The 53,004-nt window shown below is 70.4% G+C and carries 58 protein-coding genes (2 of these 58 only partly in view); 35 read left to right on the forward strand and 23 right to left on the reverse strand.

All coding sequences use genetic code 11. The features are described from left to right. On the forward strand, positions 1–414 hold the end of the coding sequence (locus ACLQ2O_RS21640; protein ID WP_425834136.1) for an MFS transporter. The gene continues 1,086 nt to the left of window position 1, outside the view; the window shows 414 of its 1,500 coding nt (coding positions 1,087–1,500); its start codon lies beyond the left edge, outside the window; the stop codon is at positions 412–414. A gap of 147 nt (positions 415–561) precedes the next feature. Beyond that, positions 562–1,599 (forward strand): hypothetical protein, encoded by a 1,038-nt coding sequence (locus ACLQ2O_RS21645; protein ID WP_425834138.1) that lies wholly within the window; start codon positions 562–564, stop codon positions 1,597–1,599. A 1-nt stretch (position 1,600) separates the two neighbouring features. On the opposite strand, the gene ACLQ2O_RS21650 is transcribed toward ACLQ2O_RS21645, so the two are convergent. Beyond that, the gene (locus ACLQ2O_RS21650; RefSeq protein ID WP_425834140.1) at positions 1,601–2,392 is read right to left on the reverse strand and encodes a response regulator; all 792 of its coding nucleotides are present in this window, start codon (positions 2,390–2,392) and stop codon (positions 1,601–1,603) included. 122 nt (positions 2,393–2,514) lie between these two features. Then, positions 2,515–3,468, reverse strand: coding sequence for a sensor histidine kinase (locus ACLQ2O_RS21655; protein ID WP_425834142.1), 954 nt, complete (start codon positions 3,466–3,468; stop codon positions 2,515–2,517). Between the two features lie 130 nt (positions 3,469–3,598). On the opposite strand from ACLQ2O_RS21655, the gene ACLQ2O_RS21660 reads away from it, so the two are divergent. From ACLQ2O_RS21660 to ACLQ2O_RS21670, 3 genes are read left to right on the forward strand one after another with little or no spacing between them, the layout of a single operon-like run. Then, positions 3,599–4,351, forward strand: a complete 753-nt coding sequence (locus ACLQ2O_RS21660) for an ABC transporter ATP-binding protein (protein WP_425834144.1) — start codon at positions 3,599–3,601, stop codon at positions 4,349–4,351. A gap of 43 nt (positions 4,352–4,394) precedes the next feature. Further along, positions 4,395–5,177, forward strand: a complete 783-nt coding sequence (locus tag ACLQ2O_RS21665; protein WP_425834146.1) for a hypothetical protein — start codon at positions 4,395–4,397, stop codon at positions 5,175–5,177. Beyond that, positions 5,174–5,863 (forward strand): hypothetical protein, encoded by a 690-nt coding sequence (locus tag ACLQ2O_RS21670; protein WP_425834148.1) that lies wholly within the window; start codon positions 5,174–5,176, stop codon positions 5,861–5,863. Before ACLQ2O_RS21665 ends, ACLQ2O_RS21670 begins: the two co-directional genes overlap by 4 nt. A 68-nt stretch (positions 5,864–5,931) precedes the next feature. On the opposite strand, the gene ACLQ2O_RS21675 is transcribed toward ACLQ2O_RS21670, so the two are convergent. Together ACLQ2O_RS21675 and ACLQ2O_RS21680 are read right to left on the reverse strand one after the other, a co-directional pair. Beyond that, entirely contained in the window at positions 5,932–6,576 is a 645-nt protein-coding gene (locus ACLQ2O_RS21675; protein ID WP_425834150.1) for a TetR/AcrR family transcriptional regulator, read from the reverse strand. A 26-nt stretch (positions 6,577–6,602) separates the two neighbouring features. Next, entirely contained in the window at positions 6,603–7,619 is a 1,017-nt protein-coding gene (locus ACLQ2O_RS21680; RefSeq protein WP_425834152.1) for an NAD-dependent epimerase/dehydratase family protein, read from the reverse strand. A 93-nt stretch (positions 7,620–7,712) separates the two neighbouring features. Here ACLQ2O_RS21680 and ACLQ2O_RS21685 point away from each other — a divergent pair, with 93 nt between their 5' ends. After that, positions 7,713–8,657, forward strand: a complete 945-nt coding sequence (locus ACLQ2O_RS21685; protein ID WP_425834154.1) for an aldo/keto reductase — start codon at positions 7,713–7,715, stop codon at positions 8,655–8,657. A gap of 75 nt (positions 8,658–8,732) precedes the next feature. On the opposite strand, the gene ACLQ2O_RS21690 is transcribed toward ACLQ2O_RS21685, so the two are convergent. Together ACLQ2O_RS21690 and ACLQ2O_RS21695 are read right to left on the reverse strand one after the other, a co-directional pair. Beyond that, entirely contained in the window at positions 8,733–10,394 is a 1,662-nt protein-coding gene (locus tag ACLQ2O_RS21690) for a dihydroxyacetone kinase family protein (protein ID WP_425834156.1), read from the reverse strand. 267 nt (positions 10,395–10,661) lie between these two features. Next, entirely contained in the window at positions 10,662–11,411 is a 750-nt protein-coding gene (locus ACLQ2O_RS21695) for an IclR family transcriptional regulator (RefSeq protein ID WP_425834158.1), read from the reverse strand. A gap of 126 nt (positions 11,412–11,537) precedes the next feature. Between ACLQ2O_RS21695 and ACLQ2O_RS21700 the strand changes: the two genes are divergently transcribed. Genes ACLQ2O_RS21700 through ACLQ2O_RS21710 form a run of 3 tightly spaced genes read left to right on the forward strand, consistent with a single transcriptional unit; the run spans position 11,538 to position 14,204 of the window. After that, positions 11,538–12,284 carry an MIP/aquaporin family protein gene (locus ACLQ2O_RS21700; RefSeq protein ID WP_425834160.1) on the forward strand — a complete coding sequence of 249 codons (747 nt, stop codon included), beginning with the start codon at positions 11,538–11,540 and terminating at the stop codon, positions 12,282–12,284. Then, the gene (gene dhaL, locus ACLQ2O_RS21705) at positions 12,284–12,901 is read left to right on the forward strand and encodes a dihydroxyacetone kinase subunit DhaL (protein ID WP_425835262.1); all 618 of its coding nucleotides are present in this window, start codon (positions 12,284–12,286) and stop codon (positions 12,899–12,901) included. The genes ACLQ2O_RS21700 and dhaL overlap by 1 nt, the downstream gene beginning before the upstream one ends. A gap of 49 nt (positions 12,902–12,950) precedes the next feature. Beyond that, the gene (locus tag ACLQ2O_RS21710; RefSeq protein ID WP_425834162.1) at positions 12,951–14,204 is read left to right on the forward strand and encodes an aminoglycoside phosphotransferase family protein; all 1,254 of its coding nucleotides are present in this window, start codon (positions 12,951–12,953) and stop codon (positions 14,202–14,204) included. On the opposite strand, the gene ACLQ2O_RS21715 is transcribed toward ACLQ2O_RS21710, so the two are convergent. Genes ACLQ2O_RS21715 through ACLQ2O_RS21725 form a run of 3 tightly spaced genes read right to left on the reverse strand, consistent with a single transcriptional unit; the run spans position 14,197 to position 16,729 of the window. Next, positions 14,197–15,000, reverse strand: a complete 804-nt coding sequence (locus ACLQ2O_RS21715; RefSeq protein WP_425834164.1) for an ABC transporter permease — start codon at positions 14,998–15,000, stop codon at positions 14,197–14,199. The two genes, ACLQ2O_RS21710 and ACLQ2O_RS21715, sit on opposite strands and share 8 nt — an antisense overlap. After that, complete coding sequence (locus ACLQ2O_RS21720) at positions 15,000–15,782, reverse strand: ABC transporter permease (RefSeq protein WP_425834166.1); 783 nt, start codon at positions 15,780–15,782, stop codon at positions 15,000–15,002. Before ACLQ2O_RS21720 ends, ACLQ2O_RS21715 begins: the two co-directional genes overlap by 1 nt. After that, positions 15,782–16,729, reverse strand: coding sequence for an ABC transporter ATP-binding protein (locus ACLQ2O_RS21725; protein ID WP_425834168.1), 948 nt, complete (start codon positions 16,727–16,729; stop codon positions 15,782–15,784). The genes ACLQ2O_RS21720 and ACLQ2O_RS21725 overlap by 1 nt, the downstream gene beginning before the upstream one ends. A gap of 135 nt (positions 16,730–16,864) precedes the next feature. On the opposite strand from ACLQ2O_RS21725, the gene ACLQ2O_RS21730 reads away from it, so the two are divergent. Next, the gene (locus ACLQ2O_RS21730) at positions 16,865–17,464 is read left to right on the forward strand and encodes a choice-of-anchor C family protein (RefSeq protein WP_425834170.1); all 600 of its coding nucleotides are present in this window, start codon (positions 16,865–16,867) and stop codon (positions 17,462–17,464) included. 17 nt (positions 17,465–17,481) lie between these two features. Here ACLQ2O_RS21730 and ACLQ2O_RS21735 read toward each other — a convergent pair whose 3' ends face one another. After that, entirely contained in the window at positions 17,482–18,240 is a 759-nt protein-coding gene (locus ACLQ2O_RS21735; protein WP_425834172.1) for an SDR family oxidoreductase, read from the reverse strand. Positions 18,241–18,367: 127 nt separating this feature from the next. Between ACLQ2O_RS21735 and ACLQ2O_RS21740 the strand changes: the two genes are divergently transcribed. From ACLQ2O_RS21740 to ACLQ2O_RS21760, 5 genes are all read left to right on the forward strand, one after another. Continuing rightward, positions 18,368–18,898 (forward strand): MarR family winged helix-turn-helix transcriptional regulator, encoded by a 531-nt coding sequence (locus tag ACLQ2O_RS21740; protein ID WP_425834174.1) that lies wholly within the window; start codon positions 18,368–18,370, stop codon positions 18,896–18,898. After that, the gene (locus tag ACLQ2O_RS21745; RefSeq protein WP_425834176.1) at positions 18,895–20,505 is read left to right on the forward strand and encodes an MDR family MFS transporter; all 1,611 of its coding nucleotides are present in this window, start codon (positions 18,895–18,897) and stop codon (positions 20,503–20,505) included. The genes ACLQ2O_RS21740 and ACLQ2O_RS21745 overlap by 4 nt, the downstream gene beginning before the upstream one ends. 69 nt (positions 20,506–20,574) lie before the next feature. Next, positions 20,575–21,219 (forward strand): nucleotidyl transferase AbiEii/AbiGii toxin family protein, encoded by a 645-nt coding sequence (locus ACLQ2O_RS21750; RefSeq protein WP_425834178.1) that lies wholly within the window; start codon positions 20,575–20,577, stop codon positions 21,217–21,219. A gap of 25 nt (positions 21,220–21,244) precedes the next feature. Then, complete coding sequence (locus ACLQ2O_RS21755; protein ID WP_425834180.1) at positions 21,245–21,601, forward strand: hypothetical protein; 357 nt, start codon at positions 21,245–21,247, stop codon at positions 21,599–21,601. Continuing rightward, complete coding sequence (locus tag ACLQ2O_RS21760) at positions 21,601–22,386, forward strand: nucleotidyl transferase AbiEii/AbiGii toxin family protein (RefSeq protein ID WP_425834182.1); 786 nt, start codon at positions 21,601–21,603, stop codon at positions 22,384–22,386. The genes ACLQ2O_RS21755 and ACLQ2O_RS21760 overlap by 1 nt, the downstream gene beginning before the upstream one ends. A gap of 43 nt (positions 22,387–22,429) precedes the next feature. Here the strand turns inward: ACLQ2O_RS21760 and ACLQ2O_RS21765 are convergent, their stop codons facing one another. From ACLQ2O_RS21765 to ACLQ2O_RS21775, 3 genes are all read right to left on the reverse strand, one after another. Continuing rightward, on the reverse strand, positions 22,430–23,710 hold the full coding sequence (locus ACLQ2O_RS21765; RefSeq protein ID WP_425834184.1) for an AI-2E family transporter: 1,281 nt from the start codon (positions 23,708–23,710) through the stop codon (positions 22,430–22,432). Positions 23,711–23,786: 76 nt separating this feature from the next. After that, entirely contained in the window at positions 23,787–25,196 is a 1,410-nt protein-coding gene (locus ACLQ2O_RS21770; RefSeq protein WP_425834186.1) for a glutamate mutase L, read from the reverse strand. Between the two features lie 102 nt (positions 25,197–25,298). After that, complete coding sequence (locus tag ACLQ2O_RS21775; protein ID WP_425834188.1) at positions 25,299–26,453, reverse strand: cystathionine gamma-synthase; 1,155 nt, start codon at positions 26,451–26,453, stop codon at positions 25,299–25,301. Positions 26,454–26,735: 282 nt separating this feature from the next. Between ACLQ2O_RS21775 and ACLQ2O_RS21780 the strand changes: the two genes are divergently transcribed. Next, positions 26,736–27,317 (forward strand): hypothetical protein, encoded by a 582-nt coding sequence (locus ACLQ2O_RS21780; protein WP_425834190.1) that lies wholly within the window; start codon positions 26,736–26,738, stop codon positions 27,315–27,317. 8 nt (positions 27,318–27,325) lie between these two features. Further along, positions 27,326–28,402: a hypothetical protein gene (locus tag ACLQ2O_RS21785; protein ID WP_425834192.1), complete on the forward strand. Its 1,077-nt coding sequence runs from the start codon at positions 27,326–27,328 to the stop codon at positions 28,400–28,402. A gap of 221 nt (positions 28,403–28,623) precedes the next feature. On the opposite strand, the gene ACLQ2O_RS21790 is transcribed toward ACLQ2O_RS21785, so the two are convergent. Next, positions 28,624–29,205, reverse strand: a complete 582-nt coding sequence (locus ACLQ2O_RS21790; RefSeq protein ID WP_425834194.1) for a TetR/AcrR family transcriptional regulator — start codon at positions 29,203–29,205, stop codon at positions 28,624–28,626. 103 nt (positions 29,206–29,308) lie between these two features. Here ACLQ2O_RS21790 and ACLQ2O_RS21795 point away from each other — a divergent pair, with 103 nt between their 5' ends. Both ACLQ2O_RS21795 and ACLQ2O_RS21800 read left to right on the forward strand, forming a co-directional pair. After that, on the forward strand, positions 29,309–31,468 hold the full coding sequence (locus tag ACLQ2O_RS21795; protein ID WP_425834196.1) for an MMPL family transporter: 2,160 nt from the start codon (positions 29,309–29,311) through the stop codon (positions 31,466–31,468). Between the two features lie 116 nt (positions 31,469–31,584). Then, complete coding sequence (locus ACLQ2O_RS21800; RefSeq protein WP_425834198.1) at positions 31,585–32,616, forward strand: NAD(P)/FAD-dependent oxidoreductase; 1,032 nt, start codon at positions 31,585–31,587, stop codon at positions 32,614–32,616. On the opposite strand, the gene ACLQ2O_RS21805 is transcribed toward ACLQ2O_RS21800, so the two are convergent. Beyond that, positions 32,613–33,299: a YczE/YyaS/YitT family protein gene (locus tag ACLQ2O_RS21805; RefSeq protein ID WP_425834200.1), complete on the reverse strand. Its 687-nt coding sequence runs from the start codon at positions 33,297–33,299 to the stop codon at positions 32,613–32,615. The two genes, ACLQ2O_RS21800 and ACLQ2O_RS21805, sit on opposite strands and share 4 nt — an antisense overlap. A gap of 53 nt (positions 33,300–33,352) precedes the next feature. Between ACLQ2O_RS21805 and ACLQ2O_RS21810 the strand changes: the two genes are divergently transcribed. The 4 genes from ACLQ2O_RS21810 to ACLQ2O_RS21825 all read left to right on the forward strand — a co-directional run bounded on the left by ACLQ2O_RS21810 (position 33,353) and on the right by ACLQ2O_RS21825 (position 36,608). Next, a complete protein-coding gene (locus tag ACLQ2O_RS21810) occupies positions 33,353–34,795 on the forward strand; it encodes a PLP-dependent aminotransferase family protein (protein WP_425834202.1) in 1,443 nt (480 codons plus the stop codon). Positions 34,796–34,882: 87 nt separating this feature from the next. After that, complete coding sequence (msrA, locus tag ACLQ2O_RS21815; RefSeq protein ID WP_425834204.1) at positions 34,883–35,521, forward strand: peptide-methionine (S)-S-oxide reductase MsrA; 639 nt, start codon at positions 34,883–34,885, stop codon at positions 35,519–35,521. A gap of 157 nt (positions 35,522–35,678) precedes the next feature. Then, a complete protein-coding gene (locus ACLQ2O_RS21820; RefSeq protein ID WP_425834206.1) occupies positions 35,679–36,032 on the forward strand; it encodes a YciI family protein in 354 nt (117 codons plus the stop codon). Positions 36,033–36,290: 258 nt separating this feature from the next. Then, a complete protein-coding gene (locus tag ACLQ2O_RS21825; protein WP_425834208.1) occupies positions 36,291–36,608 on the forward strand; it encodes a hypothetical protein in 318 nt (105 codons plus the stop codon). A gap of 87 nt (positions 36,609–36,695) precedes the next feature. Here the strand turns inward: ACLQ2O_RS21825 and ACLQ2O_RS21830 are convergent, their stop codons facing one another. After that, positions 36,696–37,223: a DinB family protein gene (locus tag ACLQ2O_RS21830; RefSeq protein ID WP_425834210.1), complete on the reverse strand. Its 528-nt coding sequence runs from the start codon at positions 37,221–37,223 to the stop codon at positions 36,696–36,698. Between the two features lie 73 nt (positions 37,224–37,296). Between ACLQ2O_RS21830 and ACLQ2O_RS21835 the strand changes: the two genes are divergently transcribed. From ACLQ2O_RS21835 to ACLQ2O_RS21855, 5 genes are all read left to right on the forward strand, one after another. Continuing rightward, positions 37,297–37,863 (forward strand): hypothetical protein, encoded by a 567-nt coding sequence (locus tag ACLQ2O_RS21835; RefSeq protein ID WP_425834212.1) that lies wholly within the window; start codon positions 37,297–37,299, stop codon positions 37,861–37,863. 4 nt (positions 37,864–37,867) lie between these two features. Continuing rightward, positions 37,868–38,176 carry a nucleoside triphosphate pyrophosphohydrolase gene (locus ACLQ2O_RS21840; RefSeq protein ID WP_425834214.1) on the forward strand — a complete coding sequence of 103 codons (309 nt, stop codon included), beginning with the start codon at positions 37,868–37,870 and terminating at the stop codon, positions 38,174–38,176. A 60-nt stretch (positions 38,177–38,236) separates the two neighbouring features. Then, a complete protein-coding gene (locus tag ACLQ2O_RS21845) occupies positions 38,237–38,719 on the forward strand; it encodes a DinB family protein (protein ID WP_425834216.1) in 483 nt (160 codons plus the stop codon). A gap of 102 nt (positions 38,720–38,821) precedes the next feature. Next, entirely contained in the window at positions 38,822–39,244 is a 423-nt protein-coding gene (locus tag ACLQ2O_RS21850; protein WP_425834218.1) for a hypothetical protein, read from the forward strand. 56 nt (positions 39,245–39,300) lie between these two features. Next, positions 39,301–39,702 (forward strand): VOC family protein, encoded by a 402-nt coding sequence (locus ACLQ2O_RS21855; protein ID WP_425834220.1) that lies wholly within the window; start codon positions 39,301–39,303, stop codon positions 39,700–39,702. Between the two features lie 6 nt (positions 39,703–39,708). Here the strand turns inward: ACLQ2O_RS21855 and ACLQ2O_RS21860 are convergent, their stop codons facing one another. After that, entirely contained in the window at positions 39,709–39,840 is a 132-nt protein-coding gene (locus ACLQ2O_RS21860) for a hypothetical protein (protein WP_425834222.1), read from the reverse strand. 17 nt (positions 39,841–39,857) lie between these two features. After that, a complete protein-coding gene (locus ACLQ2O_RS21865; protein ID WP_425834224.1) occupies positions 39,858–40,358 on the reverse strand; it encodes a GNAT family N-acetyltransferase in 501 nt (166 codons plus the stop codon). 47 nt (positions 40,359–40,405) lie between these two features. Between ACLQ2O_RS21865 and ACLQ2O_RS21870 the strand changes: the two genes are divergently transcribed. Continuing rightward, entirely contained in the window at positions 40,406–40,711 is a 306-nt protein-coding gene (locus ACLQ2O_RS21870; protein ID WP_425834226.1) for an HIT family protein, read from the forward strand. 7 nt (positions 40,712–40,718) lie between these two features. Beyond that, a complete protein-coding gene (locus ACLQ2O_RS21875; protein ID WP_425834228.1) occupies positions 40,719–41,297 on the forward strand; it encodes a chloramphenicol phosphotransferase CPT family protein in 579 nt (192 codons plus the stop codon). A 28-nt stretch (positions 41,298–41,325) separates the two neighbouring features. On the opposite strand, the gene ACLQ2O_RS21880 is transcribed toward ACLQ2O_RS21875, so the two are convergent. Then, a complete protein-coding gene (locus tag ACLQ2O_RS21880; RefSeq protein ID WP_425834230.1) occupies positions 41,326–42,837 on the reverse strand; it encodes a phospholipase D-like domain-containing protein in 1,512 nt (503 codons plus the stop codon). A gap of 48 nt (positions 42,838–42,885) precedes the next feature. Here ACLQ2O_RS21880 and ACLQ2O_RS21885 point away from each other — a divergent pair, with 48 nt between their 5' ends. Then, the gene (locus ACLQ2O_RS21885; RefSeq protein WP_425834232.1) at positions 42,886–43,599 is read left to right on the forward strand and encodes a hypothetical protein; all 714 of its coding nucleotides are present in this window, start codon (positions 42,886–42,888) and stop codon (positions 43,597–43,599) included. Here the strand turns inward: ACLQ2O_RS21885 and ACLQ2O_RS21890 are convergent. Together ACLQ2O_RS21890 and ACLQ2O_RS21895 are read right to left on the reverse strand one after the other, a co-directional pair. Then, entirely contained in the window at positions 43,596–44,963 is a 1,368-nt protein-coding gene (locus tag ACLQ2O_RS21890; RefSeq protein ID WP_425834234.1) for an FAD-binding oxidoreductase, read from the reverse strand. The two genes, ACLQ2O_RS21885 and ACLQ2O_RS21890, sit on opposite strands and share 4 nt — an antisense overlap. Positions 44,964–45,072: 109 nt before the next feature. Beyond that, complete coding sequence (locus ACLQ2O_RS21895; protein WP_425834236.1) at positions 45,073–45,804, reverse strand: SDR family oxidoreductase; 732 nt, start codon at positions 45,802–45,804, stop codon at positions 45,073–45,075. Positions 45,805–45,880: 76 nt separating this feature from the next. Between ACLQ2O_RS21895 and ACLQ2O_RS21900 the strand changes: the two genes are divergently transcribed. Together ACLQ2O_RS21900 and ACLQ2O_RS21905 are read left to right on the forward strand one after the other, a co-directional pair. Then, positions 45,881–46,474 (forward strand): TetR/AcrR family transcriptional regulator, encoded by a 594-nt coding sequence (locus ACLQ2O_RS21900; protein WP_425834238.1) that lies wholly within the window; start codon positions 45,881–45,883, stop codon positions 46,472–46,474. A 128-nt stretch (positions 46,475–46,602) separates the two neighbouring features. After that, on the forward strand, positions 46,603–47,829 hold the full coding sequence (locus tag ACLQ2O_RS21905) for a lactate racemase domain-containing protein (RefSeq protein ID WP_425834240.1): 1,227 nt from the start codon (positions 46,603–46,605) through the stop codon (positions 47,827–47,829). A gap of 83 nt (positions 47,830–47,912) precedes the next feature. On the opposite strand, the gene ACLQ2O_RS21910 is transcribed toward ACLQ2O_RS21905, so the two are convergent. Next, a complete protein-coding gene (locus tag ACLQ2O_RS21910) occupies positions 47,913–48,824 on the reverse strand; it encodes a GTP-binding protein LepA (protein ID WP_425834242.1) in 912 nt (303 codons plus the stop codon). Positions 48,825–49,079: 255 nt separating this feature from the next. Between ACLQ2O_RS21910 and ACLQ2O_RS21915 the strand changes: the two genes are divergently transcribed. Then, positions 49,080–50,534 carry a flavin-containing monooxygenase gene (locus ACLQ2O_RS21915; RefSeq protein WP_425834244.1) on the forward strand — a complete coding sequence of 485 codons (1,455 nt, stop codon included), beginning with the start codon at positions 49,080–49,082 and terminating at the stop codon, positions 50,532–50,534. A gap of 235 nt (positions 50,535–50,769) precedes the next feature. Here the strand turns inward: ACLQ2O_RS21915 and ACLQ2O_RS21920 are convergent, their stop codons facing one another. Beyond that, positions 50,770–52,143: a cystathionine beta-synthase gene (locus tag ACLQ2O_RS21920; protein ID WP_425834246.1), complete on the reverse strand. Its 1,374-nt coding sequence runs from the start codon at positions 52,141–52,143 to the stop codon at positions 50,770–50,772. A 77-nt stretch (positions 52,144–52,220) separates the two neighbouring features. Between ACLQ2O_RS21920 and ACLQ2O_RS21925 the strand changes: the two genes are divergently transcribed. Continuing rightward, a protein-coding gene (locus ACLQ2O_RS21925) for an SGNH/GDSL hydrolase family protein (protein ID WP_425834248.1) crosses the window boundary here: on the forward strand, positions 52,221–53,004 show its 5' portion. Its footprint extends 278 nt past the window's final position; only the first 784 of its 1,062 coding nucleotides appear in the window; it begins with the start codon at positions 52,221–52,223; the stop codon falls past the right edge of the window.

The raw sequence follows: 53,004 nt of genomic DNA on the forward strand, positions 1-53,004 counted from the left end.
TCGGCGTACTTCGCGACGGTGTTCCCGACGATCATGCTGATCGGCCTCGGGTTCGCGATCGCGTTCCCGGCGCTCAACATCCAGGCGACCAACGGGGTGCCGGACCACGAGCAGGGACTCGCGTCGGGGCTGTTCAACACCTCGAACCAGGTCGGCGGGGCGATCGTGCTCGCGATCGTGACCGCGGTGATCAGTGGCCGGTCCGCGGGGGTGACGTCGCCGGAGGGGATGTTGTCGGCGTACAAGCCCGCGCTGGGCGTGGTCACGGGGATCGCGGCGCTGGGCCTGATCATCGGACTGACCGGTCTGCGGGGGCTGCGCGCTCGCCGGGAGGCGGAGGCCGCCGAGGCGGCTCAGCTCGAGGCGGTGCAGCGTGAGCTGGCCGCCGAGGAGATGGAACCGGCCGTCCGATGACTGCAACCGGCTCTCGCTGAGCCGCTGAAGGGATATGCCGCAGTGCGGGTTCCGGGCTACTCCGCCGGGACCCGCACTGCCGTTCTCGGGAGAGTCAGGGGTGATCCCTTATTGGTTTGGACCCGTCGGGGTGCTGGACTGGAGGACATGAGCAACCAGAGCGACTACGACCGCCGGGTCAAGGACATTCTCGACCGGGTCGCGAAAGGCCACCTTTCCAGCGACGAGGCCGCGACGCTGATCGCCGCCGTGACCAAGCCGACGGCCGCCGCGCCGGTTGCCGATGAGACTCCGACCGCCGAGATCCCGGTGCCCGAGGCCGACGAGCCGTCGGCGTCGGTCTGGGCCGACGCCGTCGACTCGCCGGACGCCGCGGACACGGCGTCCGTGCCGGGCGCCGCCGGGGAGACGGCTGCGCCGGGTGCCGGGCCGACCTCTGCGCCGGGCGCCGTACAGGACAGCGTTGTCGACGACGCGCCGGCCGAGCCGGTGCAGACCGAGGTGCCCGAGGCCGGGGAGGTCGAGGAAGAGGTCGAGCACAGCAACGTGCCGGTGCCCTCCGGGGTGCAGCGGGTGACGATCCGGGCCGTCGGGCGGCGGGTGCGGCTGATCGGCGAGCCGGCCATCACCGGGGTCGCGGTGGACGGGCCGCACGTGATCAAGCGGGACGGGAACACGCTCGCGATCAACAGCGAGGGCGACATGGGGGTGTCGCTCGACGGGTTCAGCATGCTGCGCAACCCGACCGACCTCAAGGCGCACGTCAACGGCTTCGCCAAGGAGCTGTCGATCCGGGTCAACCCGATGCTCGAGGTCGAGGTCGAGGTGACCGGCGGCAGCGTCACCGCCGAGCGGCTGCCGGGGCTGGCGCGCGTGCGCGTGACCGCCGGTACGGCGAAGGTCAGCGACGTCGACGGTCCGATCGACATGCTCGTCCAGGCCGGTTCGGCGCATCTCGACGCGCAGATCACCAAGGGCCGCTCGCGGGTCCGGGTCGAGTCCGGGTCGGCCACGGTCAACCTGCGCCGCGGCTCCGACGTACGGGTTCACACCGAGTCGCAGCTGGGTCGCGTCACCTGGGCCGGCGCGGTCAACGGCCAGTCCAAGGACGTGGAGATCGGCCGCGGTCGCGCTGCCCTCGACGTCGAGGTGCTGGTCGGCACGGCGCAGATCACGTCGGACTGACTCAACCTGCGGCGACCAGCCCAGCCTCGTACGCGGTGATGACGAGCTGGGCCCGGTCGCGGGCGGCCAGCTTGGCGAGCAGGTTGCCGATGTGAGTCTTGACCGTCTTGATCGAGATCCGCAGGGCGCCGGAGATCTCGTCGTTGGACAGGCCACGGGCGACCAGCACCAGCACCTCGGTCTCGCGGTCGGTCAGCCGGTCGATCGATCGCGAACGACGGATCGCGGGCCGGTCCAGGTAGTGCTCGACGAGCCGCGTCACGATGCGCGGGGCGAACAGGGACTCGCCGCGGTGCGTCCGGCGTACGGCCTCGAGCAGTTGGTCGGGCTCGGCGTCCTTGAGCAGGAAGCCGCTCGCTCCCGCCCGCAGCGCGGCGTACACGTACTCGTCGAGCTCGAACATGCTCAGCACGAGCACCCGCGTGCCCGCCAGGGCGGGGTCCTCGGTGAGGTGCTTGGTCGCCTCGATGCCGTCGCCGCCGGGCATTCGGATGTCCATCAGTACGACGTCCGGCCGCAACTCCTGGCCACGCCGCACCGTCTCGCGCCCGGTCGCGGCCTGGCCGACCACGGTCAGGTCGTCGGTCGCGTCGACGAGCAGCGCAAGGCTGTGCCGCAGGAGAGGCTGGTCGTCCGCAATCAGCACGCGGATGGGGTCGGGCTCCGCGCGGGGCGCGCCGGGGTTCGTTGGATTTGAGTCGGGCTCCGCCCGGATCGCGTCGGGGTTGGTCGGATCGGCGTCGGGCTTCGCCCGGATCGCGCGGGGGTTCGCTGGACCGGCGTCGGGGGTCATCTGGTTGGTCCATCGGGGAGTTGTGCGACGACCAGGAAACCGCCTCGATCCGGCCCGGCCTCCAGTGAGCCGCCGAGCGCGCTGACCCGCTCACGCAGGCCGGTCAGCCCGTGACCGCCGCCCTAATGTGCAACCCAGCCGCCGACCGGGCCGTCGTCGCGGCAGGACGTTTCCAGCACGCCGCCTTGCCGCCGTACGGCAAGCTCGGCGCGCGTCGGACCGCTGTGCCGGAGCGTGTTGTTCAGCACCTCCCGGACGACGGCGCAGATCGTGAGCTGGACGCCCGGCGACACCTCGGGCAGGTCGGGCAGGTCGAGCGCCACGCGCAGACCGGCCGCGCGGGCTTCGTCGACGATGGCCGGGAGGTCCGCGAGTGTCTCCGCGGGCCGGAGCGGCGCAGGCTCGCCGTCGGCTGACCGCAGCACGTTCAGCATTCGCCGCAGCTCCGTCGTGGTCCCACGACTGACCTGCTCGATGTCCGTCAGGGCAGCGGTCAGCCCGGCCACCGTGTCGGACGAAGCCACGCCCTGCCCGGCGACGCCCTGCCTGGCGGCGTCCTGCCCGGTGACCGCGTCCTGCCCGGCGGCGCCCGGCCCAGCGACCGCACCCTGTCCGGTAGCGGCCTCCCCGGTGACCGCGTCCTGTCCGGCGACGCCCCGCCCAGCGACCGCACCCTGCCCGGTAGCGGCCTCCCCGGCGACTGTGTCCTGCCCGGCCGCGGCCGCGGCCCCGTTGCCGGCGCCGGCGCGGCGGGCGACGGCGGCGCGGATGGTGATCAGGCCCAGCCCGTGCGAGACCAGGTCGTGCAGGTCGCGGGCGATTCGTAGGCGTTCGGCCTGGACCGCCTGCTCGCCGGCCCACGTGGTCAGCCGTTCCTCGTAGTCGCGCCGCTGCCGTCGGCTGCGCACCACGGCCCACACCGCGATCGCGATCGCGATCGCGGTGATCGCGGCCGGCGCGATCAGCGTGGCCTTCTCCGGAGCACCGGCGACGAACAGCAACGAGGTGAGCAGCACGGCGACGGTCCCGGCCGCGAGGCCGATCCCTGGGGCTCGGGTCGGACGGCCTGGCTCCACAGGGCGATTCTAGGTTTCACAGCCTGCCCTGGCATCGGACCCAGGTCTGACAGACCCCGGGCGGAGCCGGACCGCGAAGTCCGGTCCTGGGACCGATCCGTACGGCGCCCGCGGCCGCTGGGATGGACGCATGTTGACCATCGACACTCTCGTGAAACGGCGCGGCTCCCGCGTGGTGCTGTCCGAGGTAAGCTTCCAGGCCGCCCCGGGCCGGATCACCGGTTTCCTCGGCCCGAACGGCGCGGGCAAGTCCTCGACGCTGCGGATCCTGCTCGGCCTGGACCGCGCCACCTCCGGTACGGCGCTCATCGGCGGACAGCCGTACGGCGCACTGCGCGATCCGCTCCGGACCGTCGGCTCGCTGCTCGACGGGTCGGGTGCGCACCGGTCGCGCCGGGCCGGCGAGCACCTCGCGTGGGTTGCCCGAAGCAACGGAATTCCGCAGCGCCGGGTCGGCGAGGTCCTGGAGCAGGTCGGCCTCGCGGACCGGCGGCGGACCAGGGCCGGCAAGTTGTCCCTCGGACTGGGCCGCCGGCTCGGTCTGGCGACCGCGCTGCTCGGCGAGCCGGAGACGCTAGTGCTGGACGAGCCGTCGAACGGCCTGGACCCGGACGGGATCCGCTGGCTGCGCGAACTCCTGAAGGACCACGCGGCGGCGGGCGGAACGGTGCTGCTGTCCAGCCACCAGATCAGCGAGGTCGCCCAGCTCGCCGACGATCTCGTGGTGCTCACCGAAGGGCGGATCGTGGCGACCGGGCGGAGCGCCGAGATCGCAGCCGGGCACGAGACGCTCGAGGACGCCTTCTTCGCGCTGACCCGTGCGGGAGCAGCGATGACCAGCCTCGTCGCACGTCGCCCTGACCCGTTCGGGGGCCAGCGATGACGCGCCCGTCGCACTTCGCGCTGACCCGTGCGGGGGAGCAGCGATGACGCGCCTCATCGCAGCTGAGCTGCGCAAGACCTTGACACTGCCGTCGACCGCCGTCGCGCTTGCGGTCGCCGTGCTCGGTCCGATCGCGCTCGCCGTACTGAACGCGTTCAACGTGCGCGACGCGCTCAGGTCCGGCGAGACCGACAGCGCTACTTACACTTCTGCCGCCGAGGCGGCGCTGAGCGCCGTTCCGCTGGGGACCGCCGGGGCGATGGTGCTCGGCATCGTCGTGATCAGCAGCGAGTACACCGCGAACAGCACCGACGCGGGTGGTGGACGGCAGATCAGCACGACCCTCAGCGCTGCGCCCCGACGATGGTTGGTGCTCGTAGCAAAGTCCGTCGTCGTCGCGGCGCTCGTCGTACTGGCTGCCGTCGTCGCACTGTCGGCAGCGTTGGCCGCGGCCACCGCGATCATCGGCGACGCCGCACCAGCAGACTCCGGTACGCCGTGGGGCCGGTTCGTCGGCGCCGCGCTCTACTGGACCCTGGCCGCGCTGATGGCGCTGGCGATCACGGTCCTCGCCCGGAGCGGAATCGTGCCGCTGATCGTACTGATCGCCAACGGGACAGTGATTTCGGCGTCCTTCCTGCTGTGGAAGGTCACGTCGCTGGCCCGGTACCTGCCCGACCTCGCCGGGACCCGGTTGTTCGCCGGCGACAGCTTCACCAGCGTCGACGACGCGTTGCCCGCGGTCACCGGCGGTCTCGTGATGGCCGCGTGGGCGGCGGCGCTGCTACTGGTCGCGGGCGTCGTCCTGACCCGTCGCGACGCATGATCGGGCAGTCCGTCGCGGCCGAGCTGATCAAACTGCGAACGTTGCCCGCGGCATGGATCACGGCGCTGACCACGGTGGCCGTAGCGGTCCTCGTGACGGCGGCCTTCGCGAGCTCGAGCGTCGATCCCGCCGAGGACGCGGTGACGATCGCGCTCGGCAGCGTCGCCTTCGTCCAGGTCGGTGCGATCGTGCTGGGCGTGGTCGCGGTGGCGTCGGAGTACGGCAGCCAAGAGCTGCGGACGACCCTGACCGCGACGCCGAACCGCGCAGTCTCCCTGGCAGGCAAGGCCGTCGCGCAGCTGATCGCCGTGACCGTGACGAGCGTGGTCGCGCTGGTGGCGGCGGTCTCGACCGCTTGGGTGACGGAGCCGCTCCGCGCGTCTCTGTGGTGGATCGCCGGAGCAGCGGCGTACCTGGTGCTCGTGGGGCTACTGGCCGCGGCGGTCACGGTCGTGATCAGGTCGCTCATTCCGTCGCTGGTCGTCATGCTCGTCGGGATCGTCATCGTCTCGCCGCTGCTGGCGACCGTCACCGATCAGGCACGATGGCTGCCCGACCAGGCCGGACGCACGCTGTACTCAGCCGATGGCCCGTTCGGCCCAGAGACCGGTACGGCGGTCATGCTCGCTTGGCTGCTCGTCACCGGTACGGCGGCATCGGCCGCCTTCGTCAAACGGGACGCGTGAGGTTCGACCAGTAAGCAGTGTGTTGCGGTACCAGACGGAGCCGATCAAGATCCGGTACTCGGCCCGGTTTATCTGCGGGGCCGTTTGCCCGCGAACAGCACGGCGTCCAGCTGATCGAGCGGCGGAGGCGGAACGGGGAACGGCGCCTGCCCCGCCGGCCGCAGGCCGTCCAGCATCAGCGCGAGGTAGCGGCGCCAGAGATCCGGCGACGTGTTGCGGCTCATCTCGAAGGCCGGGCCGAGCAGGGCGAAGATCGCGGCGATGTCCTGCGGCGCGGCGTCCGGGCGGATCACCCCGGCCGCACGCGCCCGCTCGAACAGCTCCGTCACGGCCTCGAACACCTGCGGCCAGATCCGCGCCTGCTCCTCGTCGTTGCCCTGCCCGGTCAGCGTCTCGTACAGCCCACGGTCGGCGACCTGCCGGACGGCGTTCCGCTCGAAGAAAAGCACCAGCCCGTCCCAGGGATCCTCGACCGCGAGCGCGGCCCGCGCGTCCTCGGCGATCGCGCTGGTCGCGTCGGCCAGCACCACCGCCGCGACCGCCTGCTTGTTCGGGAAGTGCCGGTACGCCGTACCGGTGCCGACCCCGGCGTGCCGGGCGATGTCGTCGAGCGTCGCCCCGAACCCGCGTTCCGCGAACACCTCCCGCGCGGCCGCGACCAGCTTGGCCCGGTTCCGCACGGAGTCGGCCCGGACCGGTCGTTGGTCGCTCATCAACCCATTGTCCTTCGTCCCGAAGGTCAGAGGACCTTGCGGTCGAGCAGGCTGTTCGCGCAGCCCAGCACCGTCTCCGCCGCCGGCCGCGGCGTCCACCCGAGCACTCGCTGCGCCTTGGCGGTCGTGTGCCGGTTGCGCCGGCCGAGCGACATCGTGATCGCGCGCAGCGGCTTGTCCCGGATCGACGCGAGCCGGACCAGGAAGTCGGGCAGCTGCCGGGTCGAGATCTTGCCGCCGGCCTCCCCGAGGCCGTCCTTCAGCACCCGCGCGATGTCCCGCATCCAGATGAACTCGCCGGTCCCGAGGAAGCGCTCACCGGCCGCCTCGGGCACGGTCATCGCCCGGACGTGCAGGTCGGCCAGGTCGCGGACATCCACCACCTCCAGGCCGATCCGGGGCGCGCCGGGCATGTCCCCCTTCACCATCCGGGCGATGATGTTCACCGTTCCCAGGTTGGCGGCGGACAGGATCGGCCCGAACACGCCACCCGGCAGGACCGTGGTGAGCTGCGTCGGTCCGTCGTACGCCGCCATGAAGTCCCAGGCCGCCTTCTCCGCCAGGGTTTTCGACCGCCGGTACGCCGGCAGCGACGGGTCGTCGACGGTCCAGAGCGTCTCGTCGGTCACGCCCTCCTCGGCGTACGACGCAGGCGAGGACGCATTGGCCGCCGAGGTCATCACGACCCGCTGCACCCCCTCGGTCGTCGCGGCGCGCAGTACCCGCAAGGCTCCTTCCCGCGCCGGCCGGATCAGCGCGTCCGGGTCGCTGGAGTCGCCGTCGCCGAGCGGGGACGCGACGTGCAGGACGTAGTCGACCCCGCGGACCGCGTCGGCCCAGCCGTCGTCGGACATCAGGTCGGCGACCGCGAACGTGAGCCGCTCGCCCGGGTCGACGGCCGTGCTCACCGCCTCCCGGACAGCCTCGCCCTTGGCCGGGCTGCGCACGGTCGTCCGTACGTCGTACCCGCGCTCCAGCAGGGTGACGATGCACCAGCCGGCCACGTACCCCGTCCCGCCCGTCACCAGCACCGTTTCCGCCATCGTTCCTCCTAATCGGAGATCTGTTCTCCGTTTAAGGTAGCACCTTCGGCGGGGGCCGCTGCTTCAGCGGCCGGTTCGACTAGGTTTGGCCTCATGACCCTGCAGACGCGTCCTCTCGGCTCCTCCGGTATCGACGTCAGCACCATCGGGCTGGGTGCGTGGCAGCTCGGCAGGTCCTCGAGCTGGCCGGCCGGTCCTGACCCGGAGGAGGCGGTGCGGATCGTGCACGCCGCGCTGGACGCCGGGGTGAACTTCATCGACACCGCACCGGCGTACGCCGACGGACAGAGCGAGCTCAACGTCGGTACGGCGCTGCAGAGCGTCCCGCGCGACCAGGTCGTGCTCTGCACCAAGGTCGGGCCGACGCACGACGGGCGCGCCGACTGGTCGGTCGACGCGATCGCGACGTCGGTCGAGGGCAGTGCCCGCCGGATGGGCGTCGACCACATCGACGTCGTCGTCCTGCACAGCCCGCCGCCGGAGGTGCTGAACAGCGCCGAGCACTACGCCGCGCTGGAAGCCCTGCGGGACAAGGGTCTGATCCGCGCCTTCGGTGCCTCGGTCGACTGGGACCAGGACGTCCGCACCGTGCTGACGAACACCGACTCGCAGGCACTCGAGGTCCGGATGTCGGCGCTGTTCCAGGAGACCTGGCCGAGCGTTTCCGAGGCGCCCGCGAACGGCGCCGGCGTGATCGTCAAGGTCCCGCTCGAGTCCGGCTGGCTCTCCGGCCGGTACGACGCGAGCAGCACCTTCAGCGACGTACGGTCTCGGTGGTCGGCCGACGATGTCGCGCTGCGCGCCGGCCTGGTCGACGAGCTGCGGGCGCTGCTCCCGTCCGGCGTGAGCCTGGTCGACGCCGCCGTTCGCTTCCTGCTCGCGAACGACGGCGTCTCCACGGTCATCCCCGGGACGCGCTCGATCGAGCACCTCGAAACCAGCATCGCTTCGGTCGCCGAGCCGCTGCCCACCGAGACCGTCAACGCGATCCGCAGCTGGTACGCCGACCGTCTGGGTGAGCAGCACCTCGACTGGTAGGGCTCGCGCGCTCGGCCCGGCTGTTCCGCGGTTGCGACCGCGGCAGCGCCGTACCGGGCGATCGCGACGGACCGGCTACGCCTTGGCTGTCGTCAACTGGTTGTCGAGGGCATTGAGCCAGATGACGACCGCCTCGGCGCCGGGGTCGACCGTGCCGAGCGCCCGATCGCCGAGGTAGCTCGACCGGCCACGGCGCGCCAGGATCCCGGCGGTCTCGTCCGTCCCCTTGCGAGCCGCCGCGACCGCCTCAGCCAGTACGCCGGTCCGCAGCGCGGCCGCGGCCGGGACGAGGGCGTCGAGCATCGTCCGGTCGCCGACCTTCGCGCCGCCCAGTTCGGCGATCGCGTCGACTCCGGCCGAAAACGCTTCTGGCCAAGGCTTTCCGGCCGCCCGAGCGGTCGCGGCGCGCAGGATGAGGGCCGCGTAGAGCGGGCCTGAGGTGCCGCCGACGGTTCGGCGTACGGTACCGGCGATGCCGCGCAGCGTGGTGGCGTCGTCGGTGCCGTCGTACTGGTCCTTCTCCGCGAGCACGGCGCGGGCGCCGCGGGCGAGACTGATCCCGAGATCGCCGTCGCCGACCAGCTGATCCAGCTCGGTCAGTTGCGTCTCCGCCGCAGTCAGGGCGTTGCAGACGGCAACCACCGAGCGCCAGAGCTGCTCGTCGACGGCGGTCGCCGGCGCCGGCGTCTCGGCCTGCGGCTTGGGCGCTTCCGTGACGGCCGAGACCCGGCCGAGGTGTGCGGCCGGCCAGGCCATGGTCTCGCTGGGAGCGTCGAGCAGGGCGAGGAGTTGGTCGTCGACCTTCGCTACAGAGAGGGAGCAGCCGGCCATCTCGAGAGCGGTGAGGAAGGTCCCGACCCACATCCGCTCCAGCTGAATCTCCCGCTCCGCCAGTACGACGGCCGCACGCCGCGCGACGATGCCGAGCTCCATCGCCGGCGTCCCGCCGAGGTTGTTGACCAGCAGCACGACGCGATCGCCCGCGCTGAGGTCGCGATCCGCGATCAGTTGCTTCAGGAGCCGGTCGACGACCTCGTCGGCCGTCGGGAGCTTGCCTCGCCCGACGCCCGGCTCACCGTGGATTCCCAGGCCCCACTCGATCTCGTCGGGTCCGAGGTCCAGCCCCGACTTACCGGCCGCCGGGACGGTGCAGCCGGAGAGCGCGACGCCCACGGTGGCGACCGAGGCCGCGGCCGCGCGGGCCTGGTCGGCCACCTCGCTCAACGGCTTGCCCGACTCGGCTGCGGCACCCGCGATCTTGTGCACGAGCACGGTGCCGGCCAGGCCGCGGCGACCGGCGTTCTCGTCGCTGTCCTCCAGCGCCGCGTCGTCCGCGACGACGACCAGCTCCACCGGAATCCCTTCCCCGCGGGCGATCTCGGCGGCCAGGCCGAAGTTCAGCCGGTCGCCGGTGTAGTTCTTCACGATCAGCAGCACGCCCGCCGGACCTCCGACTGCCCGGATCGCAGTCAGTACGGCGTCCGCCGAGGGCGAGCTGAACACGTCCCCCGCGACGGCGGCGGTCAGCATGCCCGGCCCGACGTAGCCCGCGTGGGCCGGCTCGTGGCCCGCTCCACCACCGGAGACGAGGGCGACCTGACCGCGCTCCTTCAGCTGGTCGCTGTCGGCTCTGACCGCCACGCCGTCGCCCAGGACGACGATCCCGGGGTTGGCCAGCGCGAAACCGGCCAGCATCTGCGGCACCACGTCCCCGACGCCGTTGACAAGCTTCTTCACACCAGCCACCTCTCGCGAACTACGTTCGATAATATCGAATGAAATTCACACAGTAGGGCGCAGTTCATCCCGCTGTAAAGATCGGGCCCCGGAGGTGACGGGACCGGCGGGTGTGGGCGGGGGTGCCGACTCGAAGAACCGGCGGGGGGCCCGACGAGGTGGGCCGCGGGCTCCCGGCGGGGGTGGGCGAGCGGTGCCGACTCGAGGAACCAGCGGGGCCCGACGAGATGGGCCGCAGGCTCCCGGCGGGGGCCCGAGCGTCCGGAGTCAGGCGGGCCAGCGGGCGGCGCCGAGTTCGCGGCTGATGTTGCGGGCCGCCTCGCGGACCGCGGTGAAGGTGGACTCCGCCGGCGGCCAGTCGGCGGCGGGCAGGACGATGCCGATGGCACCTACCGCCGTACCGGACGCGTCGAAGATCGGCGCCGCGATCCCCGCCTCGCCGAGCACGGCTTCCTCGCGTTCCGTCGCGAGCGCGTCCCGGGCGACGTCGGCGAGCTGCGCCCGCAGCACCGACGGATCGACCAGGGTCTCCGACGTCATGCTGCGGAGCTTGCCGTCGGCCACGAGCTCCTCGGCCTGCTCCGGCAGGAACGCGAGCAACGCCTTGCCCAGCGCGCTCGCGTGGGCGGGGATCACGATCCCGACCTCCGGCATCTGCCGGCTCCCGTCGGGACGCGGCTCGTGGTGGATGATCACCACCTCGTCGAAGGTCAGCACACCGGTCCGCACCGCGTGACCGCTGCGCCGGGCCAGCTCCTCCGACCAGGTCACCGCCCGCGACCGCAGCTCGAGCGTGTCCAGGTACACGTTGCCGAGCTTCAGCACCGCCGGTCCGAGCTGGTAGCGGTTGGAGTCCCGGTCCTGCACGACCATGCCGTGCGCCTGCAGCGTCCTGAGGATCCCGTGCACCGTGGACGGCGGCAGCTCCAGCCGCCCGGCGACCTCGGAGAGGCTCAGCCTGCGCGCGCCCTGCAGCACTCCGAGTATCCGGATCGCCCGGTCGACGGACTGGATCATCCGAGTTCTCCTCAGTGAATCGAACAAGTCTTTACAGCAGTGAACCACAGGCGTATGTTCCGAGGATCGTTCGACAATGTCGAACGGCCTTCAGATACCGACCTGGATCCCGGAAGGACCACTCCCATGGACGACAACTCCCTGGCCCAACGGCTCGGCACCGAGCTGCTCGGTACCGCGATCCTGGTTTTCGTCGGCGTCGGCGCGGTCCCGGCGACGCTGATCGTGAACGGCACGGCGCCGATGACGATGGCCGACCTCGGGATGATCTCGTTCGCCTTCGCCGCGGCGGTGGTCGCCACCGTGTACGCGCTCGGCCCGATCTCCGGCAACCACATCAACCCGGCCGTCACCGTCGGCCTCGCCGCGACCGGCAGGTTCCCGTGGTCGCTGGTCCCGGCGTACGTCGCCGCGCAGCTGGCCGGCGCGGTCCTCGGCGCGGCGGCGATCCTCGGCGTGCTCGGCCCGAAGGCGAGCGACCTCGGCCTCGGCGTCGCGACGTACGGGCCGGGCATCGGCGTCCCGCAGGCCTTCCTGGCCGAGTTCGTCGGGACCTTCATCCTGGTGCTGACGGTGTTCGGCGTGACCCACCGCAAGGCGGCGCCGGGCTTCGCGGGGCTCGCGATCGGCCTGGTCGTCTTCGGCGCGATCATTCCGGTCGCGCCGATCACCGGCGCCTCGATCAACCCGGCCCGCACCGCCGGCCCGATGCTGGTCCAGCAGCTCGCCGGCGGCCAGGTGAACTTCGCCCAGCTCCCCGTGTACCTGATCGCCGAGCTCAGCGCCGGTGTCCTCGCGGGCCTGGTCTACCTCGCCCTGTCCCGTACGGCGGCCGACCGGACCACCAAGGCCGCGCAGGAGGTCGCCTCGTGATGATCTCGGTGGAGTTCCTGGCGGACTGGGTTCGCGTGTTCGGCAGCCTGGTCGACGCCCAGCACGACCGCCTCAACGCGCTCGACGCGGCCATCGGCGACGCCGACCACGGCACCAACCTGACCCGCGGCTTCACCGTCGTGACCGCCGAGCTGACCGCGCCGCCGGAGCAGCCGGGTGAGCTGCTCACCGCGGTCGGGCAGACCGTGGTGAGCAAGGTCGGCGGAGCCGCCGGGCCGCTGTTCGGCAGCTTCTTCCTCTGCCTCGGTGATGCCGTAGGCAACGATCACGACCTCGACGTCCGCCGGTTCACGCTCGGCCTGCGGGCGGGCCTGGCCGGCGTGGTCGCCCGGGGCAGCGCCCAGGCGGGCGACAAGACGATGTACGACGCGATGGCACCGGGCATCGACGCGCTCGACGCGGCGGCCGCCGCACGGCACGACCTCGCCGGTATCTTCCACGCCGGCGCGGCAGGCGCCCAGTCGGGACGTGACGCGACGGTCGACCTGCTCGCCCGCAAGGGCCGCGCGAGCTACCTCGGCGAACGCAGCGTCGGCCACCTGGACCCCGGCGCCACCTCGGCCGCGCTGCTGTTCACCGCCCTCCCGATCACTTGATGCCGCCCTCGCGATCACCTGATTAGGAGAGTCTTCGTACGCTGCCCAGATGCCCGACACCAGGATCTCCTCGGTACTCCTCCAGGCCGGCAACCTCCGTCGGTTGCCCGACGTACAGGTCCCGGGCGAGGTGTGGTTCCCCGACGTCGAGGGCGTGCTCCAGGCGTTCCGTTCCCAGCTCGGGGTCGACGCGACCGTCCTCACCTGCCTGGGTCGCGGCCCCGGCACGATCGACTACCTCCTCAGCGGCACCGGCGGCCCAACCGGCGAGGCCCCGCACGACGAGCTTTTGGTGGCGGCGGCCCAAGCGCACCTGGCCCTCCCCGACGACTACCCACTGACCCCCGCCTGGATGCAGCCGGCCTGGTACGACGAAGCGCTGGCCTGGATCGACGAGCACCTCGAGCGCACCGGCCCACCGACCCAGGTCCGTTCCTGGGGGCTGTCCAACGTGCTGCGCGTCCCGACCGCTTCCGGCGACGTGTACTTCAAGGCCCTCGTCCACGGCAGCACCCTCGTACCGGACCGGCCTGACGCGACCCCGCTGCTGTTCGCGCACGAGCCGCGTCTGCTCGATCGCCTCTCGACCGTACGGCCGGGTGAGGTAGTTCGCCCGATCGCTGTCGACCACGACCGGGTGTGGATGCTGCTGCCCGACCTCGGAACACCGCTCGCGGAGCAGACCGATGTCGCGCTGTGGATCGAAGCGCTGGGCGCCCACGGCCGGCTGCAACGCAGCTTTACCGACTCCCCCGACGAGTTGCTTGCGATGAGCTGCGTCGACCGTCGGCTCGACCGCCTCGGCGACGAGATCGACCGGCTGTTCGGGCCCAACGGCGTGACTGCTCAGCTGACTTCCGAGGAGCGCGACCAGCTCGCCACCCGGTCCCCGGGTCTGCGGGAGGCGATCGCCGAGCTGACTTCGATCGGCGTACCGGAGACTTTGCTGCACGCGGACCTGCACCCGGGCAACGTCGCCGTCCGGGACGGCCGGCCGATCGCGTTCGACTGGACCGACGCGGCGGTGGCGCACCCGTTCCTCGACCTGGTCACCTTTGTCGGGGGCCGGCACGAGCTGTCGCGCTCCCCCGACGTCAGGGACGCCTACCTCGCCGTCTGGCAGGACTTCGCGCCGCTGCCTGCTCTGCGGCGCGCACTCGACCTGGCCGGCCTGCTCGGCGCTCTGCACCAGGCCGTCACCTCGCTCCACCTCGCCGACAACGTGTCCGGCCCGAGCCGCGACTCGATGCAGATCGGTGGCAGGTGGTGGCTCCGCAAGCTGCTCGAGCTGACGGCTACTTGAGCAGCAGCGTGCCCAGGCGGCGCGAGGCGACGTACATGCCGGCGGTACCCATCGCGATCAGGTAGAGCGCGTTGATCAGTAGCGTCCAGCTGACGGTGCCGGTGGTGAGCGCGCGTTCGAGCGCGACGCCCTGGTAGAGCGGGGTGATCTCGACCAGCCAGCGGATCGCGCCGGGGTAGGTCTCGATCGGGTAGAACGTCGCCGAGAACAGGAACATCGGCATCGTCGCCAGCTGGACGAACTCGAAGTCCTGCCAGCTACGCATGAACGTCGTCATCGCCATCCCGGCCCCGGCGAACGCGTACCCGATCAGGACCGAGGCCGGCAGCGCGAGCAGCGCCCACCAGGACTCGACCAGCCCCATCACCAGCATCACCACGACGAACATCGCCGAGTAGCAGGCTCCACGCAGCAGCGCCCAGGTCACCTCGCCGGTCGCCACGTCCCACGGCCGCAGCGGCGTGGCCAGCATCGAGTCGTACAGCTTGACGAACTTCATCCGGAAGAAGATGTTGTACGTCGAGTCGAAGATCGCCCCGTTCATCGCCGAGCTGGCCAGCATCGCCGGCGCCACGAACGCGGCGTAGCTGATCGCCGTACCGTCGGCGAGGGTGAAGTCGCCGACCAGCTGGGCGACGCCGACACCGATCGACAGCAGGTAGAAGACCGGCTCGAAGAAGCCGGAGACGAAGACGATCCAGGACCGCCGGTAGACGAGGAAGTTGCGCTCGACCAGGTGCTTGCCGTTGCCGATCCGGACCGGGAACGGGATCACCCGCGCGGTGAGTGTGGCCATCAGTTGATCAACCTCCGGGTCAGGCCGCGGACCGCGAACCACGTGCCGACGACGAACCACGCCGCCAGGTAGGCCAGGTTGCCGAGGGCCGCGAGCGGGTCGACCGTGCCCAGGCTCAGGTCACGTGACAGCTCGACGCCGTGCCACAGCGGGCTCAGGTAGGCCAGCCACTCGATCCAGTCGGGCAGCTGCGAGACCGGGAAGAACGCGCCGGAGAACAGGAACGCCGGCACGACGCCGAACCGGAAGATCATCGCGAAGCCGGTGTCGTTCTCCAGCCGGGTCGCCACCGCGCAGACCGGCGCGGACACGGCCATCCCGACCAGCAGCGCGACCGGCAGCCCGAACAGTCCCCACGGCGTGGCCAGCCCGTCGAACAGCGCGATCACGACCAGGAACACCGTGCAGGTGGTCAGCACCCGGAACGCGACGAACGCGAGCTGCCCGTACATCACGTCGGCGGGCCGCAGCGGCGTCGCGACCATCGAGAAGTAGAACTTCTGCCACTTGATCCCGCCCATCACCGGGTACGTCGACTCGCCGACCGCGATCTGCAGCGCGGTCGCGGCGAGCAGGCCCGGCGCGATGAACTGCAGGTAGCTGATCCCGCCGAGCGCGTCGGCGCCGTTGCCGTCGACGAACGAGCCGAGACCGATGCCCATCGCGGCCAGGTAGAGCAGCGGGAGCAGGAAGCTGCTGACCAGGCTGCCCTTCCAGGTGCGTTTGTAGACCGTCGCCCAGTAGTCGAACTGGCGGCGGCCGTTCTCCAGGACGACGCTCATCAGTCCACCAGCGTCCGGCCGGTCAGGCGCAGGAACACGTCCTCGAGCGTCGAGCGCCGGACCAGCACGGCGGCAGGCTGCAGGCCGCGCTCGTGCACCGCCGCGACCGTGCGCTCACCGTCGTCGGTGTAGAGCAGCAGGCGGTCGGGCAGCACCTCGATCCGCTGCGCCAGGTCCTCGACCTTGCCGGCCAGCGCGTCGTGGTCGGCCGACATCACCTCGGGCCCGAACCGCAGCTCGGTCACCTCACGCGTCGAGTAGTCCCGGATCAGCTCGTACGGCGAACCTTCGGCGGCGATCAGTCCGGCGTCCATCACCACCAGCCGGTCGCACAGCTGCTCGGCCTCGTCCATGTAGTGCGTCGTGATGATCAGCGTGACGCCGGCCTGCTTGAGCCGGAACAGCTTGTCCCACAGCAGGTGCCGCGCCTGGGGGTCGAGCCCGGTCGTCGGCTCGTCGAGCAGCAGCAGGTCGGGCTTGCTGACCAGGGACCGCGCGATCGTGAGCCGCCGCTTCATCCCGCCGGACAGCTCGTCGACCTTGACCTTGGCCTTGTCGGTGAGCGCCACGAACTCCAGCAACTCGTCGGCGCGGCTGCGGCACTCGGCCCGGCTGAGCCCGAAGTACCGGCCGTAGACGGTGAGGTTCTCCTGCACCGACAGCTCGGTGTCGAGCGTGTCGTCCTGCGGGCAGACCCCGAGCCGCGCCCGGATCTGCGGCCCTTGGGTCGCCGGGTCCATCCCCAGGATCCGCAGCTCTCCACCACTGACCGGCGACACCGCGCCGATCATCCGCATGGTCGAGGACTTGCCCGCGCCGTTCGGACCCAGGAACCCGAACGCCTCGCCCTTGCGCACGTCCAGGTCGATCCCCCGCACGGCCTCGAACTCGCCGTACGACTTGGTCAGACCACGCGCGTGGACCAGAGACTCCCGCTGCTCACTCACCTGCCCGACCCTAGACGCCCCCACCGACAAACTTCTTGTCGATTTGCCCCCACGCCGTCAGCCCGCGCCGATCGCGGAGCGTGACCGCACACTGACTGTTAGGACCCGTCCGTCCTTTCTGCCTGGGGAGGCCCCGTGAAGTTCCGCCGTACGACGTTCCTGCTCGCCCTGTCCACCGCGCTCGTCGCCCTGACCGCGTCACCGGCATCCGCCGCTCCCGTCCTGGCCAACGGCTTCGAGGAACCGGCCCTCGGCGTCGAGTTCTTCGGCTACGTCGCCGGGCAGAGCTTCGGCGGCTGGACCGTGACCACCGGCAGCGTGGATCTGACCACCGACTGGCAGAACGCCGAAGGCCGCCAGTCCCTCGACCTCAACGGCTCGGGCCCGGGAGCGGTCGCGCGGACGCTCCCGACCCAGCTGCTCACGACGTACAAGGTGACGTTCGCGGTCGCGGGCAACTCCGAGGGACCGCCCACCGTGAAGAGCGGCCGGGTCACGGTGAACGACCAGCAGGTCGACGCCTTCACCTTCGACGTCACCGGCAAGTCCAACGGAAACATGGGCTGGACCTACCGCTCCTTCTACTTCACCAACCTCCTGAACAGTTCCGCGACGCTGAAGTTCGCCGGCACCTCGCCCCAGGCCTGGGGCGCGGTCGTCGACGACGTCAAGGTCGACAGCTGCCTGCTGATCCTCTGCCCGGCCTCGGCCTCCACGGTCAACCGCATCCGCTGAAGCCCGTACGCCGGTCGCTAGCCTCGGCCGGCGTACGGCATGCCGGCGGCCATCACCGTGAGCGTCGGCACGGCGACCGACGTCGGGAGCAGGGCGACGCGGGCGACGAAGTCGGCGACGATCCTGGGGTCGAAGGTGGGCTCGACCGCGGTCGACCCGTCGGGCTGCAGCGCGCCCTGCTCCATCCGTTGCGTCATCACGGTGGCGGCGTTGCCGATGTCGATCTGGCCGGCGGTGATGTTGTGCGGCCGGCCTTCGAGCTCCAGGCCCTTGGTCAGCCCGGTGATCGCGTGCTTGGAGGCGGTGTAGGCGATCGCGTGCGGCCGCGGGACGTGCGCCGACAGCGAGCCGTTGTTGATGATGCGGCCGCCCTTCGGGTCCTGCCGCAGCATCAGCGCGTACGCCGCCTGGGCGCACAGGAACGAGCCGGTCAGGTTCGTGTCGACGACGGCCCGCCAGTCGTCCTCGCCGACCTCCTCGACCGGGGCAGCCGGCATCCCGGTGCCGGCGTTGTTGACCAGCACGTCGATCCGGGACAGGCTCGCGAAGAAGTCGCGGACCGCCGGTCCGTCGGTGACGTCCAGCACCGCCGTACGGACCTCGCCGACGCCCGCGTCGCCGACGGCGTCGATCTGCTCGGCGGCGGCCGCGGTCTCCCGCAGCTTCGCCTCGGTCCGCCCGGTCACCGTCACCTGGAACCCGGCCGCGGCGAGCGCCAGCGCCATCTCCCGCCCGAGTCCCGACCCGCCGCCGGTGACCACCGCGATCTTCTGCATGCCCGCTCCTGACGCCCGTTGAACACCGTGTGACCGCCAGACTACGGGCGGTTAATCATTGGCCATCCAGGAGACATCTTAGGAAACTCATTTGCATGTATCACGCACGTATGTATATGCTTGCACCATGCATGTAAATGACGGGTACGCCCCGCAGACCCCGGTCGAAGGGGTTCTGCACGCGTTCACCCGGATCGGGCGGCGGCTGAAGGCCAAGCAGCCCGGCGACACGCTCGACCAGAGCGCCCACCTGGCGCTCTTCGTCCTGCGGTGCAACGGCGCGCTGCGGCTGTCCGACCTGGCGAGCAAGATGGAGATCGACGCCTCCACCGCCAGCCGGCACGTCCGTTCGCTGGAGCAGGCAGGCCTGGTCCAGCGCTCGGTGGACCCCGACGACGGACGCGCCTTCCGGGTCGAGCTGACCGCGCAGGGCACGGCCGAGTGGGAGAAGAACGCCCAGCGCAGGATGGCGCTGCTCACCCAGGCCATGGAGGGCTGGACCGAGCAGGACGTCAAGACTTTCGAGCAGCTGATGACGCGGTTCGCCGACGGCGTCGCGAACCTGACCGACGCACGCGACGACAAGGCCTGGGCCGACAAGGGCTGGGCCGCCGCGGCGCGACTGAACACCGAAGAGAACGTGGAGAGCACCAGATGAGCACCACCGAGCCCGCCGTCACCGGCGGCGCTGCGCCTGATCCGAACACCCCGAGCTACCTGTCCCACAAGCAGATCCTGGTCGTGCTCGGCGGCCTGATGGCCGGCATGTTCCTGGCCGCGCTCGACCAGAGCATCGTCGGGACCGCGCTGCCGCAGATCGTCAGCGAGTTCAACAGCCTGGACAAGTTGTCCTGGGTGGTCACCGCCTACCTGCTGACCTCGACCGCCTCGACGCCGCTGTGGGGCAAGATCTCCGACCTGTACGGCCGCCGCCCGCTGTTCATCGCGGCGATCGTCACCTTCCTGGCCGGCTCCGTGCTGGCCGCGCTGTCGCAGAACATCGAGGAACTGATCGGCTTCCGTGCCGTCCAGGGCCTGGGCGCCGGCGGTCTGATGTCGCTGGCCTTCGCCACCATCGGCGACGTGATCCCGCCGCGTGAGCGCGGCAAGTACATGGGGTACTTCGGTGCCGTCTTCGGTCTGTCCTCGGTCGCCGGCCCGCTGCTCGGCGGTCTGCTCACCGACGGTCCCGGCTGGCGCTGGATCTTCTGGATCAACCTGCCGATCGGCCTGGTCGCCCTGGGCGTCGTCGGCGCCGTCCTGAAGCTGCCGCACGTGAAGCGCTCGCACAAGATCGACTACCTCGGCGCCTCCGTGGTCACCGGCGCGGTCACCACCCTGCTGCTGGCCGTCTCCTGGAGCGGCCCGAGCAACGGCTGGGACTCGGCCACCACGATCGGCCTGCTGGTCGCCGCCGTCGTCCTGGCGGTCGCCTTCGTCTTCGTCGAGCTGCGGGTCTCCGAGCCGATCATCCCGATGGACCTGTTCAAGGGCCGGATCTTCTCCGGGTACGCCGGGTTCGCGTTCCTGCTCGGCTTCGCGATGTTCGGTGCGCTGATCTTCCTGCCGCTCTACCTGCAGGCCGTCAAGGACATGTCGCCGACCCGTTCCGGGCTGGCCCTGCTGCCGATGATCCTCGGGATCTTCAGCGCTTCGATCCCGAGCGGCCAGCTGATGAGCAAGACCGGTCGCTACAAGATCTACCCGATCATCTCCGCGGTCCTGGTCGGCGTCGCGATGCTGCTGCTGTCGACGCTGAGCCTCAGCACGCCGTACTGGCAGCTGGCAATCTTCATGTTCCTGATGGGCTCCGGACTGGGCCTGTCGATGCAGATCACCGTCACCGCGGCGCAGAACAGCGTGCCCCGCAAGCACATGGGCACCGCGACCTCGTCGATGACGTTCTTCCGCTCGATGGGTGGAGCGATCGGTACGGCCGTGTACGGCGCGGTGCTGACCAGCCGGCTGACCGAGCACCTCGGCGACATCGTCCCGAGCTCGGCGCAGAACATGGTCGGCCAGCTCGCCAAGGCGGCGAACAGCGTCGACGCGCTGCACGCCCTCAAGGAGCCGATGCAGGGCTGGGCGCTGCACGGCCTGGTCGAGGCGATGGGCGACGTGTTCCTGGTCTCCCTGCCGTTCCTGGCGATCGCCCTGGTGATCGCGATCATCACCCCGGAGCAGCGCCTGGCCGGCCGCGACGAGACCCCGAAGGACGGCGAAGAGCCGAACCTCGAGGCCTCCGCAGCCGCCGCCATGCACTGATCCAGCACCACCCGACAGCCGCCCCCGGGAATCCCCGGGGGCGGCTGTTTTGTCGGGCAGACTGTGCGCGTGGATCAGCTTCAGAAGCGGATGGCGACAGTCGGACTGCGTGCTCTGGCCCGGGACGGGTTCGTGCTGGCCGGCGGGTACGCGCTGCGGGCGCACGGGTTCGGCGCGCGGTCGTCGGACGACATCGATCTGTTCACCGACCGGTTGGACGCCGAGCTGTTCGCGGCCGCGGTGGAGCGGCTGGTTGCGGCGTACCAGGCGGACGGGCTGAAGGCGGAGGTGGTCCGGCAGGCGCCGCTGTTCGCCCGGGTCGTGGTGGACGGCGAGGCCAAGGCCGATCTCGGCGCCGACCTGCGGCAGTTCCCACCGGTGGAGCTGGAGGTCGGGCCGGTGCTGTCCGAGCAGGACGCGGTCGGCTCGAAGGTCGGGACCGTCTACTCCCGTCTCGAACCACGCGACTTCATGGACGTCCAGGCGATCCTCGACAGCGGCCGTTACACCACCGGCGCGCTGCTCGCCCTCGCCGACCGGCGCGAGGTGACAGCGCTGGACCGCCCGATGTTCGCCGGCCAGCTCCGCGCGGGAAGCCTGCTGCCCGATGCCGGCTTCCTCCGCTACAGCGCGACGCCGGACCTGATCGCCAGGATCCGGCGTACGGCGACCGGCTGGGCCGACCAGCTCGACCACGCGTCCACCGCCGGCTGATCCGGTCGTCGGCGACAATGGGTGGATGAACGAGCCGCCCCGGACCCAGCCCGGAGACCTGCACGCGGCGCGGATCCCGTACGTCGTACCGGACTCCCTCGACCAGCTCACCGGGCCACGCAGCGGGGTGGTCGAGCTGCCGATCCCGATCGACTGGAGCCCGAAGACCGGGTACGACCTCGGCGATCCCGACGACCGGGTCCTGCTGTACACGACCGTGATCAGCGAGGCCGCGACGGTCGACGACCTGGCCCGCTTCCTGAACAAGGACCTGCTGATCGCGCTCTGGCCGCAGCTGCGCCTGCCCCGCTACTGCGTCCGCCGGTGGCACACGGCGTTCCCGCAGCTCGCGGCGATCGGCGCCGGCGGAGTGTGGCAGTGATGGATCCCGACCACGAACAGGTGGCGCGGATCGGGCTGACCGCCCTGCAGGACCGCGGCTACGCTCTGGCCGGCGGGCACGCGCTCGCGATGCACGGCATCGGGTCGCGGCCGTCGAAGGACGTCGACCTGTTCACCGATCGGCAGCAGACGGACTTCCGGCAGACCGTCGAGGGCCTCCAGGCGGCGTACGGCGAGCAAGGGTACGCCGTTGGCGTGACCCGCCAGGCCGACGAGTACGCGCAGCTCCAGCTGACCAAGGAGGGCCGGACGACGCAGATCGAGCTCGGCCGCGACTACCGCAGCCGGCCCCCGGTCGACTCACCGGTCGGCCCGGTGATCTCCGCCCAGGACGCAGTCGGCTCGAAGGTCGGCACCGTCTATCAGCGCGGCGACGCGAAGGACTACGTCGATCTGCAGGCCTGCGCGCAGTCCGGCCGGTACACGCACGACCAGCTGCTCGAGCTGGCCGACGAGCGTGAGATGTCACCGATGGACCGCGGCATGTACGCCGAGCAGCTCGACTTCGCGTCCCGGATCCCCGACGCGCAGTACGCCCAGCAGGGCCTGAGCCCCGACCAGATCGCGACCCTGAAGCAGGACATGGGCGGCTGGGCCCAGGAGCTCCGCACCCGGGCCGCGAACCCCGACATCGACAACGGCATGCGCCTGATGCAGACCGGCTCAACCCGCCAGGGCCCCAGTCGCTCCGGCCAGACCGGCGCGACGACGTACCAGCCGCCAACCCCGACCCAGTCCCGAGACCAGGGCCCCCGCGGCGTCTAGCCAACGCACGGCTGCTCCTACCTGCGGCTGGTACGCCGTACCATCAGCTGTCGGCGACCGGCTCCTCCACCGGCGGCCGGCGCCGCGGGGGTCTGCGGGGGATCGGACGGGGTGGTTCGGGATCGACGTCGTTGCCCGCCAGGTGGTTGACGATCGTGTTCAGCACCGCCGCCGTCGGCACCGCGATCAGCGCGCCGACGATGCCGGCGACGATCACGCCGGTCGCGATCGACAGGATGATCGCGAGCGGGTGCACGCTGACCGCCCGGCCCAGCAGGAACGGCTGCAGCACGTGTGCTTCCAGCTGCTGCACACCGATCACCACCGCGAGCATGATGATCGCGACGAACGGGCCCTTGGCAACCAACGCGACCAGGACCGCGACACAGCCGCTGACCAGCGCGCCGACCACCGGGATGAACGCGCCGACGAAGACCAGGATGCCGATCGCGCTGACCAGCGGCAGGCCGAGGATCGCGGCACCGAGCGCGATCCCGACCGCGTCCACCGCGGCGACGATGATCGTGGCGCGGACGAACGCGGTCAGCGAGACCCACGCCTTGCGGCCGGACGAGTCGGCCTTCTCGCGCGCCTGCCGCGGGAACAGCCGGACCAGCCAGGCCCAGATCTGCTCGCCCTGGTACAGGAAGAAGAACAGGCAGAACAGCGAGATGAACAGCCCGGCGACCACGTGCGTGGCCGTCGTACCGACCTCGGCGGCTCGTTGACCGATCGCGCCGCCCGACGTCACGGTGTCGCGCAGCCGGTTGAGCGCGTCGGTGATGTCGGCGTCGGTGACGTTCAGGTTGATCCGGGCCAGGTCGCGCAGCTTCTGCACACCTTCGCCGACCTGCGTCGACAGGTTCTCGAACTGGGTCGCGATCTGCGTCCCGACCAGCGTGAGCAACCCGGCGACGAGCACGATCGTGAACACCACGGTGATCCCGGCCGCCGGCCCGCGCGCGAGCTTCAGCTTCTGCAGCCCGTTGGTCATCGGGATGAGCAGCGCGGTGAGCAGGATGCCGACGGTCACCGGTACGACGACCTCGGACAGGTACCGCATCGCGTACGCGATCGCCAGCACGGCGGCCACGACCACCAGGAACCGCCACGCCCAGGCGCTGGCGATCTGCATCCCCGGCGTGACCCCGGTGTCGATCCGGCCCCGGCTCGACGACACCGTGAGGTGGTGCTCGGCGCCGTCCGCGACCACGGTGTCGCTGGTTCCCTCCGCGACGTCGTTGTCCGCGACCGGACTCAGCTCGTCCCGCCCGACGTCCGGTACGTCGGACCGCTCCTGCTCCGGCTTCTCCGGATCGCTCATGGCACCTCCCCAGGGCTCGTTCCTGACCCTAGTGCCCGCCGGAGACCGTTCCATGTAGGCATGGGTACCCGGCGCGCTAGACCTCGGCGCCCACGCGGCGCGCCAGCCCTTCGGCCGCCACCGGATCCACCTCGGCCAGCAGACCCACACCCGCCAGCACGTAGTCCTTGTCCACACAGGTCCGGGCGGTCGTCGGCACCAGCCAGCCCTCCTCCCGCGCGCCCGCACCCACCGCGCCGAGGATCCGCTCAGCCACCTCAAGCCCGTTGTGCCGCAGCACTCCCCCGGACCCGACGAGCAGGTCCACCTCGCGCAGATCCTTCCCCGACCGCTCGATCACCCGCCCACCAGGCCCGAACACCACCCGCTGCCGCCCCGCATGCCGCCGGAGCGCAACCGTCGCCGCCACCGTCGCCAGAACCTCGTCGTACGCCGCTTCGGCGGGTGTGTCCGGCAGGTAGCTCGGATCAGCTCGCCGCCGCCTCGCCGCCTCCGCCAAGCTCTCGTCCGCCGGCCCGCCTGCGCCAGCCGGCCCACCTGCATCCTTCGACGCGGCGAGCCCCTCCAGCAGGCCCGCTTCGACTCCGGCCTCGACCACCGGGACCGCGCTCCACCGCATCCCGAGATCACCCTCGACCGTGCGCGTCACCGGATGCGTCGCGACGACCTCCCGCCCGAGGTTCGCGTCCTCCGGGTCGAGCTCGATCACCGAGTGCACGTCCGTGGTCGCCCCGCCGATGTCCACCACCGCAACATCGCCGTGCAGTCCGGCCAGCACCTCGACACCCCGCAGTACGACGTCCGGCGTCGCCGCCCGCACCATCCGCGCGAACGCCGGGTCCTTCGACAGGTTCTTCCCACCGATCACGTGCGCCAGGAACATCTCCCGGATCGCCGCCCGCGCCGAGTCCGGCGCGAACACCCCGATCTCCGGTACCACGTTGCCGGCCAGCACCGCCGGCACTCCCCCACCGGCCAGCAGCCCGGCAACCTCGTCCCGCGCCTCGATGTTGCCCGCAGCAACCACCGGCTTACGCCACTTGTACTTCGCCAGCACCCCGGCCGCCCCGGTCAGGACCGCGGAGTTCCCCCCGTCGGTCCCACCCAGTAGCAGTACGACGTCCGGCTTCTCCGCCCGCAACGCCTTCACCGAGGTAGCAGTCAACCCGCCACTCACGACGGCCACCACGCGCCCACCACTGGACAACGCGACCCGCCGCCCGGCCTCGGCGGTCACCAGCTCTTCGTTCCCCACGACCGCGATCCGCAGCCCACCCCCCGCAGACGAACAGGCCAGCAGCTCGGCCCGCTCCACCCCACGATCCAGCCCCAGCAGTTGCTCACGACAAGCAAACCAACCGTCCAGCACATCGGTCCCCACCGTCGTCCGATGCTCGGCCCGCCCCACCAGGTCCCCCGACCCCGCATCCACCACGATCGCCTTGGTGAACGTCGACCCGAAGTCAACCGCGACTACCAGCCCCATACCTGTTGCTCCCTCCCCGACCGCACCCCGCGGCCGGACCCCGTGCACGCCCGGCAGTGTGACTTGCTGCCGTGGGCAACAAGCCACACCAAGGACGAATCATCACGCCATCGCGCGGTCGAGGTCCTGGAGGAGGTCGTCGACGGTTTCGATGCCGACGCTGAGGCGGATCAGGTCGGCGGGGACCTCCAGCGGGGTGCCGGCGACCGACGCGTGCGTCATCTTGCCCGGGTGCTCGATCAGCGACTCGACGCCGCCGAGGGACTCGCCGAGGGTGAACACCTCGGCCTTGTTGCAGATGTCCAGCGCGTGCTGCTCGCCGCCGCTGACCCGGAACGACACGATCCCGCCGTACCGCTTCATCTGCTTGGCGGCGGTCTCGTGACCGGGGTGACCCTCGACGCCGGGGTACAGCACCGACGTCACCGCCTGGTGCCGCTGCAGGAACTCGACGACCTTCTCGGCGTTGTCGCTGTGCCGGTCCATCCGGACGCCCAGCGTCTTGATGCCGCGCAGCACCAGCCAGGCGTCGAACGGTCCGGCGACCGCGCCGATCGCGTTCTGGTGGAAGGCGATCTTGTCGGCCAACTCCTGGTCACGCACGATCAGCGCACCGCCGACCACGTCGGAGTGCCCACCCATGTACTTGGTGGTCGAGTGCACGACCACGTCCGCGCCGAGCTCCAGCGGCTGCTGCAGGTACGGCGAGGCGAAGGTGTTGTCGACGACCAGCAGCGCGCCGGCGTCGTGCGCGATCTGCGCGACGATCGCGATGTCGGCGACGTTCAGCAACGGGTTAGTCGGGGTCTCCAGCCAGACCACCTTGGTCTTGCCCGGGCGGATCGCGGCGCGAATCGCCTCCGGGTGGGTGACCGCGGCCGGCGTCATCTCGACGCCCCAGGCGCCGAGCACCTTGGAGAACAGCCGGAAGGTGCCGCCGTACGCGTCGTCGGGGAAGACCACGTGGTCGCCGGGGACGCACAGCGACCGGATCAGCGTGTCCTCGGCGGCCAGACCGCTGGCGAACGCGAACCCGCGCTTGCCGCCCTCGATCGCGGCCAGACACTCCTCGAGCGCGGTCCGGGTCGGGTTCGCCGACCGGGAGTACTCGTAGCCGTTGCGCAGCCCGCCGACACCGTCCTGCTTGTAGGTGCTGGTCGCATAGATCGGCGGCACCACCGAACCGGTGGTCGGGTCAGGCTCGTTCCCCGCGTGAATAGCAAGCGTCTCGAAGCCGTACTGGTCGTTGATCTCCACCGAACCAGCGTACGGCCTGGTCCCATCGTTGCCGAATCGTGCCATAGATGCTGTGGACAACAGAACGGAGCCGACGGCCATGAACACATCCCGACAAGACCAAGCACCAAGGTTTTGGGGCCGCCCGTTCTGGACTGAGGAGGGAGGGAGCGCAGCGACCGACCGACGAGGGAAGAACGGGCGACAAAGCCCCAAAACCCGCGGCGACGAAGTCGACGCCAAAAGCACAGCTTTGACCCTTGGCGGCACTTAAATTTGCTGCGGTTGAGTGGAGGGATGCCGATGAAGACGCAGGACAGGGCGCTGGACGAGGACGACCGGGCGATGGCCGACTTCGCCGAGGTCGGGGACTGGACCGCCGTGGCCGGGCCGGACAGTGACGCGACCGGTCCCGCCGTGGTGACCGCGCTGGTCAACCGGGTGATGGCGGCGACCGGCTGGAAGCCGTGGGACCTGGAGCCGGGCGAGACGATCGACGACGGCGCCGCGTCCTGGGGGTTCACCACGCGGCGCGGGACGACGATGCTGGTCTTCGACGGGCTCGCGTTCGCCGACTGCCGCAACGCGGGCTGGACGGCGTACCAGATCGGCCCGGACGACATCGCCGACGCCGAGAAGGGGCTGGACGAGCACTGGCCCGACCACCTCGCGCTGGCCCGCAGGCACTGGGGTGAGCCGGACTACCTGAGCGACGACAGCAACCCGGACTTTCTCGACGAGTGGGGCGCGGGAGCGGGTGTGGACCGCCGGCACCTGGCCGCCTGGATCCGGCCCGGCGCGCAGTTCCACCTGTTCAGCAACAAGCCGACCAAGGACCCGCTGACTCCGGCCGTGGGTGTCAACTACGCGGTCTACATCGACTAGGAGATTCGATGAGCACACCGAACGAGGGTCCGGAAACCGCCGTGCGCCAGCCGGGCCTGACCCCGGAGGCCTTCAGGGCACTCGGGACGATGACCCCCGCGCAGCAGCAGGCGATGAACCACGTGGTCAACGCGGTCAAGGCGGTCGCCCCGATGATCAACGCGGTCGCCAAGTGCATCCGCGGCATCCGCAACACGTTCGCCCGCCTCTCCCAGGCCGCTCAGCGGCTGCGAAGCACCGATCGGGCGCTCAACCCGTCGCAGGGCGGTCGCCACCGCGCCGAGCGGTCGTCTGCCGGTCAGCAGGCAACTGCCGGCCCCGCGCAGCAGGCAGGTGAGTTGAGCGCGCCGACCCGTGAGGCGACCGTTCAGGCTCGCGACCGCGGCCGGAGCCTGGTGCGCGACGCCGGCATGGCCCTGGCGAAAGGTGCGGACAAGGCACTGCGTTCCGCCGGCCGCTGGGCTTGGTCCAAGGTCCAGCAAGGCCAGGCCGTCGTCGGCGACGCGGTGACGAAGCAGGTGGTCCGGGGCCAGATGTGGGCCAACGAGAAGGTCGTGCCGGTGGTGCAGGCGGCCGACGACAAGTTGACGCAGGCCGCGGACTGGGCCGGTGGCAAGGTGGACGAGGCGAAGGCGTACGGCAACCAGCAGATGAGCCGGGCGGCCGCGAAGGCCAGCGCCACTCTTGCCGCGTTCGCCGAACGCCGGAACGACCCCACCAACAACGTGCCGGGCCAGGAGCTCCCGAAGGCCGATCTCGCGTTCGCCCAGCAGGTCGCCGAAATCGTGAGCTCCCAGAACCCGGACGCGGCGAAGGTGGCCGAGCTCGGGCGACTCGTCGAGCCTTTCAGGGCGCAGGCCGCCGGCCTGGAGACGGCCGGCGCTCCCGCGGTCGAGGGCGGCGGACAAACCGCTGTCGCCGCACACCGCGAGATGTGGAAGACCCTGCACGACGGTCAGGCCGCGGCCAACACGATGAGCAAGCCGGCCAAACCCGCCCAGGCGACCCCGAGCGCCAAGGAGCAGGCCCCCGGCGCCCACACCAAGAAGCAGGGCCCGGACCCAACCACCAGGTCCCAGGACTAACCCCCACAGCACCAGGGTGGGCCCGAGCACAACTCGGGCCCACTCACGCTTGTCCGCCCGACGCGACCTCAGCCCCCGCGCCGGGGCCCGCCCACAGCACCACGGGTGGGCCCGAGCACAGCTCGGCCCCACCCCTCGCTCTTTCCGGCCGCCGCGGTCTCAGCCCGGCACGACCTGCCCGGCCGCATCGCCGCCGGCGCCAGCCACCGCCGTACAAAAAATCAAGAAGAAACGTTCCGCCGCCCCGACAGTACGGCGGTTGCCGCCTCCAGCAACGTCTCGCGCAGCTCCGCGTCGCCGAGCTGGGCGGGCTCGAGGCCTGCCGACAGCACCGCACCGCCCACCTCGACCGCCGCGGCCGCGAGGACCCGGTCGCGAGGTGCCGGGTCGGGTCCCGCCAGCCACAGCTGGAAGGCCCGGCTGCGCGCGATCAGGTCGTCGAAGTCGTCGCCGAACGCCGCGAGCACCGCCGCGATGTCGCGCAGGACCGTCGGCCCGGTCCCCCGGTGCCTGATCACCACGTCGACGTACGCGCTGAGCAGCTCCTGCTCGTGCTCCAGCGACCACTCGGTCGTCCCGACCCGCAGCAGCACCTCGTTCAGGTCGTCGAAGAACGTTCCGATGATCGCCTTCAGCAGGTCCTGCTTCGACGAGTAGTGGTAGTACAGCGACGCCTTCGTGATCCCCACCTGCTCGGCGATCTCCCGCAGGCTCGTCTTCTCGTACCCCTGCCCGCTGAACAGCTCGAGCGCCGCCCGATGGATCTCGCCCTTGGTGTCGCGGGCTCTCGTCGCGTGCTGCATGTCACCTACTTTCTCATTTGTGCAGCCTACCGTGCGGCAGGTAGCCTACCAACCGACCGGCAGGTAGAGACCGTACGACGCCGTACGGCAGGAGGGGGTCCCCGTGTTCGACCGACTCGGACGCTTCGTCGTCCACCACCCGTGGAAGGTGATCGCGGCCTGGGTGATCGCGGCGGTCGCCGTGCTCGCCTTCGCGCCGACGCTCGCCGACGTGACCAGCAAGGACCAGGCCAGCTTCCTGCCCGACTCCTACGAGTCGGTGCAGGCGCAGAAGCTGGCGGCCGACGCGTTCGGCCAGACCAACGACGCGACCGCAAGCATCGTGGTCAAGCGCTCCGGCGGCGGGGAGCTGACCGCGGCCGACCAGGCCGAGGTGACCGGCCTCGCGAAGGCGATCACCGACGCGAAGATCGACCGCGTCACCGCCGCGATCACCGGCCCGCAGGCCCTCTCGCCGAACCAGCAGGTCCAGCTCGTCAGCGTCGGCCTCAAGGGTCTCGCCGACGACCAGGCCGTGCTCGACGCCGTACAGAAGGTCCGTGACGTCGCCGGCCCGGCGCTCGCCGACAGCGGACTCCAGTACGGCGTGACCGGCGACGCCGCGCTCTACCTGGACAACCAGGACGCCTTCGAGAACGCCTTCGTGGTGGTCGGTATCGCCACCCTGGTCCTGATCGTCGGCCTGCTGCTGTTCATCTACCGCAGCCCGGTCGCGGCGCTGCTGCCGATCCTCACCGTCGGGCTGGTCAGCGCGATCGCGCCGGGCCTGATCGCGCTGGCCGCGAAGGCGTTCGACCTGCAGGTCACCCAGGACCTGCAGACGATCCTGACCGTCGTCCTGTACGGCGTCGGCACCGACTACATCCTGTTCCTGCTCTTCCGGTACCGCGAACGCCTGCGCGCCGGCGAGGAGCCGAAGCAGGCGCTGATCACCGCGGCCGGCCGGGTCGCCGAGGTGATCGTCTCCGCGGCCGGCGCGATCGTGGTCTCGTTCAGCGCGCTGCTGCTGGCCGTGTTCGGCGGGTTCAAGAGCCTCGGCCCGGGCCTCGCGATCGCGGTCGCGGTGATGGCGTTCGCGGCGATCACGCTGATCCCGGCGGTCGTCTCGCTGCTCGGCCCGAAGGTGTTCTGGCCGTCGAAGTCGTGGCAGAAGTCGCCGAAGGGCGCGATGTTCAAGCGTTTCGGCCGGTTCACCGCCAAGCGCCCGGCCGTGGTCGCGACGATCTCCGGCGGCATCATGGTGGCGCTGGCGCTCGGCACGCTCGGCATGAAGATCGACTACGACGCGTTCGCGCAGCTGCCGGCCGACACCGAGTCGGCCCGCGCGATCAAGGACCTGCAGTCCGGATTCCCGGCCGGCGCGCTGAACCCGACGACCGTCTACGTGAAGAGCACCGACGGTAGCCCGCTCGACCCGGCCGAGCTCAAGCAGTACGCCGGCAAGCTCGCGCAGGTCGACGGCGTCGGCGCGGTGCTGCCCGCGTCGGCCGACGGCTCCCCCGCGCTGCTGAACGGTGACAAGACCGTTGCCCAGATCAACGTCGTACTGGACGGCACGCCGTACTCGGTGGAGTCCCTGGACCTGGTCGACGGTGCCCTCAAGGACGCCGCGCACGCGGACGCACCGGCCGGTACGACGACCCTGCTCGGCGGCGTGACCTCGTCGTACACCGACATCCGGGACGCCAACAGCCGCGACCTGTCGGTGATCTTCCCGGTCGCCGGCGGCCTGATCGCGATCATCCTGGCGCTGCTGCTGCGCAGCCTGCTGGCGCCGCTGGTGCTGATGGTCGCGGTGGTGCTCAGCTTCTTCAGTACGACGGGCGCCACGGTCCTGGTCTTCCAGGGCGCCGCCGGGCACGCCGGGGTGTCGTTCTCGCTGCCGATCATGCTCTACCTGTTCGTCGTTGCCATCGGCACCGACTACAACATCCTGATGATCGCCCGGCTGCGCGAGGAGGCCGAAGAGGGCACCGATCCACGCACCGCGGCCGACCTCGCGATCGAGCACGGCGGCCCGTCGGTGGCGGCGGCCGGGCTGATCCTGGCCGGCACGTTCTCCTCGCTGATGCTGGCCGGGATGGCCCTGCTCACCGAGATGGGCTTCTCGGTCGCCGTCGGGATCGCGATCTCCGCGTTCGTGATGTCGATCTTCCTGGTCCCCAGCGTGACCGCGCTGCTCGGCCCGAAGGCGTGGTGGCCGCGCAAGCTGAAGAACCGGCGGCCGGCGACCGAGGACCGGACGCTGGAGCCGGTCGGCTGATCCCACGGACTGCAGGCTGAGGGGTCCTGCACAGCGAGGCCCGGACCGCTGGCGGTCCGGGCCTCGCTGGTGTTATTCGCTGTCGTGGCGATGCTTTCCCCTGTTAGAAAGGCGGGATGGCGGAGCGCAGCATTGTCGTGGTCGGCGCCGGAATCGTCGGGGCATCCCTGGCGTACCACCTCAGCGGGCAAGGCCGACCGGTCACACTGATCGACGCGGGCCTGCCTGGTTCAGGCGTCACCCGGTCTTCTTTCGCGTGGATCGGTCGACCGGTCAGCAGTGATCGCCCCTCGGCGCCTCTGCGCTACCTGGCGCTGGACGAGTACCGGCGCTTGGAGGCGGAGCTTCCCGGGCTGGCGATCCGCTGGACGGGTTCGCTGGTCTGGGACGGCTTCGACGACAACCCGGGGCCGATCACCGACGAGGTCGGTGGGTTGGAGCCGAACCTCGTCGATCCCCCGGCCGAGGCGACCCACCACGCTGGGGACGCGGCGTTCGACCCGGTCGCTGCTGCCGAGCTTCTGGTGTCCGCCGCGCGCGAGCGAGGCGCAAAGGTGTTGGTCGGTACGACGGTGACTGCCCTCGAACACCAAGCAGGCAAGGTGATCGGCGTACGGACAACCGCTGGGACGATTCCCGCTGAGACCGTCGTGCTGGCTGCTGGTACGGGCAGTGTCGCCCTTTGCGCGGGTGTCGGCATCCACCTGCCTGTAGAGCCGTCGCCGGCGATCCTCGTGCGGTTGCGGGCGAAGCCGGGCCTGGTCCGCGCGATCGTCGCGACGCCGGCGCTGGAGGCGCGGCAACTCGATGACGGCACGGTCCTGGCTCCGACGGTGTACTCCGGCGAGACAGCTCAGGCCGCGCTGCGCGCGACCGCCCAGCGCGTCCGGGATCAGTTCGCCGCGCGCTTCCGCGGGGGCGGCGACGCCGAGATCATCTCCGTGGAGGTCGGCTGGCGACCGATGCCCGTCGACGACGAGCCGATCATCGGCGGACCGGCCGGCACTGAGGGCCTGTACGTCGCCGTGATGCACTCGGCGATCACCTTGGCCGCCGCCGTCGGCCGACTGGCCGCGTCCGAGATCCTCACGGATCGGCCGGCGCCCGAACTCGAAGGCTGCCGACCGACCCGGTTCGACAAGAGCTAAGCCTTCACGCCCTCCGGCAGCCGCACGGTGAAGATCGGCAGCAGGACGTGCACCAACGGGCCGATCGCCAGCGCATAAGCAACAGTCCCCAACCCGACCACCCCGCCGAGCAACCACCCAACAGCGAGCACTGTCACCTCGATGCTCGTCCGGACCAGTCGCACACTCAGTCCGGTACGCCGTACCAGCCCCGTCATCATCCCGTCCCGCGGCCCTGGGCCGAACTGGGCGCCGATGTACATCGCGCCCGCGAGCGCGTTCAGCACGATGCCGCCGACGGTCAGGTAGAGGATCCGCACCCAGAGCGCGTCCGGCGTCGGTACCAGTGACAGCGACAGGTCCGTGACCAGGCCGATCACGATCGCGTTGCTGATCGTGCCGAGCCCGGGCCACTGCCGCAGCGGGATCCAGAACAGCAGCACGACGAAGCTCATCGCGATCACCACCGTGCCGAAGGTCAGCGGCAGGTGCTCGGTGATGCCCGAGTGCAGCACGTCCCACGGGTCCAGGCCGAGGTGGCTCTCGATCATCAGACCCATCGACGCGCCGTACAGGACGAGCCCGACGTACAGCTGGGTCAGGCGGCGCGGGAGGCGGCCGGCCTTGAGCTGCTCGATCGGGTTGAGCGCGGCGAGCGTACGGGGTGGCGTGGTGGGTTCAACGGTGGCGGTCACAGGATCCATTTTGAGCGCCATTGGCCTGGTGATCGATAGCCACTTGAGCAATAGTGGACTGCATGAGTGGCCAACAACTGCCCGCGAGCACCCTGAGCGGCCTGCTCGGCACCTGGTCGGACGACGGTGGCCCGGCGTACCGGGCCCTGGCCGAACGCCTCCGGCTGCTGATCGCGGACGGGCGGATCATGCCGGGCTCGCGGCTGCCGAGCGAGCGGGAGCTGACCGACGCGCTCGGAGTCAGCCGTACGACGGTCGCCTCGGCGTACCGGGAGCTGCGCGACCGCGGGTACCTGACCAGCCGACGCGGCTCGGGCAGCGTGACCGCGCTGCCGTCGCGGATCGAGCCCGAGCTCGGCCGGCACCACGCGCCGGGGATCGACACGGACGGGCTGTACGACTTCACCTGCGCGGCGTCGCCCGCCGTACCGGGCATCAGTACGGCGGTCGCCGCGGCGATGGAGGACCTGCCGCACCACCTGGCGACGCCCGGCTACCACCCGCAGGGGCTGCCGGAGCTGCGTGAGGAGATCGCGGCGTCGTACGAGGCGCGCGGGCTGCCGACGTCGGCGGACCAGATCATCGTCACGGCCGGCGCGCTGGCGGCGACGTCGATCGCGGTCCGGGCGATGACGCAGATCGGCGACCGGGTGCTGACCGAAAGCCCGACCCACCCGAACTCGGTCGACTCGATCCGGCGCAGCGGGGCGCGGGTCGTCGCGGCGCCGATGAGTCCCGGCGGCTGGGACCTTCCGTTGCTTGAGGCAACGATCAGGCAGACCGCGCCGCGCGCCGCCTGGCTGGTGGTCGACTTCCAGAACCCGACCGGCCGGCTGATGCCCGCCGCCGACCGGCAACGGCTGGCGATCGCGTTCGCGCGCAGCCGGACGACGGCGATCATCGACGAGACCCTGTACGAGCTGCCGCTGGACGGGCAGGAGATGCCGCCGCCGTTCGCCTCGTTCGATCCGGGCGGCGTGATCACGGTCGGGTCGGTGAGCAAGTCGTTCTGGGGCGGGCTGCGGATCGGCTGGCTGCGGGTGCCGGAGACGCTGGTCGCGCGGATCCTGGACGCGCGGGCGTCGATGGACCTCGGGGCGCCGGTGCTGGAGCAGCTGGTCGTCGCGCGGCTGCTGCGGGACAAGGCTTCGGTCCTGCCGGAACGGCGCGCCGGGCTGCGGGAACGGCGGGACGCGCTGGCCTCGGCGTTGCGGGCGGTGCTTCCGGACTGGAAGTTCACGCTGCCCGGCGGTGGACTGTCGATGTGGTGCGAGCTGCCGGCCGCGGTCGGGTCTTCACTGGTGGGGGTTGCGCAGCGTAACGGCGTACTGCTGGTGGCTGGATCCAGGTTCTCGCCTGAAGGCGGGCTGGAGACGTTCATGCGGTTGCCGTACACGCAGGATCCGGACACGCTGCGTCACTCCGTGGAACTGCTGGCGGCGTCGTACGGGCAACTGACCGAGCGCGGCCCGACTCGTCGTTCGGCGGCCGCCTTGATCGCCTGACGTCATCCTGGCGTAATCCTGGGCGGGAAGGTTCGCCGTTGGGGTCGTGTTGAGACACTATGAAAGTCATTCTGCGAGAGGCGTGAGATGTCGTTCTTCAAGCGCAACACCGCTCTGGTCGAGCCGTCGGCCGCCCTGCCCGGCCGCCCGGAGCCCGGCTACGCCGTCCCGGCGGACAACATCGTGCTCGGTACGCCGCAGACGGCGCCGGTGCCCGAGGGCTTCGAGGAAGTCTGGTTCGGCACCGGGTGCTTCTGGGGCACCGAGGAGATCTTCTGGCAGCAGCCCGGCGTCTACACCACCGCCGTCGGCTACGCGGGCGGGTACAGCCCCAACCCGTCGTACGAGGAAGTCTGCACCGGCGGAACCGGCCACACCGAGGCGATCCGCGTCGTCTACGACCCGTCCAAGACCACCTTCACCGATCTGCTGAAGGTCTTCTGGGAGACCCACGACCCGACCCAGGGCATGCGCCAGGGCAACGACCTGGGTTCCCAGTACCGCTCGGCGATCTACTACACGACCGAGGCGCAGCGCGCGGAGGCCGAGCGCACCCGCGACCTCTACGCCCCGGTCATCAAGCCCCGCGGCTACGGCGACATCACCACCGAGATCGCCCCGCTGGACTCGTTCTACTACGCCGAGGGGTACCACCAGCAGTACCTGGCCAAGAACCCCAACGGTTACAGGTGCCACAGCAACACGGGCGTGCCGTTCCCGGCCTGACCCCTGCAGCAACCGAGGGCTCCACCACTGGTGGGGCCCTCGGCCTTTGCCTGCTTCAGATCAGGATTCTGGCGGTAGCGTGTCGGATCCGGGGTGGGGTGTTCGTCGTACGGGTGAGTGGCGGCCGGAGTCGGACGCCGGGACAAGGAGCGGTGCGATGGCGAAGTACCTGATCTCGTTCGAGAAGGGCGCGATGGATCACATCACCGCGGAGGACTTTCCCGAGGTGGGACGGACCTCGCACGCGGTGGTGCAGGAGGCCAAGGACGCCGGGGTGTACGTCTTCGCGGGCGGTCTGAGCTACGACGACGGCGACGCGGACCCGGGCGTGGTGGGCACCGACGGGATCGTCACCGACGGGCCGTACCCCGAGAGCAAGGAGCTGATCGGCGGCGTGATGGTCGTCGAGGTCCCCGACCGCGAGAGCGCTCGGGAGTGGGCAGCGAAGGTCGCGGTGGCGTGCCGGTGTGCGCAGGACGTCCGGAAGTTCATCGACGACCCGGAGAGCTGACCGGGGCCATTCGTCGTACGACGAGCGCTGGGGCTAGACGCGCGGGCCTGCGGGGAAGCCTGTCCAGCGGAGGTCCGCCGGGAGGTGCTGCATGTCGTTGTAGACAAGGACGGATGACGGCCGGACCGGGGCGTAGCGGAGGATCGTGAGCCGCTCAGCCCGTCGTCGATCGTTCTGACAGCAACACTCGCGAGCGGGTGCGTACGACGGTCGGCGGATAGATTGGCCGGGAATTTCGCCCATCGAGCTGGAGGATTCATGCGCCCGATCGCCCTTGGTGCCCTGTCCCTGCTGGTCACGGCCGCCGCCGTCGCCCTGCCCGTCACGACCGCTCAGGCCGCCCCGGTCGGCGCTGCCGCAATCGACTGCGAGGTCTGGCGCTCGGTCGGCGAGGGCCTGACCGGGTTCGGCCGGTGCGTGGCGGCCGACGGGAACCCGCGCTTTCAGATCAGGGTCCGCTGCTCGAACGGGACCACCGTCAGCTCGCCGATCGTGCCTCTTGGTCAAACCACCTGGGCAACCTGCACGTCCGCCCAGGGCGGCGTGAGCTCGATCACCGGCCTCGGCAAGGCCTGACCAGCCGGTGACGCGGCCGAAAACCAGGCCGCCGGCTCTCGCCGGATGATGGTCCGGGGCCTCAGTCGCTGAAGCCCCGGCGATGCTTCAGCCCATCGACTTCTGGCCGTCGATGGTCTCGCGGATGATGTCGGCGTGGCCGGCGTGCTGGGCGGTCTCGGCGGTGATGTGCAGGAACACCCGGCGTACCGACCAGAAGACACCCGCCGGCTGCCACGGCGCGGTCGGGAGCTCGTAGGTGGCGTCGAGGTCGAGGGTCTTGACCAGCTCGTCGGTCGCCGCGGCACCCTTCTCGTACTCGGCCAGTACGCCGGCCAGCGTCTCCCCCTCGGCGAGCCGGAACATGTTCTCCCACTCGGCGGCGCGCTCCGGCGTGAACTCGACGTCGGTCACGTCCTCGCCGCCGCCCTTGCGGGCGAAGTCGGCCCAGCTCTGCTCGACGGCGGTCACGTGCTTGATCAGCCCGCCGACGGTCAGCGCACTGACCGTGCTCCGCGTGTTCGCCTGCTCGTCGGTGAGGCCCTGCGCGGTGTGCACCAGGAAGGACCGGTGCTTCGCGAGGAAGTCGAGAATGTCGGCCCGCTCACCGGTCACGGTCTGCTCGTTTGTCGTCATACGACGACTCTAGGAGGAGTAGCGGCCAGGACATGACCCCTTCTCGAACCTCTCCGGCGGAGATCATCCGGGCATGCCCGACGTCCCCACGAGCTTCCGCCAGGACTGGACCCGCCTGTGGCACCTCGCCGAAAGGCTGACCACGTCGCACCCGCGCTCCCGGGTGTTCCAGCCGGACGAGCACCCGTCGACGGTCCTCGGCTTCGCCGGTCTGTTCCTGGAGTCGCCCGATGCCCCGGGCGACTGGAGCGACTACGTCAACAGCCCTCGCAACGCGATCACGTTCGCCTCGACCGGCGGCGACGGCATCCACTTCTGCGCCCTCTTCGGCCCACCCGACGCACCGACCACGACGATCGTCCTCTGCGTCCCCCTGGCCGACGAGCCCAACCACGTCGTCGGCACGAGCCTGCCCGAGTTCCTCGCGCTGGGGTGCCTCACCGGCTACCACCTCGACGACCTCGCGTACCTCGGCCCGAACGCACTCCCCGACGGCCCGGAGAACCCCGAGGAGCCTGAGCGGGTCTTCCTCCTGAACGCCCTCACCGAGGAGTTCGGCCTCTCCCCGTGCGCGAGCGAAGATCACGGCGTACCTGCTGGAGGGGAACCTGCCGCCGCTGTACTCGACCTGCTGAAATGAGCCGGTGCGCAAACTGGTGAGGGACCGGATGCCCGAGATCATCCGCGCCAAGGGCGAGACGCCGATCGTGTACCGCGCCGAGCCCGACGAGTACCGGAGCCGGCTGCGCGACAAGCTGGTCGAGGAGGTCGACGAGTTCCTCGGCGAGGACGACCGCGACGCGGCACTCGTGGAGCTGGCCGACGTACTGGAGGTCGTCCGGGCCCTGGCGGTCGACCTGGGCTCGACCGCGGAGGAGATCGAGCGGATCCGCTCGGAGAAGGCGGCGGAGCGTGGCGCGTTCGCCGAGCGGATCATCTGGTCGGATCGATAGCTGCCTCCGGTTCACGACCTGCGGCGACGGATTGTCGGTGGTGGGTGGGAGGGTCTCGCCATGGATGCCGTGGACGAGTTGCTGGTGGAGTTCTTGGAGGCTCAGCGAGTTCGGGTGTTCGAGGTGCTTGCTGGGTTGAGTGATGAGCAGTTGGGGCGGTCGGTGCTGCCTTCGGGGTGGGCTCCGATGGGGCTGGTGGAGCACCTGGGGCATGCGGAGCGGCACTGGTTTCAGGAGGTGATGCTGGGGGCGGCGGATCCGTTGCCCTGGGAGGACGACGGGAGTGGGCCGTTGTCGACCACGCGGAGTCCGGAGGTGGTGTTCGGGTTCTACCGGGAGCAGATCGCGCGGGCGAACGGCGTACTGGCTTCGACTTCGTTGTCGGCGGCACCGATCGGGCGGCACGGGGTGGGGACGGAGCCGGCTGAGCTGCGGGTGATCGTGCTGCACCTGGTCGAGGAGACGGCGCGGCACCTCGGGCACCTGGACGCGGCGCGGGAGCTGATCGACGGCGCGGTCGGGCTGGGGCAGGACGACTGGTGATGCACCGACCGAGACAGCTCGGTTGAAACTTGTACGGACTGAAACGGGCCGGCCACGGCCCGTCGCCGAAGCGCGGGAGGAAGCGGCTGGCATTCTCAACGGATGGTGATCGAGCGGCGCAGTCCGTGGTGGCGGGGGTCGGTGAGCTCGGACCTCGCGGAGTTCCTGGTGACGTTCTCGCACGGGCAGGTGAGCGAGATCGTGCCGGCCCGCTGCGACGGGTGTGGGGACTCGGTGTTCGTGGTCGGGATCGACGACGAGCGCGAGTACGCCGTACGACGCTGCGCCGGCTGCGACCGGCCCCGGGTGATGCTCGGCGGCACCGACTGGGCGGAGGTCCAGCGGGCGGTCTGCCCGTGCGGCGGTGAGCTGTTCGAGGTCGCGGCCGGGTTCACCGAACGGATCGACGGCGAGCTCGGGTGGGTCTACCTCGCGCTGCGCTGCACGACCGACGACGTCCTCGGCCTGTACGGCGACTGGCGCATCACCGTGCGCCCGACGCGCAAGCTGCTCGACCTCGTCTGACGTTTTCTGGGGGTGGCGCCTGGCAGGATCGCGGCACCGAGTCGAGGAGGGGCGAGATGGCGTTGCGGTGGTACTCCGTGGTCGTGGACTGCGCGGACGTGAAGGCGCAGGCGGCGTGGTGGGCCGAGGCGTTGGACTGGCGGGTGATCATCGCGACCGACGACGAGTGCGTGATCATCCCGTCGTGGGTGGACGAGGCGGCGATGCGCGAGACGCCGTGGGAGCGGGTCGGGCCCGGCATCGTGTTCGTGCCGGTGCCGGAGGGCAAGGCCGTCAAGAACCGGCTGCACCTGGACTTCGCACCACACACCAGCCAGGACCGCGACGCCGAGATCGCGAGGCTGGAGAGCCTCGGCGCTCGCCGCGTCGACGTCGGTCAGCCGGACGAGCCTAGCTGGACGGTTCTGTCCGACCCCGAGGGCAACGAGTTCTGTGTGCTGAGCTCACGCGACAGGTGAAGAAGCTCAGTCGGTGGTGATCTCGATCGGGACCGACGGGCCGCGCGGTACGCCGTACTCGTAGCGCCGCGTCCAGCTGCCCTCGGTGCGGTGGTTGGTGTGGATCGCCCACGCGCTGAGCGCGACGACCACCGACATGCCGTGCCGCGGTAGTCCTACTGCGCCGGCTCAGCGCGGACCGCGTCCATGTGCGAAGCGTCGGCGACCGACAGCGAGCTGAGTCGCAGGTCGATGAACGGAATCGTGTCGCCCGGCAGCACGTACCGGTCGATCTCGATGAACCCACGCCGCAGCGCGAACCGCAGCCCCTCGGCGTTGCTCGCGAGCACGACCGTCTCGACGTCCGTGACACCGAGCTCCTCGGCCTTCGTGAGCCCGCGCGTGTACAACTGCTCGCCGTACCCGCGCTGCCGGTACGCCGGAAGCACGCGCGCGATCACCGTCACCGCGGACGAGTCCGCCGGCGGACGTACCGTCGAGCAGCCGACGACCACGTCATCGGCGTACAGGACCTCGAGATGGTTGCGCCCGGCCCGTTCCCGGACGTCGTCGCTGGACAACGGCGCGGTCGGAATGATCGCGTTGTGCACCGCCCGCCAGTCCTCGACCGCCCGCTCGTCGCCCGCCTCCACCACAACCACCCGCAGCTCACTCATCCGACCACCCAACCCGCACCCACCATCCAGGTCAAGGGGACTCCGAGATGTTCAACCACGCACCGCCCGGCTACGTCTGCCCGTTCTGCCACCTGGCCGCCGGCGGCGAGGACGAGCTCACCACCCAGCACGACGTCGTACGTCGTACGGACGGCGCTTTGGCCTTCGTCGCTTCCCGCTGGTGGCCGAACAACCAGGGCCACGTCCTCGTCGTCCCGACCGACCACCACGAGAACCTCTACGACCTCTCCCCCACGGCCGGCCACGCCGTACAGGACGTCGTCCGCGAGGTCGCGACCGCCGAGCAGCGGGCACCGTACGTCGACAGGCTGCGGACCTACTTCGGGGAATGATGGGGCGATGACCAGCGCAACCCACGAACTGCTGCCGGAGGCGACCGATCGGCCGCCCGGGCGAGTGGTGTTCCTGAACGGGACGTCGAGCTCCGGCAAGTCGAGTGTCGCGGAGGAACTGCTGCGGACGCTCGACGGCCCGTGGTACCACCTGGCGGTCGACCACTTCCATCGCATCAGGTCGAAGCACGAGTGGACGGACGAGGAGTTCCTGCCGATCTTCCAGCGCACCGTCCGCGGCTTCCACCGCGCCGTCGCCGGAACGGCTGCCGCGGGCAACGACGTCGTCGTCGATCACATCCTCGGCGAACGCTGGCGCCTGACCGACTGCCTGGAGGTGTTCGCGGGCCTTCCCGTGTACCTCGTCGGCATCCACTGCCCCCTCCCCGAGCTCGAACGCCGAGAACGGGCCCGAGGCAACCGAACCGTCGGCCGCGCCGCCGTACAGTTCCCACTCGTCCACCAGCACCTGCAGTACGACGTCGAAGTGCACACCGACCAGCAGTCCCCCGCCGAGTGCGCAACCCAGATCGCCGAACGGCTGCGGACGCCACCAACAGCCTTCGCCCACCTCCAGCGACAGTAGACGGTTACGACGAGATGGAAGTCGTCTGCTAGTACTCCCCACGGCGGCGCATTGCCAGCGGGCGGCCGTCCGGGTCGTAGACGTGGTCGAAGACCGGCCGCGCCCAGAGTTGTTGCCACCGGCTCACACTTGCGGGCCGATGGCAACGAATCTGCCCGGCCGGTCGAGGCCCGACACGACCACCAGAGTGCCAAGCATCCAACGCCGACGCCGTACGACGCCAAGCGTCGAAGCCCTCCTCCGAATCCATCGGAGCGGACTCGCCAAGATGCTCGGCCCAAAGCTCCGAGCGCAGCGACCGCGCGACCTCCGGCGCGACGACCGCGCAGGTGAGTTCGCTGTCGTTGGTCCACGAGCGCCGGTTGAAGTTGTCCGACCCGCAGGCGAACCACTCGTCGTCGATCACGCACACCTTCGCGTGCACGTAGATCGGCACCCCTGACGCGTTCTCCAGGTCGTAGACCGCAACCCGCGGAGAGTGCAGCAACGCCAAGGCCCGCCGTTGCCCGTCGAGCGCCGGCGGCCCGGAGAACCGCCCGTCCGCATCAGGAAACCGCGGCACGACCACGATCACCCGCAACGACGGCGACCGGTCCAGTGCCTCCTGCAACGCAGCCGCCACGTCCCGCGACCAGAAGTACTGGTCCTCGATGTAGATCAGCGACCGCGCCCGCCCGAGCGCCTTCAGGTAGCCCCGAGCGACGCTGTACTCACCACGCGGCGCGAACGGAAACCCAGGATGCTTGTGCGCGTAGGTCCGCAGCACCTGTACGGCGCTCCGCCCCGCCGGCGGCGGATCAGGAAACGCCTCCGGCAACGACGAGGTGTGCCGCGGCATCCGCGACAGCCGCTGCACCAGCAGCCGGTACGGCGTGCGCCGGTCGAGCGGATGCGGATCGTCCCACCGTTCGACGAAGCACCGCAGCAGGTCCCCCACCACCGGCCCGCGGATCTCCAGCGCGATGTCGTGCCACGGCGTCCGCTCCCCGTACCGCGGATCCATCGGCGCCTGCTGCGGATCCCCCTGGTGCGACGCGTCGTCGCGCCGCTGGTGCGACAGGTCGATCCCGCCGACGAACGCGACGTCGGCCGCAGGGTCGTCGCGGTGCCGGATCACGAACAGCTTCTGGTGGTGCGACGCCAACCGCCGGACGCGCTGGTCGAGCAGGACCTCCGCCCCGGCCTCGTTGAGCTCCGTGCCGAGGCGCTGGTTCTGCTGCGCGTTGAAGCTGAGGTGGTCCGAGTGCGACCGCCAGAGCAGCCCGCGAACGTCGACGCCGGAGCGAGCGAGGTCGCAGAGCACCTCCCCGACGGTCGTCCCGTCCTCGGTCAGCGCCTCGTCGTGGTCGCCGCGCCAGTCGGTGAAGTAGACCTGGTCGCCCTTCTCCAGCCGGCACAGCTCGTCGTACAGGTGTCCGAAGTACGTCGCGCCGTGCACGAGCGGCTGGACCAGGTTGCCCTCGGTCCAGGCGCCGTCCCGGTCGATCTCGGTCGCCGGGTTGCCGCGCTCGGCGGTGGTCAGGAACCACTCGTGCTTCATACGACACCAGTGCCCAGCCGCGCCGAGACCATGAGAGGCTGACCGGCGATGCGCACGCGAAACTGGCTCCTGGCCCTCGGACTGCCCGCGGCGATGGCCTGGTCGGTGGTGGTGACCGCCGCGATGCCGAACTGGTTCGAGCCGAGCGAGGACTGCGCGCTGATCGCCGGGCGCGCGTCGAGCGCCGGCGTGACCGTGCGCGACTCCTGGTTCCCGCCGCGGGCGGTCTGCGACTTCGGCGACGGCCAGGTCCACGCGCTGATCTCCCCGGCCAGGTCCGCGATCCTGACCGTGATCGCGGTCCTGATCGCGCTCGCCGTGATCGCCGGCCTGGTCCTCTGGATCAAGAGCCTGTTCCAACCAGACACCGTGGTCCGCTCCGCCGAGGGCGTCGACCTCCGTCAGCGCAAGTTCGCGCACGTCACCAGCGCCCTCGTCGTCGGCGCGCTCGGTACCGGCGCGCTGCTCTGCCTGATCGTGGTCGGCCTGGTCTTCGGCGGCCCGCCCGGCATCATCAGCGCCGTACTGATCGGAGTCGTCGGCCTCGCCGCAGCGGCCGCCGCGCTGGACCGCTCGGTCGGCCCACTCCCGAGCACACCAGCCCAGTCGCGCCGCCGCGGCGCCGTCGCCACCGCGATCATGCTGGTCTGCGCCGCGATCGGCGTGATCCCGAGATTTCCCGTCCCGCAGTTCGGGATCCTCGTCGTGGCCGCCGGGCTGTTCGCGGCCACGACCTCCGTGCAGTGGTTCCGCAGAACCTAACCAGGCTTGATGTTCTGGTTCAGGTGGAACACGTTGTCCGGGTCGTACTCCCGCTTCACCGCCGCCAGCCGCCGGTAGTTCTCCTCGCCGTACCCGGCGACCACCCGGTCGTGCCCCTCGTCCCCGATGAAGTTCAGGTAGATCGCTCCGGTCGACCACTCCCGGACGTCGGCGCAGACGTTCCGCGCCCATGCGATGCCGCGGGCGTCGTCCGCCGGGTCCGGCCACATCCCGAACGGGTGCACGACCCACGGCGCCGTTCGGTGCGGGAGCGGCCAGCGATCGGCCTCGCGGACGACCGCTCCACCCCAGGGCGCGATGAACTGCTGCGACGGTGAGGGCGACACCATCTCCTCCGCCCGGCCGCAGAACGCCGCGATCGCGGCATCGGGCAGCTCGTTCAGGTGCTCGCCCGACCAGAAGTTCCGGAACCCCGGCGGGTCGTCGAGCGCCGACTGCAACGCGGCGTACGGCATCTCGGCCACCATCACGCCCTCCGGTGCCAGGTCGAACATCGGCCGGAAGACGTCGCGCGTCTCCGCCTCGTCTCCGAGATAGACCGCCGCGGCCCCGACCAGCAGCTTGCCCTGCAGGTGCAGTGGCACGAACTCCTCCGGCGGGCCGGTCAGGTACAACGCCGCTCCCCCGAGCTCGTCCGGCGCACCACCCTCGTACAGATCCCGCCAAGCCCGTACGACGTCCGGCCCGGCCTCCGCCGGCCACAGCAGCATCGCCAGCGTCACCACCGGCAGCACCTGCAGCCGGAAGGTCAGCGCTGTCGCCGCGCCGAAGTTCCCGCCCCCACCGTGCAGCGCCCAGAACAGCTCGGTGTTGCGCGTCTCGTCGGCGATCACGAGTTCGCCGTCGGCCGTGATCAGCTCGACCGAGACCAGACTGTCGCAGGCCAGGCCCCACTTGCGTTCCAGCCAGCCGGACCCGCCGCCGAGCGTGAGCCCGGCGACACCGGTGGTCGACACCCGGCCGCCCGTCGTACCGAGCCAGTACGGCTGGCACATGCTGTCGAGGTCACCCCAGGTCGCCCCGCCACCGACCCGCGCGATCCGCGCGCCGGCGTCGACCTGGACCGTGTTCAGCCGGCGCAGGTCGACGACGAGTCCACCGTCGCTGACCCCCGTTCCCGCCACGCCGTGCCCGCCGCCGCGGACCGCGATCTCCAGCCCCTGCTCGACGCCGTACCGTACGGCGGCCGCGACGTCGGCGGCCGACTCGCACTGCGCGATCATCGCCGGCCGTTTGTCGATCATCGCGTTGAACACCGACCGCGCCCGCTCGTAGTCCGGGTCCCCCGACCGCAGCAGGCGGCCCCCGAACCCCACCGGACGCGTGATCATCGTGTCGGACATGGGAACTCCCCCCAACTCGCCGATCCCCAGGTGACACGCCCGATGCTGCTCCCGCCCGCGCCCCTGGTCAACGCCTCGAAAACCCTTGCTACGTTGGGTTCTCAGCCGGTCACAGCAGGGAGCCGCCGCTGACGTCGATCCATTGACCGGTGATCCATCGCGCCTGGCCGGACGCGAAGAACGCGACCACGTCCGCGATGTCGTCCGGCTGACCGATCCGGCCGAACGCCGAGTACGCCGCCGCCGCGCTCGCGGCCGCCGGATCGGCCAGCCAGCCGTTCATCTCGGTCTCGACGATGCCCGGGGCCACCGTGTTCACGGTGATCCCGCGCGGCCCGAGCTCCTTGGCCAGCGCCAGGGTCAGCGTGTTCAGCGCGCCCTTGGTCATCGCGTAGACGATGTCCTGTGGGAAGGCGACCCGGGTGACACCCGAGCCGACGTTGACGATCCGGCCACCGTCGCGCAGCCGGGACAGGCCTTGCTGGACCAGGAAGAACGGCGCCTTCGCGTTCACCGCGAACAACCGGTCGAACCAGTCGGGCGTCACCTCGGCCAGCGACTGCTGCTTCCCGGTCCCCGCGTTGTTCACCAGGATGTCCAGCCCGTCGGCGTGCACGTCGTACTCGCTCCAGAGCCGCTCGACCGCCCCGGCGGCCCCGAGGTCGGCCCCGAGCGCGAACGCGTCTCCCCCGGCCGCCCGGATGTCGTCGACGGTCTGCTTCGCCGCGACCTCGTTCCCGCCGTAGTGCACCGCGACCCGCACCCCGTCGCGGGCCAGCCGGAGCGCGATCGACCGCCCGATCCCGCGGCTGCCACCGGTCACCAACGCCGTTCTGCTCATGTCCCACCCTTTTCTCTAGTGATCGCTACAGAATGAACGTAACACAATAGCTAGCGAGCGTTATAGAATGCTGGGCATGGCGATCCGAGGACGGCCACGATCGTTCGACTGCGACGTGGCGCTGGAGCACTCGCTGCTGGCCTTCTGGGAGCAGGGGTACGACTCCACCTCGGTCGCAGAGCTCACCAGCGCGCTCGGCATCGGCCCCCCGAGCCTGTACGCCGCCTTCGGGGACAAGCGGAAGCTGTTCGCGCTGGCCCTCGAGCGGTACCAGGCGACGTACGGCGCGTTCACCGCCCGGGCGCTCGCGGAGGAGTCGACGGCCCGCGACGCGATCGCGCGGATTCTCCGGGAGGCGGCCGTGGCCTACACCGAGCCCGGCCATCCGCACGGGTGCCTGGTGTTCAGCGCCGCCCAGAACACGACCCCGGCGTCGGCCGACGTGCACGAGTCCCTGCGTGCGATCCGGGCCGGCAACGTGCTGGCACTCCAGGAACGGATCCAGGCGGACGTCGACGCCGGCGTACTGCCGAAGACCACGGACGCCCGAGCCCTGGCGGTGTTCAGCGGCGCGACGCTCCAGGGCATGTCCCAGCAGTCCCGCGACGGCGCCACCCGCGCCGACCTCGAAGCCGTCGCCGACCTCGCCCTCACCGCCTGGCCCACCTGATCCCCCTCCCCCTCCCTCAATCTCAACTTTGAGCACCGGCCAGCCGTTCTCAGCGCGATCTGATGACTGAGCGGTGCTCAAAGTCGGCTCCCCAGAGGCGGCAATCGCTTGCCGACTAGAGTGGGTGAATGCGCGACTCTGCTGTGATCGGCGACGCCAACCGGACCCTCACCGAGGACGAGGTCACCGCCTTCGTCCAGGACTCGCTCGCCTCGGCCGGGCTGGAGGGGCGCAGCGTCTGCGTGATCGTGCCGGACGCGACCCGCAGCTGTCCGCTGCCGTTGCTGATGAAGGCCGTCCACCAAGCACTCGACGGGCGGGTCGGCAAGCTCACCGTGCTCGTTGCCCTAGGCACCCATGCGGAGATGTCGCCGGAGGCGCTGCGCGAGCATCTCGGCGGCGAGTACGACGTACTGAACCACGAGTGGTGGAAGCCCGAAACCTTCGCCGACCTCGGCACGATCGGCGCCGACCGGATCGGCGAGATCTCGGACGGCCGGCTGCACCAGGAGGTCAGCGTCAAGCTCAACCGGGCCGTCGTCGAGCACGACGTCGCCCTGGTCGTCGGCCCGGTCTTCCCGCACGAGGTGGTCGGCTTCTCCGGCGGCAACAAGTACTTCTTCCCCGGCGTCGCGGGCCAGGAAGTGATCGACCTGTCGCACTGGCTCGGCGCGCTGATCACCAGCGCGAGCATCATCGGTACGACGGGCACGACGCCGGTCCGCGCGCTGATCGACGAGGCCGCGGCGCTGATCCCGGCCGAGAAGCTCGCGCTGTCACTCGTCGTCGAGTCGGGCACGCACAACCTGCACGCCGTCGCGTTCGGCGACACCCAGTCGTCCTGGCGGGCCGCGGCGGAGATCTCCGCGCAGACCCACGTCCGCTACCTCGACCACCCCGTACGCCGGATCGTCTCGCTGATGCCGTCGCGCTACCAGGACATCTGGACGGCGGCGAAGGGCTTCTACAAGGTCGAGCCGGTCGTCGCGGACGGCGGTGAGGTGATCCTGTACGCGCCGCACGTCCAGCAGCTCGCGGCGATGCACCCGGAGATCGAGCAGATCGGGTACCACTGCCGTGACTACTTCGTCGGCCAGTGGGAGAAGTTTCGCGACCTGCACTGGGGCGTGCTCGCGCACTCCACCCACCTGCGCGGCGCCGGCACCTGGGACCCGGCGACGGGCGAGCACCTCCGCGTCGAGGTCACGCTGTCGACCGGAATCCCGGAGGACGTCGTACGCCGGGCCAACCTCAACCACCTGGCCCCGGCCGACTTCGACCTCGCCGCGTACGAGAACGACCCCGAAACCCTGGTCATCCCCAACGCCGGCGAGATCCTCCACCGCCTCCGCTAGCGTCCGAAGAAAGCGCATGCGTCCGAAGAACCCGAGGCTATAGCGCTCGCTTCTTCGGACGCATCACGATTCTTCGGACGCTGTCACGCTTCCGGGCTCAGCCTCGGCCTCGGGAGCTTCCGCGCGACCGCGTCCGCCTCGGCCTTCGCCGCTTCGACCGCCAGGCGCAGCGCGTCGACGACGTACGTCGGGACGCGCAGGCCCTTGCGGCTCGCCCAGAGCAGCTCGTGCTCGACGCGGGCGATCTGCTGCGCGTGGTGCACGACGTCGGAGTCCTGCGTGGACATCCCGAGCGCCTCCATCACGCGACCGAAGTCGGCGCGCTGCCACTTGTGGTCGACCCCGACCGGCGTGAACGTCAACCGCCGCAGCGACCGGACCAGCCACTTCTGCCACCCACCGAGCTGTCCCCACAGCCCGCGGGACGACATCTGGTAGAAGGCGAAGTGCCCGGGCTCCTGCCTACGGATCGGCGCGATCACGGTCTCCGCGATCGCCCGCTCGTCCATCTCCCGCAAGCCGCTGTGCAGCTGCCCGTAGGCGAGCACGGCGGACCGCTCGGTCGCCATACCGGTCAGGTAGTAGAGCATCCGGCTGACGTCCTGGACCGGCCCGAACCGGCCGAGCGCGCCGAGCAGCCGCAGCCGGATCGACACCTGGGTCAGGTCGGCCTTCAGCGGGTCGAGCCCGATGATCGCCTGCAGCTTGTCGAGGATCTCGCCGTGGCGGGTCTCCTGCGGCATCCAGACGTCGGCGTAGAAGTGCCGGTCCACCTCGGGCGGGTTGGGCAGCAGCGCGGCCAGCTCGAGCACGTTGCGCTCGACCTCGAGCTCGACGCGCGCCATGTAGCTCAGCACCGGACCGAACCGGCGCGCGATCACGCCCGGCTGCTCCATCGAGTAGTCGACACTGTCCAGGTCGATCGGCGGGTGCTCGTCGCCGAGGCGGTCGACGTGCTCGGTCAGCCGGTCGTCCAGCTTGTCGCGTCCGCTCATCCGACCGGCCCGCCGTGGGTCGTCGCAGCGTTCACGTCCGCCTCCTCACGAGACAGTTGGGCAGGATCACCAGAATAAAGAACGGTTGTTCTTTAACCTAACGAGTAACGGGTCGCAGGGACAGTGAATCCGTTCACACTCCAAGGAGTGAGCACACCGTCCTGCCACCGGGACGTACTTCGGAGCCGAACCAGCGCCGGATCGGACCAAGTCAACCCTTACCTCCAAGCCTAACCCGCCGGTAACCTTCCGGTCATGGGTCAGACCGAGGTCGTTGTCGTCGGGTCGGGTTTCGCCGGGTTGTGCATGGCGATCAAGCTGCGGGCGGCCGGGATCGAGGACTTCGTCGTGCTCGAGCAGGCCGAGCGCCTCGGCGGCACCTGGCGGGACAACACCTACCCCGGCTGCGCGTGCGACGTCCCGTCGTACCTCTACTCGTTCTCGTTCGAGCAGAACCCACGCTGGCAGCGGATGTTCGCGCCCTGGGACGAGATCCTCGCCTACCTCGAGCACTGCGCCACCAAGTACGGCGTCGCAGACAAGATCCGGTACGGCGCGGAGGTGACCGAAGCGGTCTTCGACGAGTCCACCAGCCGCTGGACCGTGACGATCAACGGCGACGAGACGCTCGAGACCCGCGCGCTGGTCGCCGGCGTCGGCAGCCTGCACCGGCCGAAGGTCCCCGACCTGCCCGGCCTCGACTCGTTCGCCGGCCCGGCCTTCCACTCCGCCCAGTGGGACCACAGCCAGGATCTGACCGGCCGCCGGGTCGCCGTCGTCGGCACCGGCGCCAGCGCGATCCAGTTCGTGCCCAGGATCGCCGAGCAGGTCGCGCAACTGGACCTCTACCAGCGGACCGCGCCCTGGATCACCTCGAAGCCCGACCGTGCGATCGGCCCGCGCGAGCAGGCCCTGCACGAACGCTTCCCGGCCGGGCAGCGCGTGATCCGCGACGCCATCTTCTGGGGACTGGAGGCGCGCGGCCTCGGTTTCGCGGGCAACCCCAAACTGATGAAGGGCCTGGAACTGCAGGCCCGGAGCCAGCTCCGCAAGCAGGTGAAGGACCCCGTGCTCCGAGCCAAGCTGACGCCGGACTACCAGATCGGCTGCAAGCGGATCCTGCTCTCCAACGACTACTACCCGGCGCTCACCCGCCCCACCGTCGACGTCGTCACGACCCCGATCAGCCGGGTCACCGAGACCGGCGTGATCGATGCCGACGGCACCGAACGGCCGGCCGACGTACTGGTGCTCGGCACCGGCTTCGAGGTCTCCGGCAACCTGACCCGGATGCGGATCCTCGGCCGCGACGGCGTCGACCTGGCCGACCACTGGAAGCAGCAGGGCATCGGCGCCCACCTCGGCATCACCGTCGCCGGCTACCCGAACCTCTTCCTCCTGGTCGGCCCGAACACCGGCCTCGGCCACTCCTCGATGGTCTTCATGATCGAGGCCCAGGTCCGTTACGTCGTCCAGGCGCTGCGCCTGCTCGGCCGGGCCTCGGCGGTCGAGGTCCGTGAGGACGTGCAGGAGCGGTTCGTCGACGACGTCCAGCAGCGGCTGGACAGCACGGTCTGGGAGTCCGGCTGCAACAGCTGGTACCTGGACGACCAGGGCCGCAACTCGACGATCTGGCCCGAGTTCACCGTCGGGTACTGGCGCCGGACCCGGCGGCTGAACCCGTCGGACTTCGTGCTGACCCGGGGATGACCCGGACTCCCTTGGTCGTAGCGCTCAGGGTGCGTCGTACGACCAAGGGATGAGCCGAGGACGGGCCCTTGGACCGATGTTCCGGCCGACGCCGACGAGCACCATTATTGGCATGGACCTTCTTCAGATCATCAGCGCAGTTGTCATCGTCGGCGGTGTCGTGATCACCGCCCTGATCGCCATCGTCCCCACGGTCGTCGACCGCTAGGACCCGACCTCTCAGACCCTCAGACCTTCAGACGACCGCGATGTGGCTCAGCAGATCCTGCCGGGTCAGGACGCCGACGGGCTTGCCGTCGTCCAGCACCATCAAGGCGTCGCGGCCCTCCAGCAGGGCGACCGCCTTCGCGACCTCCTCGCCGGCGCCCAGCGACGGCAGCGCGGGATCCATGTGCAGCTCGACGATGTCGGCCAGCCGGGCCTTCCCGCTGTAGAGCGCGTCCATCAGGGTGCGCTCCGAGACCGCGCCGGCCACCTCGGCCGCCATCACCGGCGGCTCGGCCCGGACGACGGGCATCTGCGAGACGCCGTACTCGCGCAGGATCTCGATCGCTTCGGCGATCGTCTCGTGCGGGTGGGTGTGCACCAGCGGCGGCATGCTGCCGTCCTTGCCGGCCAGCACCTCACCGAGCGTCGTGCCCTGCCGGGCGTGCGCGAGGAAGCCGTACTGCGCCAGCCAGTCGTCGTTGAAGACCTTCGTCAGGTAGCCCCGGCCGCCGTCCGGCAGCAGGACCACGATCACCGCGTCGGGGTCGTCGAGCTCCTGGGCCAGCCGGATCGCCGCGGCCGCTGCCATCCCGGCCGAACCGCCGACCAGCATCGCCTCCTCGCGGGCCAGCCGCCGGGTGACCGCGAACGAGTCCGCGTCCGAGACCTCGATGATCCGGTCGCAGATCGTCTTGTCGTAGGTCTCCGGCCAGAAGTCCTCACCGACGCCCTCGACCAGGTACGGCCGGCCGGAGCCGCCGGAGTAGACCGAGCCCTCCGGGTCCGCGCCGATGATCTGCACCTTGCCGCCGGAGACCTCCTTGAGGTACTTGCCGGTGCCGCTGATCGTGCCACCCGTGCCGACGCCGGCGACGAAGTGCGTGATCTTGCCCTCGGTCTGCTCCCAGATCTCGGGGCCGGTGGACTCGTAGTGCGAGATCGGGTTGTTGACGTTCGCGTACTGGTTCGGCTTCCAGGCGCCCTCGATCTCACGGACCAGCCGGTCGGAGACGTTGTAGTACGAGTCCGGGTGCTCCGGCGCGACGGCGGTCGGGCAGACCACGACCTCGGCGCCGTACGCCTTGAGCACGTTGCGCTTGTCCTCGCTGACCTTGTCCGGGCAGACGAAGACGCACTGGTAGCCCTTCTGCTGGGCCACCATCGCCAGCCCGACCCCGGTGTTGCCCGAGGTCGGCTCGACGATCGTGCCGCCGGGCTTGAGCTCGCCGGAGGCCTCCGCGGCCTCGATCATCCGGACCGCGATCCGGTCCTTCACCGAGCCGCCGGGGTTGAAGTACTCGACCTTGGCGAGCACGAGCGGCTTGGCGCCGTCGGTCGTCTTCGTCAGGCGTACCAGCGGGGTGTTGCCGACCAGGTCCAGGAGTGAGTTCGCGTAGCGCACGGATCTCACTGTATGGGACACGGTGTGTTTCGCCCTATTTCACTTGCTTCGGCATCACAGCGTGTAATCCTTGACTCATGAGTACAGCCCGGGCCGCCAAGCGACTGGCCCAGGCCGCAGCCTTCGGTGGTGGGGGACTAGGACTGATCGGGGCGACGCTGTACGGCGTGCTGACCGCGGAAGCGCGGTACGCCAAGCACGTGATCGGCCCGATGAAGGCTCACCCGGCCAAGGGCGACGGCCTGTACGGCCGCCGTGAACTATTGGCGCAGGCAGGTCGTCCGATCACGCTCGCGATGATCGGGGACTCCAGCGCGGCCGGATACGGAACGTCGTCACCCGACGAGACCCCCGGCGTCCTGCTGGCGTGCGGTCTCGCCGAGCTGGCCAAGCGTCCGGTCCGGCTCGTCGACGTGTCGAAGGTCGGGGCGAAGTCCACCGACCTCGCGCCGCAGATCGACACCGCGCTGCTGTCCGGACCGCACGTGGCCGCGATCCTGATCGGCGCCAACGACGTGAAGGCCCAGATGCCGCCGTCGGTCTCGGTCCGGCTGCTCGACCACGCCGTCCGGCGGCTGCGCGCGGCCAACTGCGAGGTGGTCGTCGGCACCTGCCCGGATCTCGGCGTGGTCCGGCCGATCATGCCGCCGCTGCGGCAGGTCGCCCGCTCCTGGAGCCACCGGCTCGCGGCCGCGCAGACGATCGCCGTCGTCGAGGCCGGCGGGCGCTCGGTGTCGATCGGGTCGCTGCTGAGCGAGGTCTTCCGGACCGACCCGCGGATGTTCGGGCCGGACCGCTTCCACCCGTCCGTCACCGGGTACGCCGCGGCCGCGGCCGCGCTGCTGCCGTCGGTCGCCGCCT

Source organism: Kribbella sp. DT2 (genome assembly GCF_049844575.1).
Classification (GTDB): Bacteria; Actinomycetota; Actinomycetes; order Propionibacteriales; family Kribbellaceae; genus Kribbella.

Excerpts from the sequence above, each read along its gene's own strand:
- ACLQ2O_RS21645 (WP_425834138.1), top strand. The coding sequence starts at position 562 with ATGAGCAACCAGAGCGACTACGACCGCCGGGTCAAGGACATTCTCGAC.
- ACLQ2O_RS21650 (WP_425834140.1), bottom strand. The coding sequence starts at position 2,392 with ATGACCCCCGACGCCGGTCCAGCGAACCCCCGCGCGATCCGGGCGAAG.
- ACLQ2O_RS21660 (WP_425834144.1), top strand. The coding sequence starts at position 3,599 with ATGTTGACCATCGACACTCTCGTGAAACGGCGCGGCTCCCGCGTGGTG.
- ACLQ2O_RS21665 (WP_425834146.1), top strand. The coding sequence starts at position 4,395 with ATGACGCGCCTCATCGCAGCTGAGCTGCGCAAGACCTTGACACTGCCG.
- ACLQ2O_RS21670 (WP_425834148.1), top strand. The coding sequence starts at position 5,174 with ATGATCGGGCAGTCCGTCGCGGCCGAGCTGATCAAACTGCGAACGTTG.
- ACLQ2O_RS21675 (WP_425834150.1), bottom strand. The coding sequence starts at position 6,576 with ATGAGCGACCAACGACCGGTCCGGGCCGACTCCGTGCGGAACCGGGCC.
- ACLQ2O_RS21680 (WP_425834152.1), bottom strand. The coding sequence starts at position 7,619 with ATGGCGGAAACGGTGCTGGTGACGGGCGGGACGGGGTACGTGGCCGGC.
- ACLQ2O_RS21685 (WP_425834154.1), top strand. The coding sequence starts at position 7,713 with ATGACCCTGCAGACGCGTCCTCTCGGCTCCTCCGGTATCGACGTCAGC.
- ACLQ2O_RS21695 (WP_425834158.1), bottom strand. The coding sequence starts at position 11,411 with ATGATCCAGTCCGTCGACCGGGCGATCCGGATACTCGGAGTGCTGCAG.
- ACLQ2O_RS21700 (WP_425834160.1), top strand. The coding sequence starts at position 11,538 with ATGGACGACAACTCCCTGGCCCAACGGCTCGGCACCGAGCTGCTCGGT.
- dhaL (WP_425835262.1), top strand. The coding sequence starts at position 12,284 with ATGATCTCGGTGGAGTTCCTGGCGGACTGGGTTCGCGTGTTCGGCAGC.
- ACLQ2O_RS21710 (WP_425834162.1), top strand. The coding sequence starts at position 12,951 with ATGCCCGACACCAGGATCTCCTCGGTACTCCTCCAGGCCGGCAACCTC.
- ACLQ2O_RS21715 (WP_425834164.1), bottom strand. The coding sequence starts at position 15,000 with ATGGCCACACTCACCGCGCGGGTGATCCCGTTCCCGGTCCGGATCGGC.
- ACLQ2O_RS21720 (WP_425834166.1), bottom strand. The coding sequence starts at position 15,782 with ATGAGCGTCGTCCTGGAGAACGGCCGCCGCCAGTTCGACTACTGGGCG.
- ACLQ2O_RS21735 (WP_425834172.1), bottom strand. The coding sequence starts at position 18,240 with ATGCAGAAGATCGCGGTGGTCACCGGCGGCGGGTCGGGACTCGGGCGG.
- ACLQ2O_RS21740 (WP_425834174.1), top strand. The coding sequence starts at position 18,368 with ATGCATGTAAATGACGGGTACGCCCCGCAGACCCCGGTCGAAGGGGTT.
- ACLQ2O_RS21745 (WP_425834176.1), top strand. The coding sequence starts at position 18,895 with ATGAGCACCACCGAGCCCGCCGTCACCGGCGGCGCTGCGCCTGATCCG.
- ACLQ2O_RS21755 (WP_425834180.1), top strand. The coding sequence starts at position 21,245 with ATGAACGAGCCGCCCCGGACCCAGCCCGGAGACCTGCACGCGGCGCGG.
- ACLQ2O_RS21760 (WP_425834182.1), top strand. The coding sequence starts at position 21,601 with ATGGATCCCGACCACGAACAGGTGGCGCGGATCGGGCTGACCGCCCTG.
- ACLQ2O_RS21765 (WP_425834184.1), bottom strand. The coding sequence starts at position 23,710 with ATGAGCGATCCGGAGAAGCCGGAGCAGGAGCGGTCCGACGTACCGGAC.
- ACLQ2O_RS21770 (WP_425834186.1), bottom strand. The coding sequence starts at position 25,196 with ATGGGGCTGGTAGTCGCGGTTGACTTCGGGTCGACGTTCACCAAGGCG.
- ACLQ2O_RS21780 (WP_425834190.1), top strand. The coding sequence starts at position 26,736 with ATGAAGACGCAGGACAGGGCGCTGGACGAGGACGACCGGGCGATGGCC.
- ACLQ2O_RS21785 (WP_425834192.1), top strand. The coding sequence starts at position 27,326 with ATGAGCACACCGAACGAGGGTCCGGAAACCGCCGTGCGCCAGCCGGGC.
- ACLQ2O_RS21790 (WP_425834194.1), bottom strand. The coding sequence starts at position 29,205 with ATGCAGCACGCGACGAGAGCCCGCGACACCAAGGGCGAGATCCATCGG.
- ACLQ2O_RS21800 (WP_425834198.1), top strand. The coding sequence starts at position 31,585 with ATGGCGGAGCGCAGCATTGTCGTGGTCGGCGCCGGAATCGTCGGGGCA.
- ACLQ2O_RS21805 (WP_425834200.1), bottom strand. The coding sequence starts at position 33,299 with ATGGATCCTGTGACCGCCACCGTTGAACCCACCACGCCACCCCGTACG.
- ACLQ2O_RS21810 (WP_425834202.1), top strand. The coding sequence starts at position 33,353 with ATGAGTGGCCAACAACTGCCCGCGAGCACCCTGAGCGGCCTGCTCGGC.
- msrA (WP_425834204.1), top strand. The coding sequence starts at position 34,883 with ATGTCGTTCTTCAAGCGCAACACCGCTCTGGTCGAGCCGTCGGCCGCC.
- ACLQ2O_RS21820 (WP_425834206.1), top strand. The coding sequence starts at position 35,679 with ATGGCGAAGTACCTGATCTCGTTCGAGAAGGGCGCGATGGATCACATC.
- ACLQ2O_RS21825 (WP_425834208.1), top strand. The coding sequence starts at position 36,291 with ATGCGCCCGATCGCCCTTGGTGCCCTGTCCCTGCTGGTCACGGCCGCC.
- ACLQ2O_RS21830 (WP_425834210.1), bottom strand. The coding sequence starts at position 37,223 with ATGACGACAAACGAGCAGACCGTGACCGGTGAGCGGGCCGACATTCTC.
- ACLQ2O_RS21835 (WP_425834212.1), top strand. The coding sequence starts at position 37,297 with ATGCCCGACGTCCCCACGAGCTTCCGCCAGGACTGGACCCGCCTGTGG.
- ACLQ2O_RS21845 (WP_425834216.1), top strand. The coding sequence starts at position 38,237 with ATGGATGCCGTGGACGAGTTGCTGGTGGAGTTCTTGGAGGCTCAGCGA.
- ACLQ2O_RS21850 (WP_425834218.1), top strand. The coding sequence starts at position 38,822 with ATGGTGATCGAGCGGCGCAGTCCGTGGTGGCGGGGGTCGGTGAGCTCG.
- ACLQ2O_RS21855 (WP_425834220.1), top strand. The coding sequence starts at position 39,301 with ATGGCGTTGCGGTGGTACTCCGTGGTCGTGGACTGCGCGGACGTGAAG.
- ACLQ2O_RS21860 (WP_425834222.1), bottom strand. The coding sequence starts at position 39,840 with ATGTCGGTGGTCGTCGCGCTCAGCGCGTGGGCGATCCACACCAACCAC.
- ACLQ2O_RS21865 (WP_425834224.1), bottom strand. The coding sequence starts at position 40,358 with ATGAGTGAGCTGCGGGTGGTTGTGGTGGAGGCGGGCGACGAGCGGGCG.
- ACLQ2O_RS21870 (WP_425834226.1), top strand. The coding sequence starts at position 40,406 with ATGTTCAACCACGCACCGCCCGGCTACGTCTGCCCGTTCTGCCACCTG.
- ACLQ2O_RS21875 (WP_425834228.1), top strand. The coding sequence starts at position 40,719 with ATGACCAGCGCAACCCACGAACTGCTGCCGGAGGCGACCGATCGGCCG.
- ACLQ2O_RS21880 (WP_425834230.1), bottom strand. The coding sequence starts at position 42,837 with ATGAAGCACGAGTGGTTCCTGACCACCGCCGAGCGCGGCAACCCGGCG.
- ACLQ2O_RS21885 (WP_425834232.1), top strand. The coding sequence starts at position 42,886 with ATGCGCACGCGAAACTGGCTCCTGGCCCTCGGACTGCCCGCGGCGATG.
- ACLQ2O_RS21890 (WP_425834234.1), bottom strand. The coding sequence starts at position 44,963 with ATGTCCGACACGATGATCACGCGTCCGGTGGGGTTCGGGGGCCGCCTG.
- ACLQ2O_RS21895 (WP_425834236.1), bottom strand. The coding sequence starts at position 45,804 with ATGAGCAGAACGGCGTTGGTGACCGGTGGCAGCCGCGGGATCGGGCGG.
- ACLQ2O_RS21900 (WP_425834238.1), top strand. The coding sequence starts at position 45,881 with ATGGCGATCCGAGGACGGCCACGATCGTTCGACTGCGACGTGGCGCTG.
- ACLQ2O_RS21905 (WP_425834240.1), top strand. The coding sequence starts at position 46,603 with ATGCGCGACTCTGCTGTGATCGGCGACGCCAACCGGACCCTCACCGAG.
- ACLQ2O_RS21910 (WP_425834242.1), bottom strand. The coding sequence starts at position 48,824 with ATGAGCGGACGCGACAAGCTGGACGACCGGCTGACCGAGCACGTCGAC.
- ACLQ2O_RS21915 (WP_425834244.1), top strand. The coding sequence starts at position 49,080 with ATGGGTCAGACCGAGGTCGTTGTCGTCGGGTCGGGTTTCGCCGGGTTG.